Annotated in this window: 45 protein-coding genes and 1 pseudogene (1 of these 46 cut by a window edge); 30 read left to right on the top strand and 16 right to left on the bottom strand. The window is 70.5% G+C overall.

From position 1 onward, the window contains the following. The 6 genes from glgA to AB0D27_RS05365 all read left to right on the top strand — a co-directional run. Positions 1–899: the 3' portion of a glycogen synthase gene (glgA, locus tag AB0D27_RS05390; protein WP_362502380.1), read on the top strand. 253 nt of this gene lie to the left of the window's left edge; only the last 899 of its 1152 coding nucleotides appear in the window; the start codon falls outside the window, past its left edge; the stop codon is at positions 897–899. Positions 900–978: 79 nt separating this feature from the next. Beyond that, complete coding sequence (glgC, locus tag AB0D27_RS05385) at positions 979–2199, top strand: glucose-1-phosphate adenylyltransferase (RefSeq protein ID WP_362502257.1); 1221 nt, start codon at positions 979–981, stop codon at positions 2197–2199. Positions 2200–2369: 170 nt separating this feature from the next. Further along, complete coding sequence (locus AB0D27_RS05380) at positions 2370–4970, top strand: PA14 domain-containing protein (RefSeq protein ID WP_362502254.1); 2601 nt, start codon at positions 2370–2372, stop codon at positions 4968–4970. 56 nt (positions 4971–5026) lie between these two features. Further along, positions 5027–7366, top strand: coding sequence for a GH92 family glycosyl hydrolase (locus AB0D27_RS05375; RefSeq protein ID WP_362502251.1), 2340 nt, complete (start codon positions 5027–5029; stop codon positions 7364–7366). Between the two features lie 155 nt (positions 7367–7521). Continuing rightward, positions 7522–8850, top strand: coding sequence for a wax ester/triacylglycerol synthase family O-acyltransferase (locus AB0D27_RS05370; RefSeq protein WP_362502248.1), 1329 nt, complete (start codon positions 7522–7524; stop codon positions 8848–8850). A 102-nt stretch (positions 8851–8952) separates the two neighbouring features. Beyond that, positions 8953–10449, top strand: a complete 1497-nt coding sequence (locus AB0D27_RS05365; protein WP_362502245.1) for an SDR family NAD(P)-dependent oxidoreductase — start codon at positions 8953–8955, stop codon at positions 10447–10449. A 13-nt stretch (positions 10450–10462) separates the two neighbouring features. Here AB0D27_RS05365 and AB0D27_RS05360 read toward each other — a convergent pair whose 3' ends face one another. From AB0D27_RS05360 to AB0D27_RS05345, 4 genes are all read right to left on the bottom strand, one after another. Beyond that, complete coding sequence (locus AB0D27_RS05360) at positions 10463–12076, bottom strand: serine hydrolase (RefSeq protein ID WP_362502242.1); 1614 nt, start codon at positions 12074–12076, stop codon at positions 10463–10465. A gap of 78 nt (positions 12077–12154) precedes the next feature. Next, positions 12155–12961 carry an SDR family oxidoreductase gene (locus tag AB0D27_RS05355; protein WP_362502239.1) on the bottom strand — a complete coding sequence of 269 codons (807 nt, stop codon included), beginning with the start codon at positions 12959–12961 and terminating at the stop codon, positions 12155–12157. Between the two features lie 25 nt (positions 12962–12986). After that, the gene (locus tag AB0D27_RS05350) at positions 12987–13547 is read right to left on the bottom strand and encodes an HD domain-containing protein (RefSeq protein WP_362502236.1); all 561 of its coding nucleotides are present in this window, start codon (positions 13545–13547) and stop codon (positions 12987–12989) included. 105 nt (positions 13548–13652) lie between these two features. Next, the gene (locus AB0D27_RS05345) at positions 13653–14810 is read right to left on the bottom strand and encodes a permease (protein WP_362502233.1); all 1158 of its coding nucleotides are present in this window, start codon (positions 14808–14810) and stop codon (positions 13653–13655) included. 422 nt (positions 14811–15232) lie between these two features. Here AB0D27_RS05345 and AB0D27_RS05340 point away from each other — a divergent pair, with 422 nt between their 5' ends. Together AB0D27_RS05340 and AB0D27_RS05335 are read left to right on the top strand one after the other, a co-directional pair. Next, positions 15233–15409: a hypothetical protein gene (locus AB0D27_RS05340; RefSeq protein ID WP_362502230.1), complete on the top strand. Its 177-nt coding sequence runs from the start codon at positions 15233–15235 to the stop codon at positions 15407–15409. Positions 15410–15491: 82 nt separating this feature from the next. Further along, positions 15492–15633, top strand: a pseudogene (locus AB0D27_RS05335) (GNAT family N-acetyltransferase); the annotation flags it as partial. 29 nt (positions 15634–15662) lie between these two features. Here AB0D27_RS05335 and AB0D27_RS05330 read toward each other — a convergent pair. Further along, positions 15663–17003 carry an amidase gene (locus AB0D27_RS05330; RefSeq protein ID WP_362502228.1) on the bottom strand — a complete coding sequence of 447 codons (1341 nt, stop codon included), beginning with the start codon at positions 17001–17003 and terminating at the stop codon, positions 15663–15665. 258 nt (positions 17004–17261) lie between these two features. On the opposite strand from AB0D27_RS05330, the gene AB0D27_RS05325 reads away from it, so the two are divergent. After that, on the top strand, positions 17262–19625 hold the full coding sequence (locus AB0D27_RS05325) for an alpha-L-fucosidase (protein WP_362502226.1): 2364 nt from the start codon (positions 17262–17264) through the stop codon (positions 19623–19625). A 31-nt stretch (positions 19626–19656) separates the two neighbouring features. Here AB0D27_RS05325 and AB0D27_RS05320 read toward each other — a convergent pair whose 3' ends face one another. Continuing rightward, positions 19657–20700 (bottom strand): LacI family DNA-binding transcriptional regulator, encoded by a 1044-nt coding sequence (locus tag AB0D27_RS05320; protein ID WP_362502224.1) that lies wholly within the window; start codon positions 20698–20700, stop codon positions 19657–19659. 222 nt (positions 20701–20922) lie between these two features. On the opposite strand from AB0D27_RS05320, the gene AB0D27_RS05315 reads away from it, so the two are divergent. From AB0D27_RS05315 to AB0D27_RS05290, 6 genes are read left to right on the top strand one after another with little or no spacing between them, the layout of a single operon-like run. Further along, positions 20923–22212 carry a sugar ABC transporter substrate-binding protein gene (locus AB0D27_RS05315; protein WP_362502222.1) on the top strand — a complete coding sequence of 430 codons (1290 nt, stop codon included), beginning with the start codon at positions 20923–20925 and terminating at the stop codon, positions 22210–22212. A 6-nt stretch (positions 22213–22218) separates the two neighbouring features. Further along, on the top strand, positions 22219–23136 hold the full coding sequence (locus tag AB0D27_RS05310; protein ID WP_362502220.1) for a sugar ABC transporter permease: 918 nt from the start codon (positions 22219–22221) through the stop codon (positions 23134–23136). Between the two features lie 5 nt (positions 23137–23141). Further along, positions 23142–24038, top strand: coding sequence for a carbohydrate ABC transporter permease (locus tag AB0D27_RS05305; protein ID WP_362502377.1), 897 nt, complete (start codon positions 23142–23144; stop codon positions 24036–24038). 30 nt (positions 24039–24068) lie between these two features. Next, positions 24069–25325 carry a glycosyl hydrolase gene (locus AB0D27_RS05300; RefSeq protein WP_362502218.1) on the top strand — a complete coding sequence of 419 codons (1257 nt, stop codon included), beginning with the start codon at positions 24069–24071 and terminating at the stop codon, positions 25323–25325. Continuing rightward, entirely contained in the window at positions 25322–27316 is a 1995-nt protein-coding gene (locus AB0D27_RS05295; protein WP_362502216.1) for an endo-beta-N-acetylglucosaminidase, read from the top strand. Before AB0D27_RS05300 ends, AB0D27_RS05295 begins: the two co-directional genes overlap by 4 nt. Positions 27317–27345: 29 nt before the next feature. After that, on the top strand, positions 27346–30363 hold the full coding sequence (locus AB0D27_RS05290) for a glycoside hydrolase family 38 C-terminal domain-containing protein (RefSeq protein WP_362502215.1): 3018 nt from the start codon (positions 27346–27348) through the stop codon (positions 30361–30363). Between the two features lie 230 nt (positions 30364–30593). Here AB0D27_RS05290 and AB0D27_RS05285 read toward each other — a convergent pair whose 3' ends face one another. Next, positions 30594–31331, bottom strand: coding sequence for a FadR/GntR family transcriptional regulator (locus AB0D27_RS05285; protein WP_362502213.1), 738 nt, complete (start codon positions 31329–31331; stop codon positions 30594–30596). Between the two features lie 194 nt (positions 31332–31525). Here AB0D27_RS05285 and AB0D27_RS05280 point away from each other — a divergent pair, with 194 nt between their 5' ends. Genes AB0D27_RS05280 through AB0D27_RS05245 form a run of 8 tightly spaced genes read left to right on the top strand, consistent with a single transcriptional unit; the run spans position 31526 to position 39402 of the window. Then, positions 31526–32596 carry a sugar ABC transporter substrate-binding protein gene (locus AB0D27_RS05280; protein WP_362502211.1) on the top strand — a complete coding sequence of 357 codons (1071 nt, stop codon included), beginning with the start codon at positions 31526–31528 and terminating at the stop codon, positions 32594–32596. After that, entirely contained in the window at positions 32593–34086 is a 1494-nt protein-coding gene (locus AB0D27_RS05275) for a sugar ABC transporter ATP-binding protein (RefSeq protein WP_362502209.1), read from the top strand. Before AB0D27_RS05280 ends, AB0D27_RS05275 begins: the two co-directional genes overlap by 4 nt. After that, complete coding sequence (locus tag AB0D27_RS05270) at positions 34079–35104, top strand: ABC transporter permease (protein ID WP_362502207.1); 1026 nt, start codon at positions 34079–34081, stop codon at positions 35102–35104. The genes AB0D27_RS05275 and AB0D27_RS05270 overlap by 8 nt, the downstream gene beginning before the upstream one ends. Before the next feature lie 48 nt (positions 35105–35152). Continuing rightward, entirely contained in the window at positions 35153–36508 is a 1356-nt protein-coding gene (locus AB0D27_RS05265) for an L-fuconate dehydratase (protein ID WP_362502205.1), read from the top strand. Further along, the gene (locus tag AB0D27_RS05260) at positions 36505–37269 is read left to right on the top strand and encodes an SDR family oxidoreductase (RefSeq protein WP_362502203.1); all 765 of its coding nucleotides are present in this window, start codon (positions 36505–36507) and stop codon (positions 37267–37269) included. Before AB0D27_RS05265 ends, AB0D27_RS05260 begins: the two co-directional genes overlap by 4 nt. Further along, entirely contained in the window at positions 37266–38255 is a 990-nt protein-coding gene (locus AB0D27_RS05255; protein WP_362502201.1) for an aldo/keto reductase, read from the top strand. The genes AB0D27_RS05260 and AB0D27_RS05255 overlap by 4 nt, the downstream gene beginning before the upstream one ends. After that, positions 38252–38566 carry an L-rhamnose mutarotase gene (locus AB0D27_RS05250; protein WP_362502199.1) on the top strand — a complete coding sequence of 105 codons (315 nt, stop codon included), beginning with the start codon at positions 38252–38254 and terminating at the stop codon, positions 38564–38566. The genes AB0D27_RS05255 and AB0D27_RS05250 overlap by 4 nt, the downstream gene beginning before the upstream one ends. Further along, positions 38563–39402: an amidohydrolase family protein gene (locus AB0D27_RS05245; RefSeq protein WP_362502197.1), complete on the top strand. Its 840-nt coding sequence runs from the start codon at positions 38563–38565 to the stop codon at positions 39400–39402. Before AB0D27_RS05250 ends, AB0D27_RS05245 begins: the two co-directional genes overlap by 4 nt. Here the strand turns inward: AB0D27_RS05245 and AB0D27_RS05240 are convergent. After that, a complete protein-coding gene (locus tag AB0D27_RS05240; protein WP_362502195.1) occupies positions 39390–40811 on the bottom strand; it encodes a lipase maturation factor family protein in 1422 nt (473 codons plus the stop codon). The genes AB0D27_RS05245 and AB0D27_RS05240 overlap by 13 nt on opposite strands. Positions 40812–40928: 117 nt before the next feature. Here AB0D27_RS05240 and AB0D27_RS05235 point away from each other — a divergent pair, with 117 nt between their 5' ends. Genes AB0D27_RS05235 through AB0D27_RS05225 form a run of 3 tightly spaced genes read left to right on the top strand, consistent with a single transcriptional unit; the run spans position 40929 to position 45273 of the window. Further along, the gene (locus tag AB0D27_RS05235) at positions 40929–42257 is read left to right on the top strand and encodes a DUF6777 domain-containing protein (RefSeq protein WP_362502193.1); all 1329 of its coding nucleotides are present in this window, start codon (positions 40929–40931) and stop codon (positions 42255–42257) included. 44 nt (positions 42258–42301) lie between these two features. Next, positions 42302–44377 (top strand): SpoIIE family protein phosphatase, encoded by a 2076-nt coding sequence (locus AB0D27_RS05230; protein ID WP_362502191.1) that lies wholly within the window; start codon positions 42302–42304, stop codon positions 44375–44377. A gap of 35 nt (positions 44378–44412) precedes the next feature. Beyond that, positions 44413–45273: a DNA-formamidopyrimidine glycosylase family protein gene (locus tag AB0D27_RS05225; protein WP_362502189.1), complete on the top strand. Its 861-nt coding sequence runs from the start codon at positions 44413–44415 to the stop codon at positions 45271–45273. 243 nt (positions 45274–45516) lie between these two features. Here AB0D27_RS05225 and AB0D27_RS05220 read toward each other — a convergent pair whose 3' ends face one another. From AB0D27_RS05220 to AB0D27_RS05210, 3 genes are all read right to left on the bottom strand, one after another. Further along, positions 45517–46167, bottom strand: coding sequence for a zf-HC2 domain-containing protein (locus AB0D27_RS05220; RefSeq protein WP_362502187.1), 651 nt, complete (start codon positions 46165–46167; stop codon positions 45517–45519). Between the two features lie 164 nt (positions 46168–46331). Next, positions 46332–46847 carry a hypothetical protein gene (locus AB0D27_RS05215; RefSeq protein WP_362502185.1) on the bottom strand — a complete coding sequence of 172 codons (516 nt, stop codon included), beginning with the start codon at positions 46845–46847 and terminating at the stop codon, positions 46332–46334. Positions 46848–46983: 136 nt separating this feature from the next. Then, a complete protein-coding gene (locus tag AB0D27_RS05210; protein WP_362502183.1) occupies positions 46984–47529 on the bottom strand; it encodes a sigma-70 family RNA polymerase sigma factor in 546 nt (181 codons plus the stop codon). A gap of 265 nt (positions 47530–47794) precedes the next feature. Between AB0D27_RS05210 and AB0D27_RS05205 the strand changes: the two genes are divergently transcribed. Further along, positions 47795–48949 carry a CapA family protein gene (locus tag AB0D27_RS05205; protein ID WP_362502181.1) on the top strand — a complete coding sequence of 385 codons (1155 nt, stop codon included), beginning with the start codon at positions 47795–47797 and terminating at the stop codon, positions 48947–48949. Between the two features lie 28 nt (positions 48950–48977). On the opposite strand, the gene AB0D27_RS05200 is transcribed toward AB0D27_RS05205, so the two are convergent. Further along, positions 48978–49442, bottom strand: coding sequence for a universal stress protein (locus AB0D27_RS05200; protein WP_362502179.1), 465 nt, complete (start codon positions 49440–49442; stop codon positions 48978–48980). 99 nt (positions 49443–49541) lie between these two features. Here AB0D27_RS05200 and lysX point away from each other — a divergent pair, with 99 nt between their 5' ends. Both lysX and AB0D27_RS05190 read left to right on the top strand, forming a co-directional pair. Further along, a complete protein-coding gene (gene lysX / locus AB0D27_RS05195) occupies positions 49542–52826 on the top strand; it encodes a bifunctional lysylphosphatidylglycerol synthetase/lysine--tRNA ligase LysX (protein ID WP_362502177.1) in 3285 nt (1094 codons plus the stop codon). 81 nt (positions 52827–52907) lie between these two features. Next, positions 52908–53744, top strand: a complete 837-nt coding sequence (locus tag AB0D27_RS05190) for a polysaccharide deacetylase family protein (RefSeq protein WP_362502175.1) — start codon at positions 52908–52910, stop codon at positions 53742–53744. 39 nt (positions 53745–53783) lie between these two features. Here the strand turns inward: AB0D27_RS05190 and AB0D27_RS05185 are convergent, their stop codons facing one another. Next, positions 53784–54458 carry a class F sortase gene (locus AB0D27_RS05185; RefSeq protein ID WP_362502173.1) on the bottom strand — a complete coding sequence of 225 codons (675 nt, stop codon included), beginning with the start codon at positions 54456–54458 and terminating at the stop codon, positions 53784–53786. Between the two features lie 330 nt (positions 54459–54788). Between AB0D27_RS05185 and AB0D27_RS05180 the strand changes: the two genes are divergently transcribed. Further along, on the top strand, positions 54789–55676 hold the full coding sequence (locus tag AB0D27_RS05180; RefSeq protein WP_362502171.1) for a hypothetical protein: 888 nt from the start codon (positions 54789–54791) through the stop codon (positions 55674–55676). Between the two features lie 145 nt (positions 55677–55821). Here AB0D27_RS05180 and AB0D27_RS05175 read toward each other — a convergent pair whose 3' ends face one another. From AB0D27_RS05175 to AB0D27_RS05165, 3 genes are all read right to left on the bottom strand, one after another. Then, positions 55822–56229, bottom strand: a complete 408-nt coding sequence (locus AB0D27_RS05175; protein ID WP_362502169.1) for a hypothetical protein — start codon at positions 56227–56229, stop codon at positions 55822–55824. A 222-nt stretch (positions 56230–56451) separates the two neighbouring features. Beyond that, on the bottom strand, positions 56452–57216 hold the full coding sequence (locus tag AB0D27_RS05170) for a hypothetical protein (protein WP_362502167.1): 765 nt from the start codon (positions 57214–57216) through the stop codon (positions 56452–56454). A gap of 16 nt (positions 57217–57232) precedes the next feature. Next, entirely contained in the window at positions 57233–57391 is a 159-nt protein-coding gene (locus AB0D27_RS05165) for a hypothetical protein (RefSeq protein ID WP_362502165.1), read from the bottom strand. Between the last annotated feature and the right edge of the window lie 280 nt (positions 57392–57671).

Genomic DNA, 57671 nt, shown 5'->3' with positions numbered 1-57671 from the left:
CGCACACCTGGTACGCCAACCTCGCCGGCCACTTCGCCAAGCTGCTGTACGGAATCCCGCACATCATGACCGCCCACTCGCTGGAGCCGCTGCGCCCCTGGAAGGCCGAGCAGCTCGGCGGCGGCTACGCCCTCTCCAGCTGGGCCGAGCGCACCGCCATCGAGGCCGCGGATGCCGTGATCGCCGTCTCCGGCGCCATGCGCGAGGACATCCTGACCTGCTATCCGGCCCTGGACCCGGCCAGGGTGCGCGTCGTGCACAACGGCATCGACACCTCCCTCTACCAGCCGGACCACCGCACGGACGTCCTCGACCGCATCGGCCTCGACACCACTCGCCCGTACATCCTGTTCGTCGGCCGCATCACCCGCCAGAAGGGCGTGCCCCACCTCCTGCGCGCCGTACGGGACATCGACCCGGCAACCCAGGTGGTGCTGTGCGCGGGTGCCCCCGACACCCCGGAGATCGACCGGGAGTTCCGCGATCTCTTCCAGGAGCTGAGCGGCGTACGCGAAGGTGTGCACTGGATCCCGCAGATGCTGCCGCGCCCGGACGTCATCCAACTGCTCACGCACGCCGCGGTGTTCGTCTGCCCCTCGGTGTACGAGCCGCTCGGCATCGTCAACCTGGAGGCGATGGCCTGCGGCACGGCAGTGGTCGCCTCGCGGGTCGGCGGTATCCCCGAGGTCGTCGACGACGGGCGTACGGGCCTGCTGGTCGATGTCGGGGACGACTTCGAGGCGCGGCTCGCGCGGGCACTCGACTCGCTGCTCGCCGACCCGGAAGGCGCCCGGCGCATGGGCGAGGCCGGGCGGCAGCGCGCGGTGGGGGAGTTCGGCTGGGACACGGTGGCCCGACGGACCGTCCAGCTGTACGAGGAAGTCCGCAAACCGGGGTAACCATCGGACAGGCGTAGTTCAGCAACCGGGCCGGTCCGACGACCGGGCGCGGCCCGACCGGGCGTAGAGGGGCGGCGGCATGCGGCGCGGTGGACCTTCGGTGCTGGGAATCGTACTCGCGGGCGGTGAGGGCAAGCGGCTGATGCCGCTCACGGCGGACCGCGCGAAACCAGCCGTGACCTTCGGCGGAACGTACCGCCTCGTGGACTTCGTACTCTCCAATCTCGTCAACGCCGACATCCTGCGCATCTGCGTCCTGACGCAGTACAAGTCGCACTCGCTGGACCGGCACGTCACCACGACCTGGCGGATGTCGAGCCTGCTCGGCAACTATGTGACGCCGGTTCCGGCCCAGCAGCGGCTCGGCCCCCGCTGGTATCTGGGCAGCGCGGACGCGATCTTGCAGTCGCTCAACCTGATCCACGACGAACAGCCCGAATACGTGGCGGTGTTCGGCGCCGACCACGTCTACCGCATGGACCCCCGGCAGATGCTCGCCCAGCACATCGAGGGCGGCGCGGGTGTGACGGTGGCCGGGATACGGGTGCCGCGCGCCGATTCCTCGTCCTTCGGGATCATCAGCCCGGGCTCCGACGGGCAGACCGTGCAGGGCTTCCTGGAGAAGCCGGCCGATCCGCCCGGCCTCGCGGACGACCCGGAGTGCGTCTTCGCCTCGATGGGCAACTACCTCTTCACCACCAAGGCCCTGATCGAGGCGCTCCAGCGGGACGCCGAGGACGGGCACTCGGTGCACGACATGGGCGGTTCGATCCTGCCCGCGCTCACCGACCGGGGCGAGGCACAGCTGTACGACTTCAGCGACAACCACGTCCCCGGTGAGACCACCCGTGACCAGGGCTACTGGCGCGATGTCGGAACCCTCGACGCGTACTACGACGCACACATGGACCTGATCGCCGAACGCCCCGCCTTCAATCTCTACAACCGCAGCTGGCCCGTCTACACCCATTCCGGGCAGCTTTCGCCCGCGAGATTCAACGCCGGTGGCATCGCGAGCGAGTCCATCATCAGCGCGGGCTGCCTCATTCGCGGGCAGGTCACGCGGTCCGTGCTCTCCCCGGGCGTCGTCGTCGACCCCGGAGCCGTCGTCCAGGGCTCGATCCTGCACGACAACGTTCACATAGGGCGCGGCGCGGTGGTGCGCGGCGCGGTCCTCGACAAGAACGTCGAGGTGCCGCCGGGCGCGACGATCGGCGTCAACCCGGAGCGGGACGCGGACCTTTACACGGTGTCGAAGGGCGGGGTGATCGCGCTGGGGAAGGGGCAGCGCGTCTCGTAGGGCGGTCCGGCGGCCCCGGTGAGCCATGGCCCATCGGGGCCGCCGCCATGTCCCCTTGTCATGTCCCTGGACACGAAGTGGAACCCCGTGTTGTCATGCCAACTGCCGTTGATGACAACGTTGTACAGCTGCGCAAGAGCCGCCACACCCGTCCTCGACCAGGAGGATCCGTGCGCATCCGACGACTCAGAGACCGACTCGCGTTACTGTTCGCCGCCGCCCTCGGCGTCACTGGGCTGAGCGCGCCGGCCGCCGTGGCCGACGACCCCGCGGAAGTCCACGGCCTGAAGGGCGAGTACTACACCCAGTCCGCCCCCGGCGCCTTCGACTTCCACGACCTCAAGGCCACCGGCTTCGACCAGAACATCGACTTCGACGACCTGGAACCCCGACTGCGCTTCACGACCGGTCAGGACAACGATGTCAGCGTCCGCTGGACCGGAAAGATCGTGCCGGAGAAGACCGGACCCACCACCCTCTCGATCACCGGAGACAACGGCTTCCGCCTCTGGATCGACGGCCGGCTCGTGATCGACCACTGGGTGGACGACTGGGACCGGGAACAGACCGCCGAGCCCGTCGATCTGACGGCGGGCCACGCCTACGAGATCAAGCTCGAGTACTTCGAGCACTACGGCGGCTCCCATCTGCATCTGCGCTGGACCGAGCCCGGCGGCGGCAAGGTCGCCGTGCCGCGCTCCGCGTTCCGGCTGCCCGACGGCTACGACTACGACGGCGCCCTGGAGACGACGGTCCGCGCGGACGGCCGTACCCTCCAACTCGACTTCGCCCGGCCGCTGTCCGCACCGCCCGCCGCACTCACCGACCACATTCAGGCCGTCATCGGCGGCGCCACGTGGCCGCTGGGATCCGCCAGGCTGGACCCGGCCGATCCCAGATCCCTGCTCATCGCCCTCAAGGAGCCGGTCGTCGGCAACAAGAGCGGTACGGCCCGGGGCATCGCCGACCTCCGCTACGACGGCGGCGGCGGGCTGAGCGACGGTTCGCACGCGATCGGCGCGTTCTGGAGCAGCGGACCCAACCGGTCGACGTACGCACTGCGCACGAAGTGGGCCGACGAGGTCTCGCCCGGCAACGCCCACCCGGAGTACCCGCGCCCCCAGCTGACCCGTGACGCCTGGCAGAACCTCAACGGGCGCTGGCAGTTCGCGGCGGCCGGCGCGGGGGAGCGGCCCCCGGTCGGCAGGACGCTCGGCGAGCACATCCTCGTCCCGTACCCCGTGGAGTCCCAGCTGTCCGGTGTCGAACGGCACGAGGACCGCATGTGGTACCGCCGTACCTTCACCGTCCCGGCCGACTGGCGGATCGGCTCGGGCAAGCGGTTGCGGCTCAACTTCGGCGCCGTCGACTGGCGGGCCGAGGTGTACGTCAACGGCACCGAGGTCGCCGAACACCAGGGCGGATACGACAAGTTCAGTGCCGACATCACCGACGCGCTGAAGCCCGGCCGCACCCAGGAACTCATCGTCGGCGTGTACGACCCCACCGACGCGGCGAGCGGGGAGAACCCGCCCGTCGGCAAGCAGCGCCTGGACCCGAGCGGCATCTGGTACACCCCGTCCTCCGGCATCTGGCAGACGGTGTGGATGGAGCCGGTCGCGGTGGACCACGTCGACGCGCTCAAGCTCACCCCGGACGTCCCGAACGGCCAACTCACCGTGCAGACCCAGGGCGCCCGGGACGGACTGCCGGTCACGGCGACGGCGTACGAGGGACAGCGGAAGGTCGCGACCGCGACCGGTCGCACCGGCCGGCCACTGACCCTGAAGATCGCCCGTCCCCGTCTGTGGTCCCCGGACGACCCCTTCCTCTACGACCTCCGGGTGACCGTCGGCGCCGACCGCGTCGGCAGCTACTTCGGGATGCGCTCGATCGCCGTGCGGAAGGTCGACGGCACCCCGCGGACCGTTCTCAACGGCAAGCCCGTCTTCATGATGGCCACGCTCGACCAGGGCTTCTGGCCCGACGGTCTGTACACCGCGCCGACGGACGAGGCCCTCGCGTACGACCTTCGGACGCACAAGGAGCTGGGCTTCAACGCGGTACGCAAGCACATCAAGGTGGAGCCCGACCGCTGGTTCTACTGGGCGGACCGGCTTGGCCTGCTGGTCTGGCAGGACATGCCGGCGATGACCGCCGGGGTGAACCCGAGTGCCGCGTCGCGCGCCGAGTACGAGCGCGAGATGAAGCAGGTGATCGACGAGCACATCAGCAGTCCGTCGGTGGTCATGTGGGTGACGTTCAACGAGGGCTGGGGCCAGTACGACCAGGCCCGGATCGCCGACCAGGCCAAGGCCTGGGACCCGACGCGGCTGGTCAACGGCATGTCAGGCCTCAACCTGGGGGCGGACGGCGGCACCGGCGACATCATGGACGAGCACGGCTATCCGAGTCCCGCGCTGCCGCCCGCTCCCGACGGGGAACGAGCACTGGTCAGCGGCGAGTACGGCGGTCTCGGCCTCGCGGTTCCCGGACACGCCTGGCCCGTGCAGCAGTCGTACGTGGACGTGGACCCGTCGGCCTACACCGACGACTATCTGGCCCGTCTCGACGAGGTGCGCGCGCTGGCCTGCCGGGGCGGCAACGGCGCCGTCTACACCCAGATCTCCGACGTCGAGGGCGAACTCAACGGGCTCATGACCTATGACCGCGCAGTCCTGAAGCCGGACGCGCGGCGGCTGAGGGCAGCGCACGAGGCGCTGATCCGCGACGCGTCGCGGGCGACCCCCGAGGGGTGCCCGGGAATCTGACCCCCGGCCCGATCATGCGTAAAGACAATGATGTCGACCCACCGGAGGACTCCCGTATGAGATGGACCCGGCGCCTGCGCCTGTGCACGGCCGGGCTGGTCACAGCGTCCGCGCTGTTCGCCCTGCCCACCGCCCAGGCCGCCGAGCCGAGCGACGGCCAACTCACCGAGCTGGTCAATCCGTTCATCGGAACACAGAACGAGGGCAACACCTATCCCGGCGCCGCCGTGCCGTTCGGCATGGTGCAGTTCTCGCCGGACACCGGACACAACACGGGCTACGACTACGCCCACAACCACATCCGCGGCTTCTCCCTCGTCCATCTCTCGGGCGTCGGCTGCGGACTCGGCGGGGATCTGCCCGTGCTGCCGACCACGGGTGACGTCACCCGGACGGACTACGCCCAGTATCAGGCCGGGTTCAGCCACGACAGCGAGAAGGCGAGCCCGGGCTACTACAAGGTCGGCCTGGACACCGGCATCGACGCCGAGCTCACGGCCACCGCGCGCACCGGTGTACAGCGCTACACCTTCCCGGCCACGGACAAGGCCAACGTCCTGCTCAACACCGGCCAGTCGCTGCACAGGACGGTCTCCAGCACGGTCGAGATCCTCAACGACCGGACCGTGCGTACGGCGATCACGGGCAGCGGCTTCTGCCAGGCCACCAAGCCGTACACCGTGTACACGATCACCCGCTTCGACCGGCCCTTCACGACCTCGGGCACCTGGAACGGCGACACGGTGACCGAGGGCTCCAAGGAGTCCACCGGCACGGGGCGGGCCGGCGCCTTCGTCCGTTTCGACACGACCGAGGACCGTACGGTCGAGGCGACCACGGCCCTGTCGTACGTGGACGCCCAGGGCGCGGCCGTCAACCTTCGCGCCGAGGGTGGCCGCGCGTTCGACACCGTGCGCGGGGCGGCCCACCGCGCATGGGAGGACCGGCTCGACGACGTACGCGCCCAGGGCGGCGGTGACACCCTGCGCCGCACGTTCTACTCCTCGCTCTACCGGTCCTTCCTCGCGCCGAACATCGGCAGCGACGCCGACGGCCGTTACACCGGCTGGGACCAGCGGATCCACCGTGCGCAGGGCTTCACCTACTACCAGAACTGGTCACTGTGGGACACCTACCGCACCCAGTCGCAGCTCCTGGCCCTGCTCGCGCCACGTGAGGCTCGGGACATGGCGATCTCCGTCATCAAGATCGACGAGGAGAGCGGCTGGCTGCCCAAGTGGGGCTACGGCACGGTCGAGACGAACATCATGACCGGCGACCCGGTCACCCCGTTCCTCACCAACGCCTACCAGCAGGGCCTGCTCAAGGGGCCGGAGGGATACGCGGAGCGGGCCTACCGCGCCCTGCGCAAGAACGCCAACGGGGTGCCGCCGGCCGACTCGCCGGCGGTGGGCCGCGAGGCCAACCAGGAGTACATCGCGAACGGATTCGCGCCCTACATCAAGGGCCGCCCGCACACGAAGCTCGGCGACTCCGACTACGACCACGGAGCCTCCGCGACCCTGGAGTACGCCCTGTCGGACGCGATGCTGGGCGCGATGGCCCGGGATCTGGGCCATGAGGCGGATGCCACGCGCTATGCCGCCCGGGCGCAGAACTACCGCAGGATCCACGACAGTTCGACCGGCTTCTTCCGCGCCCGGGACGCCGCCGGCGCCTTCACCGGGCCGGCGGACCCGGCGCAGAGCGAGGGGTTCCACGAGGGCACGTCCTGGCAGTACCAGTGGCTCGTGCCGCAGGACCTGTCCGGCATGGTGGACCTGATCGGAGGCGAGCAGACCGCCAATGCCCGGCTCGACTCGTTCTTCGCGTACGAGCAGCTGCTGAAGGACCCGGCGAAGACCGCCCGCGAGGTGTGGGTCAACGGCCCCTACGACTACTACAACGCGGACAAGTACAACCCGCAGAACGAGCCCGATCTGATCGCCCCGTACACCTATCTGTCGACCGGTCAGCCGTGGAAGACGACCGACGTGGTGCACGCCGCGCTCACCTTGTTCACCGACGCGCCGACCGGCATGACCGGCAACGACGACCTCGGCACGATGTCCGCCTGGAACGTCCTGTCGTCCATCGGGATCTTCCCGGTGCAGCCCGGCTACGACACCTGGGGCCTGTCGACGCCCGTCTTCGAGCGGGTCGATCTGAGGCTCGACCGGCGCTACTACCCACGAGGCGCCCTGACGGTGACAGCGCCGGGCACCTCGGCCGGCGAGCGGTACATCCAGTCGGCCCGCGTGGACGGAGCCTCGTACGACCGTACGTATCTGACGACCGACGCGCTGCGGGGCATGCGCTCGCTCGGTTTCACGGTCGGCTCCGAGCCGTCCGAGTGGGGAACGTCGGCCGAGGCGGCGCCACCCGCCGTGAAGTGACGCAGGGCATCCCCTGAGGTTGTTGAGTTCCGCCCCTCTGACGAGGGGCGGGACTTAATCTGCTGTTAACTGTCCGTAGCATGATCGTACTTGACCGTAATCGCTTGTCCGGGTTTGACTGCTTGCTCACCTGTCGTCGACGCGAGAGCAAGCTTTTGACTTCTGACCTGCTCGCACCACTCGACCTGGCGTTCTGGAACATCGAGTCCGCCCAGCACCCCATGCACCTGGGCGCTCTCGGCGTCTTCACCGCCCACTCGCCCACCGCGGGCGCGCACGCCGCCGACCTCCTCGCGGCCCGCTCGGCGGCGGTCCCCGGGCTGCGCATGCGCATCCGTGACGTGTGGCAGCCGCTCGCCCCCTTCGCCTTCGGGAGCGCGGCCCGCCAACCGGCGCCCGACTTCGAGCCCCTCGACCACGTCCGGCTGCACGCGCCGGCCGCCGACTTCCACGCGGTCGCGGGCCGCCTCATGGAACGCCCGCTGGAGCGCGGCCGGCCGCCCTGGGAGGCGCATGTGCTGCCCGGCGAGGACGGCGTCTCCTTCGCCGTGCTCTTCAAGTTCCACCACGCGCTCGCCGACGGGCTCAGGGCGCTGATGCTCGCCGCCGCCCTCATGGACCCGATGGACATGCCGGAGCCCCGCCCACGCCCCGCGGAGCCGCCCCGAGGGCTCTTCCCGGACCTCCGCAAGCTCCCGGACCTGGTCCGCGGCACTCTCTCCGACGTGGGCCGCGCCCTCGACATCGGCGCCTCCGTGGCCCGCGCCACCCTGGGCGTGCGCTCCTCGCCCGCCCTGACCTCCGAGCCCACCGGCACCCGGCGCACCGCCGGCGTGGTCCTCGACCTCGACGACGTGCACCGCGTCCGCAAGACCGTCGGCGGCACCGTCAACGACGTCCTGATCGCCGTCGTCGCGGGAGCCCTGCGCCGCTGGCTCGACGAACGCGGCGACGGCAGCGACGGGGTCGCCCCGCGCGCCCTGATCCCCGTCTCCAGGCGCCGCCCGCGCACCGCGCACCCACAGGGCAACCGGCTCTCCGGCTACCTGATACACCTCCCGGTCGACGACCCGGACCCGCTCGGCCGGCTGCGGACGGTGCGCACGGCCATGGACCGCAACAAGGACGCGGGCCCCAACCGCGGAGCGGGCGCCGTCGCCCTGCTCGCCGACCATGTGCCCCCGCTCGGGCACCGGCTCGGGGGCCCCGTCGTCGGTCAGGCGGCCCGGCTGCTGTTCGACATCCTCGTCACCAGCGTGCCGCTGCCCAGCCTCGGCCTGAAGCTCGGCGGCTGCCCGCTCGCCGAGATCTATCCGTTCGCCCCGCTGGCCCGCGGCCAGGCGCTGGCGGTGGCCGTCTCGACGTACCGCGGACGCGTCCACTACGGGCTCGTCGCCGACGCGGAGGCCGTGCCGGACCTCGATCTGCTGGCCCGCGCGCTGTCCGAGGAGGTGGAGGCGCTGAACGCCGCCTGCGCGCCGTGATCACCTCGGGTTTGGTGCCGCGCACCATTGGTCCGTAAAATTCCGCCTTCGACAGCGAGCGCGGTTCGAACGCGGCGCACAACCCGAGGAACGGCAACGGCGATGACGGTGACAGCGGACAGCCAGGCGACCCCCGCCGTGGACACGGCAGAGGTCGCGGAGGCCTCATTCGGTCCCGGCATCGACCCGGAACGGCTGGCCGTCTGCCTCGCCGTGCTCGACGAACTCGACAAGATCGACGTCGACCACCCCGACGCCATCGCGGTGCGCCGCGCCACGGCCGGCGTCTACCGCATGGTCAAGCAGCGCCGTCGCCAGGAGCGCCGGGCGGCGAAGACCGCTCACGACAAGGCGGTCACCGAGGCCACCGCGACCGGCTCCGCCCAGCGCATCGACGACGAGACCGAGGGCATCCTGCCCTCGTCCGTGACCGACGCCGGCGAGATCGCGGGGATACTCCGGCGCCCGCGCTCCTGCTACATCTGCAAGTCGCGGTACGTCGAGGTCGACTACTTCTACCACCAGCTCTGCCAGAGCTGCGCCGCCGAGAACCGCGCCCGCCGTGACGCCCGCGTCGACCTCACCGGCAAGCGGGCGCTGCTCACCGGTGGCCGCGCCAAGATCGGCATGTACATCGCGCTGCGGCTGCTGCGCGACGGCGCGCACACCACGATCACCACGCGCTTCCCGAACGACGCGATCCGCCGCTTCAAGGCCATGCCCGACAGTGACGAGTGGATCGGCCGACTGAAGATCGTCGGCATCGACCTGCGTGACCCCGCGCAGGTCGTCGCGCTCGCCGACTCGGTCGCCGCCGAGGGCCCGCTCGACATCCTGATCAACAACGCGGCCCAGACCGTACGCCGCTCCCCGGGGGCCTACAGCGAGCTGCTCGCCGCCGAGTCGGGCCCGCTGCCCGCCGGTGAGCTGCCGCCCGCCGAGGTGATCGGGACCTTTGGCTCCGGCGCCGTCGCCGCGCTCCCGGTCGCCGGGGGCGGCGCACTGACCGCCCAGGACGTCACCGACCTCGCGCTGGTGTCCGGTTCGGCCTCCCTCGAGCGGATCGCGGCCGGTACGGCCATCGACGCGGGCGGCCTCGTGCCCGACCTGCACGACACCAACAGCTGGATCCAGGCCGTCGAGGAGGTCACGCCGGTCGAGCTGCTGGAGGTCCAGCTCTGCAACTCGACCGCGCCGTTCATCCTGATCAGCCGCCTGCGCGCCGCGATGTCCGCCGCCGGGGCCGACCGGACGTACATCGTGAACGTCTCCGCGATGGAGGGCGTCTTCAACCGCGGCTACAAGGGCGCGGGCCACCCGCACACCAACATGGCCAAGGCCGCCCTGAACATGCTCACGCGCACCAGCGCCCAGGAGATGTTCGAGAAGGACCGCATCCTGATGACCGCCGTGGACACCGGCTGGATCACCGACGAGCGCCCGCACCCCGACAAGATGCGCCTGGCCGACGCCGGCTTCCACGCCCCGCTCGACCTCATCGACGGCGCGGCCCGGGTCTACGACCCGATCGTCCGCGGCGAGCAGGGCGAGGACCTGTACGGCGTCTTCCTCAAGGACTACGCGCCCGGCAAGTGGTAGGCGGCTGAGCCGTTCAGCGACGGGTGAAGGTGCCCAGGCCGTCGTGGTCCCAGGCCTCGACGGTCACCTTCGACGCCTTCGTCCCGCCTGAGCCCTCGGTACCCGATCCGACCTTGAACGTCACCCCCGACGGCCCGGTCGCGTTCTCGCCGACCGTCCGGAAGCTGAACGTGTCGCCGTCGTAGTGCGTCAGCCGGAACGCCATGTGCTTCGGCCCCGCGCTCATGGTGAGTGCGCCATGGTCGGCCGTGACGGTCAGCGGACCGTAGAAGTCGCTGTTGTACGTGCCCGTGTACGTGTCGTCGGACCGGGCGGCGGCGGCGTTCGCCGGGGGCTTGGCGTAGTCGGTGGCGGAGCGGCCCGCCCGCTCCTGCTGCTGGTACACCTGGTCGACCAGGCCGAGCCAGTCGGTCGTGGGCTTGCCGTACTGGGCGGTGTCGAAGAAGTCGAGCGCGACCGAGTCGGCGAGCCCCACCGGTGCCCCGTTGGTGAGGACGGCGATGCCGAGTTGTTCGCCGGGAAGCATCGTCACGTTCGTGTTCGCGCCGAGTTCGAAGGCGCCGGAGTGGCTCAGCCGCAGCCGGCCCTGGTCGTCGTAGCCGACGTTCCAGCCGAGGCCGTAGAAGCCGGCGCGGCCCGCCGGGGCGCGTGGGGGCTGGGCAACGATCTCGGGCAGGTGGGTGCGCTCCAGCGGGGCGGCGGGGACGATCTGCTTGCCGTCGAGCTTGCCGTTCGCGAGCTGCAGGCGCAGCCAGGTGCCCATGTCGCGGGCCGTGGAGCTGGCGCCGCCCGCCGGTGACTGGGTGTCGGCGTCACGGACGTACTTCGCCTGCCAGCTGCCGTCCGCGGCCTTCACATGATTGACCGCCTTGTCCGCGGCCTTGTCGTAGTCGGCGAAGCGGGAGCTGGTGGAGTTCATGCCGGCGGGACCGTAGAGCGTGTCCTCGGCCAGCTTCTCCCAGGTGGTGTCCTTGGCGTTCGCGGCGGCCTGGCCCGCGGCGGTGACCCCGTAGTTCGTATACGCGTAGCTCGCGCGGAACGGGGTCAGCGGTTCGTAGCGCAGATGGTCCAGGATGTACGTCCGGTCATAGCCGAGGTCCTCCAGGAGGTCACCGGCGTGGTCGGGCAGACCGCTGCGGTGGGCGAAGAGATCGGCGTACGACGCGTGCTCGGTGACCCAGGGGTCCCGCAGCGCGAAGCCCGGCAGACGCCCCGCCACGGGGTCTTCCCAGGCGATGGTCCTGCTGCCGACGACGCCCGCGACCACGGTCGAGGCCAGCGGCTTGGACAGGGACGCCAGCTCGAAGACCGTGTCCGGGTCGACGGCCCCCGACTGCCCGGTCCGCCGTTCGCCGAAGCCCTTGAGGTAGACGACGCGGTCCTTGTGGACCACGACCACCGCGACGCCCGGCACCCCGGTCTTCCTCATGCCGCTCCGGACGATGCCGTCGAGCTTGCCGACGGCGTCATCCACCTTGGTCTGGGTGAGCTGCGGTGGTGGCTGGGGTGGCGGAGCCGCGGCCCAGGCGGATCCGCAAGCGGCGTAGCCCGCCGAGAGAAGGGAGGCCACCGCTGCTGTCGTCAGCGCTGCCCTGCCGCGGTGTCCCGCCCGTCGCCTGACACCCATGACGACCATTGAACGCGCGGTCGCGGGCTTTGTCCTGCCGAGTCGGAAGGGTCTCTAGACGTCGAGTCGGAAGGGCCTCTAGACGTCGGGCGTGCGTGTCCGCAGGCGCTCGTGGACGGCGTGGCCGGGCGACACGGTGTACGCGGCCCCGACCCGCGTACCGCCGTCTACGAGCAGATCAGCACCGGTGACCCACTCGGCCGCGTCCGAGGCCAGCCACAGCACCGCACGGGCGATGTCCTCGGGCCGCCCGATGCGGCCCAGCGGGAGCCCGGCGCCCAGCTCGTCCTCGGCCCGCTCCCACACGAAGCGGGCCATCTCGGTGCGGACGAGGCCGGGGGAGACCGAGTTGACCCGTACCGTGGGGGCCAGTTCGCCCGCGAGCTGCTGGGTCAGGTGCAGCAGAGCCGCCTTGCTGGTGCCGTACGCGCCCACGCGCGGTCCGACATGCCCGGCACCCTCGGTACAGATGTTCACCACCGCCCCGCCGTGCTCGCGCATCCACGCCCGCCAGGCGTACGGCACCAGCCGCAGCGGCGCCTCGACATTCACCGTGAACGCCTCGCGCCAGCGCTCCGGGTCGGCGTCCATGAGGGGGCCGTACGGCTGGTTGGTCGCCGCGTTGTTCACCACGACGTCGACGCGTCCGAACTCCCGCAGGGTCAGTTCGGTGAGTTCGCCCAGGTGCGCGGGGTCGGCGACCGAACCCGCGAGCCCGATGCCGCCGACCCGCTCGGCGGCCCCGGCCACCCCGTCCGGATCCCGAGCGCTCACGCACACCCGGGCCCCTGCCCCGGCCAGCGCCTCCGCGACGGCGAGGCCGATCCCGCGCGAGGCCCCGGTGACGATGGCGGCCCGTCCCTCGAGCCCGTACGGCGACGTCATCCGCGTACGGTCTCATGACGGACCGTCAGTCAACAGCCCCGAGGCGTGAGTACCGCGCCGCCACCAGCTCCAGCACCGTGCGCCAGTCCTCCATGACCCCGGCGTCCAGCCCCACGACCTTGCCCGCGTCGTCGGCCTGCCGCAGTGTCACCGCGTCGTCCGCCAGGGGATCGCGCTCGAACGCGGCGGCCTCCCACGGTGCCATCGCGCCGCCCTGCACGGTCAGCGTCAGCGCGCTCCGCGAGGACAGCCCGCGGCCCGGCGGCGTGGTGGCCAGATAGCGCTTGGCCGCCACATGGAGCCGTACGAGGCGGGAGACCCGGTCGCCGAGCAGGGGCCGTACCGCGTCGGCGGCGTGGTCGGCGTGGCCGGCGTCGTCACCTGGCCGCAGCAGATGTCCGATGTCATGCACCAGGCCCGCCACCTGGAGCTCCTTGTCGCTGGGATGGCTGCGGCGCAGCAGGGCGGCGGTCTGCAGCGCGTGATCGTGCAGATCGACCGGATCGCCACTGCGATCCGGGGCGTCCCAGGCGCCCCGGCAGGCGTGCAGCACGTCCATCAGCTCCTCGACGCTGCGCAGCTCCATGCGTCAGTCCTCCCGAGTCCTCCCGCGAGACAAAGCCGTTGCCTGCGCCAGCAGATCATGGCCGCCTTGCGAATCGGCCAACGGGACCTGAACTGCGTGCCGTGTTCAGTGAGGGGTGTGCTGCGTGCCCGTCTCGGGCGCCCCGCCCATCATCCGCAGCATGGCCGGTCCGCCCGTCCGCAGGAAACGCCACACCAGGGCCGCCGCGAGCAGCAGGAAGGCGATGTTCAGCCAGGTCGTGTAGTTCCAGGAGACGCCTTCCATGGGGATCGTCGCGTCGGCCTGGTCGGGGACGAGCCCGAGGCCGCCGAAGGAGAACTCCACGGCGTATCCGGCGAGCACCATGGCCGCATAGAAGGTGAGCAGCAGGAAGCCGGCCATCCGCGGGCCGTAGTACTTCCGGTAGATGTTGAGGATCGGCAGGATCAGCAGGTCGGCAAAGAGGAAGGCGACCACGCCGCCGAAGCTGATGCCGCCCTTCCAGAGGACGACCGCGAGCGGCACGTTCCCGATGGAGCAGACGAACGAGGCGATCGCCACCAGCGGTCCGACGAGCGGGCCGATCAGCTTCGCGGCGAGCGGATGGCCGTCCAGGAAGAAGGAGCGCCAGAACGCGTCGGGCACCCACGCCGCGATCGCGCCGGCGATCAGCAGTCCGATCACCAGGTCGCGCAGGATCGCCGCCCACTCCATGACGAAGACGTGCGCGACCGCGGTGAAACCGTCGCGCGACAGCAGCCGCCGTACGAACGAACCCTCGCCCTGGAGCGACGTGTCCATCGCGGCATGTCCCTCCATGGACCCGGCGATCCCGCGCTCCGCCTGCCCGCGTGCCTGCCGCAGCAGCCGCTCGCGCAGGAAGAGCCGGAAGAGCACGGCCAGCAGCACGATCATCACCGGTCCGCCGACGAATTCGGCGAGGGTGAACTGCCAGCCCATCAACAGCGCGAGGATCACTCCGAGTTCGGCCACCAGATTGGTCGAGGCGATCTCGAAGGCCATGGCCGCCGTGAAGTTGGCGCCTTTGCGGAACAGCGAGCGCGCGAGCGCGACGGCCGCGTAGGAGCAGGACGAGGACGCCGCCCCCAGCCCGGTGGCGAGCGCGAGCGTCCGCGGCCGGTCGTCACCGAGCAGCCGGACGATCGTCGCCCGGCGCACCAACGTCTGGACCACGGCGGACAGGGCGAAGCCGAGGATCAGTGCCCAGGTGATCTCCCAGGCCATCGACCCCGTGAGGGACAGCGCGTGCAGGATCGCGTGCATAGCTCCTCGGCTCTCTCGGTCGGTGACATCGGCCATACCCCTGCCCGCCGTCGATGGCCTCACCCATGGTCGGTATTGAGCCGAATGGGTGGCGGCGAAGAGGGCATCGTGTTTCAAATCGCCGCAGATCGGGGCCTGATGGGCGCCGTCCGTCTTGGGACAGTAACCTCATGTTTTCGGCCCCATCGAGCGGGCGGCCGCTCATTTGGTTACCCTGTAGCGGACGGACAGCCTTTCTGGGTTCCACCCACACCCACGGTCCGTCCCGGGACAAGCCGGTCACCACGGCCTGCTCTCTTACGAGTTACCGGCGCCACCGCGTCCCTAACTGCCTCGACTCAGACCCGAGCGGGCGTCAGGCGACCGGAAGCAGACTGGTCCTGCACGTCCCCGCGGGTGACCCGACACATAAGGAGTGCGCGGTGACACCGGAGAAGACGAATCGCGATCAGCGCCCCAAGGAACGCACGGAGCGCGCGGGCTGCCGGCCCGAGAAGAAGCTCGGCAGCCTGGAGGTGTGGGCCAGGTCCGCCCCGATCCGCCTGGCGGGCTACGAGGACGACCTCGCCGAGCCGCACATCCTGCCCAGCGTCGACTGATCCTCGGCAGGACTCATCGCGATCGACCCCCGGCAGGACCCATCGCGATCACTGACGGCATGGGCGTGCCAGACTCACGCCCATGCCGATCAGGGAAGCCGCGGCCGACGACCGGCCGCGGTTCTGGCTTTTCCGGCACCGGATCGTCGCCGCCCGCGAGAACTACGGCTGGGACGGACCCGGGCGCATCTGAGAAGGCCGCCCGCTGTCTGTGGATGGGCCCGCGTCTACGGCCTGATCCGCCGGACAGGCGCTAGTCGAGCGGTGCCGTACGCCGCCACGGGTGCAGCTCCTCCAGCTGTCCCGCCAGGTCGAGGAGAGCCGGCTCGGAGCCGGGACGGCCCACGAGCTGTACGGCACAGGGTGCGCCGCTCGGCAGCGTCCCGAAGGGCACCGACATCGCGGGCCAGCCGGTCAGGTTCCACGGCGGAGTCAGCGGCGAGTAATGAGTGTTGGCCAGCACATTGCGCAGCCAGCCCCGCTTGTGCCAGTCCACGGCGGCGGGACCGCGTCGGGCGAGCGCCGGGGTGAGCAGCACGTCGTGCTCGGCGAAGAAGGGCTCCAGGAGGCCCCGTAGCCGCTCGCGGCGCTCGCCCGTGCGGACACCGGCCACGAAGCGGCGCCCCACGGCGGCGTGGACGCGGGTGCGCGGGGCGAGCCGGCGCGGGTCGAGGTCCGCCGCGTCCACCGCGGTGCCCGCCGTCCAGTGCGCGAGCGAGGTCGTGCTCAGCCAGAGCGGATACGGCGGGTCCGCGGGCCGCACCCGGTGGCCGGCCCCGGCCAGCAGCTCGGCCGCCTCGCGGGCCGCGATCGTATACGGACGGGTGACGCGTATACCGGCCAGCGGGCTTCGCACGGAGACGGCGATCTTTCGAGTGACCGGCTCGGTGGGACGTGGCACCTCGATGCCGGCGAGGACGGAGAACATCAGCCGGGCGTCCTCGACCGTGGTCGCGAGCGGACCGTTCTCCGACATGCCGAACCAGTCGCCGTGACCGATGCCTGCCGGGACCACGCCGTGGCCCGGCTTCAGGGTGACGAGACCGCAGTTGGCGGCCGGTATGCGCAGTGAGCCCATGCCGTCGTTGCCGAGCGCGATCGGCACCATCCCGGCGGCGACCGCGGCCGCGCTGCCGCCCGACGAGCCGCCCGCCGTGCGGGAGGTGTCCCAGGGATTGCGGGCGGTGCCGTGCACACCGTCCGTGGTGCCGAAGACACAGAGCTCGGGCACGTTCGTCAGACCCACGACGACGGCGCCCGCCGCGCGCAGCCGGGCCACCGTGATGTGGTCGTGTTCGGCGGGCGCGTCGGAGGTCGCGGCGGAGCCGTTGCGATGCGACTCGCCGCGCACCGACAGGTTGTCCTTGACCGCCACCGGTACGCCGGCGAGGGGGAGTTCGCCGAGATCCCTGGTGACCAGCTCGTCGGCCTCCGCGAGGGCCGCCTCGGCCCGGAGGACGCGGAAGGCGCCGACGCGGCCGTCGAGCCGCTCGATCCGCGCGAGGTGTTCGGCCACCACCTCGCGGGGGGTGACCCGCTTCTCGCGCACGGCTGCGGCGATCTCGGTGGCGGTCCGGCCGACCCAGGTGGTCACGGGCTCTCCTTCGGCGTACTCGGTGGTACTCGGTCGTGGCTGGGGTGTCGTACTCGGACGTGCTGGCTGGCGTACTCGGTCGTGCTCGCTGTCGTACTCGTGAGTAGTCCGGGGAGCACTCTGCACGGGGGCGGGGTGCCGCGTCGAGAGGGAGTGGGAGATCATCCGACCACTTTCTCAATTACCGTCACTGCACGCCCCATTGACAGCCCTTGGGCGCCGCTCAATCATCAGACATCCGATGAATGGGAGCCGCTCATGAGCACGTATCCAAGACGTCAGGTACTGGGAGCCGCGGCCGGAGCCGCCATCGGGGCCACTCTTCCCCTGGCCGCCACGGCCGAAGCCGAGGCCCGGACCGCCGCCACGGACACAGCCGGGGCCGGCGCCGTGAGCCAGTGGGTGCCCGTCCCCGACCCGGTCCCCGTGCCGCTCGACGCGTACACCAACAACGACGGCATCGACACCGCCGCGGCGCGCGGCGGGGACTTCGACGGCTCGGGCTACACGTTCCCGGGCGAAGACCTCCCCGCGGGACGCGTGGAGGTCGACGGAACTTCCTTCCTCTTCCCCTCGTCCGCCGCGGGCGCGAAGAACAACGTGGTCGCCCTCGGCCAGCGCATCGACCTGCCCAAGGGCCGTTATCTGTCCGCCCTGTTCCTCGCGGCGGGCAGTTACGGCAACGCGTCGGGCAAGGCCACGGTGCACTATGCCGACGGTTCGACGACGACGGCCGGGCTCGGCGGCTCCGACTGGTACGCGGCGGGCGGCTCGCTGTCGGCCGGGTACCGCTACCGGCCGGACGGCGGCAAGGACGAGCACCGTGTCGGCATCGGTACGGCGGAGGTCTGGATCGACCCGCAGCGCGAGGCGGTAGCCCTCACCCTGCCGACCACCGACCCCGCCGAGGCGAACAAGACCTCCCTGCACGTCTTCGCCCTGTCCCTCCAACCGGCCGCACGGGGGCGGGCGTTGGCCCTGCGCGACGCGCACTCCACCTTCTCCCTCCTGGAGTCGAGCGGCGCCCAGAGCGTGGAGGCCACCGTCGTCAACGCGGGCACGGTCGCCGTCCTCGCCGGTGACGGCGTGACGGTAGGCGTCGACGTGCCGGGCGCCCGCACCGTCGAGCCCGCGCGCGTGACCCGTCTCGACCCGGGCGAGCAGGCACGCGTCCGCGTCGGCATCCGCAACCGCGCGGGCACAGCCGCCGGAACCGCACGGGACGGCAAGGTGACGGTCAGCGGACGCGGTGAGCAAGCCGCCTCAGCGGAGCGCGCGTTGACGCTCGGCGTGCCCGACTACCGGCCCACCGAGGAATCCCTCTCCGGCCATCAGGCCCCGTACTGGTTCCACCGCGCCAAGTTCGGCATCTTCATCCACTGGGGCGTCTACTCCGTGCCCGCCTGGTCGCCGGTCGGCAAGCAGTACGCGGAGTGGTACTGGAACCACCTGCAGGACCCCCAGAACGCCGTGTACGCCTACCACCGCGAGAAGTACGGCGAGAACTTCGCGTACGACGACTTCATCCCGATGTTCACGGCGGAGAGATTCGACCCCCGGGCGTGGGTGGAGCTGTTCCGCGACGCGGGAGCCCAGTACCACGTCCTGACCTCGAAACACCATGAGGGATTCGCCCTCTGGGACACCAAGGTCGCCGACCGCAACTCCGTCAAGATGGGCCCGAAGCGCGACCTGATCCGCGAACTCTTCGACGCCTCGAAGCGGTTCACGCCGGAACTGCACCGCGGCCTGTACTTCTCCATGCCCGAGTGGTTCAACCCCGACAACCCGTGGATGGGGCACGCGCCGCGCAATCCATACACCCTGGAGCCGCTCCCTTACACCGGATACACCGCGGGCAAGGACTATGTGAAGGACTATCAGGCCGCGCAGATGCTGGAGTTGATCCACGGTTACGACCCGTCCGTCCTGTGGTGCGACATCGGCGGGGCGAACGACAGCGTTCAGGTACTGGCGGAGTACTTCAACCACGGCAAGAACCGCGCGAAGCCGTATGAGGTGGCCGTCAACGACCGCTCGGGCATCGGCTTCCACGACTTCACGACGCCCGAGTACACGACGTACGAGAACACTGTCGTCGCCACCTGGGAGTCCAGCCGGGGGCTCGACCCGTTCAGCTACGGCTACAACCAGGCGACGCCCGACGCCGCGTACATGACCGCCGAAGAGGTCGTGCGCAGTCTGGTCGACATCGTGTCGAAGAACGGCAACTTCCTGCTCGACATCGGCCCGCGCGCCGACGGCACCATCCCGGAGATCATGCAGACCCGGCTGCGCGAGACCGGCCGCTGGCTGAAGACCAATGGCGAGGCGATCTACGACACCACGTACTGGTCGCGCATGGCGCAGCTCGGCGAGGACCTGCGGTTCACGGTCCGGCAGAACACGGCCTTCTACATCCACTCGCTGACCGCGCCCGGCAGCAAGCTGACCGTCGAGGCGCCGGTACCCGTCCGCGCCGGCGACAAGGTCACGATGCTCGGCCACGACCGGCCGCTGACCTGGACGGTGAGCAACGGTTCGCTGGTGATCGACGTACCGGAGGCGGCGCGCAGGGCCGGCCGGTACGTGTGGGTGTTCAAGGTGGAGTGGCACGGCTGACTCCCCACGCGTGCGGGGCAGTTGACACCCCTCACGCCCCTCGGCGCCCCGTGCTGTCCCGCTCGATCAACCGGGGCACCGGAACCCGCACCGTTCGCGCCGGACCGCCGTCCAGGAGGGCGGTCAGCTCCTGCGCGGCGGTGCGCCCGAACTCCACGGTGTCGCGGGAGAGCGCGGACAGCCACGGCTTGACCATGCGGCACAGCGCGGAGTCCTCCCAGGCCACGACCGAGACGTCACCGGGGACGGAGAAGCCGAGCTCAGTGGCCGCGGCGACGCCGGCGACGGCCATCACGTCGTTGTCGTAGACCAGCGCGGTCGGCGGGGTGCCGCTCTCCAGGACGCGGCGGGTGACGGCGGCCCCCTCGGCGTCCGAGTAGTCCGTGGTCACCGAGCGGACCTCGGTCAGGCCCCGCCGCCCGGCCTCGGCCCGCAGCGTCCGGATCCGGCGTTCGGTGTGGGCGAGCCCCGGCAGGCCCGCGATGTGCGCGATCCGACGGTGGCCGAGCGCGTACAGCTCGTCCACCAGCGCGGCCATCGCGCCCGCGTCGTCCGCCCAGACGGTGGACAGCCCCGGGTGCCGGGCGTCCGGCGCGCCGCCGATGACCACGGCGGGCAGCCCCAGCTCGTCGAGCAGGTCCGGACGCGGATCGTCGACGCGCGGGTCGACCACCAGCACGCCGTCCACGCGGTGCTCGGCCCACCAGCGCCGGTAGACCGCGCACTCGGCGTCCACGTCCTCGACCACCTGGAAGAGCAGGCCGAGATGACGCTCCGCCAGGACCTCCTGGATGCCGGAGATCAGCTGGAGGAAGAACGAGTCCACGCCCAGCGTGTCGGCGGGGCGCGCCACCACCAGGCCCACCGTGGCCGCGCCCTCGCCGGACAGCTGGCGCGCCGCCGTACTGGGCCGCCAGCCCAGCTGCTCGGCGACCCTGCGCACCCGGTCACGGGTCACCTCGGAGACCCCGGGCCGGTCGTTGAGCGCGAAGGAGACGGCGCTCTCGGAGACCCCGGCGCGCCGCGCGATGTCCTTCATCGTCGGCCGGCGCGCCGGAGACCGCTTGGCTGGCACGTGGGCCTCCTCATTTCTCCGAGCTGCGCACTAATGCGCTTGAGGCGTAGAAGGCTAAAGCGCATTAGCGATGACGTGCAAGTAGCCGTGTGCGCGCCTCTGAGCTGCACTAATGTTACGCAATTTCCTTTAGTCGGTGCGAATCCATTGACTTCTTGTGAGCTTGCCGGGCATGGTCGCTGGCGCCACCTCTCGCCGACGCCGTAAGGGAGCCGTGTCACCGTGCCCATACCCCGCAGAGCGCTTGTCGCCGCCGCCGTCGCCCTCGTCCTGCCGCTGAGTGCCTGCGGCTCGGGTGACGACGGCGGCGGTTCCACGGACGCCTCCGGCAAGGTCGAGGGCGACATCACCTTCCAGACCTGGAATCTGAGGGCCAACTTCAAGTCCTACTTCGAGGGTGTGATCGCCGACTTCGAGAAGAAGTACCCCGGCACGCATGTGAAGTGGATCGACCAGCCCGCCGAGGGCTACGCCGACAAGATCAGTGCCGACGCGGCGGGCGGCACCCTGCCCGACGTCGTCAACGTCTCACCCGACCTGGTCGCACCGCTCGCCAAGGCGGGCCTCGCGCTCGATCTCGACAAGTCCGCCGCGAAGTACAAGAAGGAGTACCTGGACGGCGCCTGGGCCGGCCACCGGATCCCGGGCATGACCGGGACGTACGCCTTCCCCTGGTACCTCAACACCGGTCCGCTCTTCTACAACAAGTCGCTCTTCAAGCAGGCCGGGCTCGACGCCTCCAAGCCGCCGACGACGTACGACGAACTCTTCGCCGACGCCCTGCAGTTGGCGAAGAAGAGTGACGGCAAGGTGGCCACGCTCGCCAACGTGCCCACCGTCGAGGACTTCGGCCGCTACGGCGTCGAGCTGATGAACAAGGAGGGCACCGCGTTCTCCTTCAATGACGCCAAGGGGATCGAACTCCTCACGAAGTACAAGGAGTTGTACGACGCCAAGGCGCTCGACCCGCAGGCGCTGACCGCCACCCCCGAGTCGTCCGGCAAGAAGTTCCTGACCGGTGCCGTCGCCATGAACCCGGGAAGCGCCCTGGACCTCGACAACTTCAAGAAGCAGGCGCCGAACCTGTACAAGAACATCGGCATCACGGACCAGATCACCAGCACCGGCAAGGTGAACATGTACGTGATGGGCGTGATGGTCAACTCGCGCACCAAGCACACCCCGGCCGCGGTCGCCTTCGCGCACCACGTGACCGATGCCCACAACCAGATGTCGTTCGCCAAGAAGGTCGCGATCTTTCCGAGCACCGCCGGATCACTGGACGACCCGTACTTCACCAAGGAGGACGGGACGGACGAGACGCGGGTACGGATCGCCGCCGCCAAGTCGCTGAAGAACGCGGTCAATTACACGCCCGTCCTCTTCAGCGATCAGATGAAGACCGCGCTGCGCAACGAGGTCGCCAAGGCACTTCAGGGCAAGGAGAGCCCCAAGACGGCTCTTGACAACGCTGTCAAGGCCTGTAATCGGCTGCTCCAGCAGCAGGGCTGAACCGGCATGGCGAGTTCTTCCCGGGTCGCCCGGACCGGGCGCCCCGTGACCCGGGTGCGGCGCCATCTCCCCACCAGTCCCTGGCTGTTCGCCGCACCCGGTCTGCTGATCACCGGCGTCTTCGTCCTCCATCCCTTCGTCTCCACGCTCATCAACGCCTTCACCGATCGCCGCACCCTGATCCCGGGCAGGTTCGTCGGTCTCGCCAACTTCCGCGAGCTGCTGCACGACGACATGTTCTGGACCGGACTGCGCAACAGCACGCTGTACGTCGTCGGAGTCGTCCCCGCGCTCGTGCTGCTGCCGCTGCTGCTCGCCCTGCTGGTCCAGAAGAACATCCCCGGCATCACCTTCTTCCGGTCGGCCTTCTACACCCCGGTGGTCGCCTCCATCGTCGTGGTCGGCCTGATCTGGGTGTGGCTCCTGGACGAACGCGGCCTGGTGAACGCGTTGTTGGAGGCGATCGGCGTCGGCAGGGTCGGCTTCCTCAGCGACCAGTGGCTGCTCCTGCTGAGCGCCATGGCCGTCACGGTGTGGAGAGGGCTCGGCTACTACATGATCATTTATCTGGCGGCGCTCGCGAACGTGCCGCGCGAGCTGCACGAGGCCGCGCAGGTGGACGGCGCGGGCGCGGTGCGCCGCTTCTTCACGGTGACCGTGCCCGCCGTCCGCTCCACGATGGTGCTGGTCGCCGCGCTCTCCTCGGTCTCCGCCTTCAAGGTGTTCTCCGAGGTCTACCTGATGGCGGGCCCGGACGGCGGTCCGGCGGGCGAGGACACCACCCTCGTGATGCTCGTGCAGCGCACCGGCACCGGGCTGACCGGCCGCGTCGGCTACGCCTCAGCCATCTCCGTCGTCGTCTTCGTCGTCACCGTCGTACTGATGCTGCTGGTGCTGCGCGCCGACCGGAAGGAGGAGGCGTGAGCGTCATGGAGAAGGCGCGGCCGACAGAGACCGCGGTGGCGCGCCAGGAGCCACGCGTCACCGATGAGCACGGCCGCCGCATCCGTGTCTGGGAACTCGCCCTGCGCTATCTGCTGTTGCTGGCCGTCCTCGCCCTCACCGTCGGCCCGTTCCTGTGGCAGCTGTCCACCTCGCTCAAGGGCCCGCACGAGGACATCTTCAGCTCGCCGCCCACGTTCCTGCCGAGCGACCCGACTCTGCACAACTACCAGCGGGTCGCCGACACCATCCCCGTCTGGGACTACGCCCTCAACTCGCTCAAGGTCGCCGGCGCCAACGTCGTGACCAACTGCGTGGGCTCGGCGCTCGCGGGCTACGCCCTGGCCCGGCTGCGCTACCGGGGCCGGGGAGTCGCCACCCTCGTCTTCATCCTGGCGATGCTCGTGCCGGCGGAGAGCATCATCATCGCCCAGTTCACGACCATGCGGGAACTCGGTCTGAACAACACGCTGATCGGTGTGGTGCTGCCCGCCTGCGTCAGCGCGATGAACGTGCTGCTGATGCGCAACGCCTTCCTCAACCTCCCGTACGAGATCGAGGAGGCGGCCTTCGTGGACGGGGCGAACGCCTGGCAGCGTTTTCTGCGGATCGCGCTGCCGTCGGTGCGGGGCACGCTCGCCGTGGTCGCGATCTTCGCCTTCATGGGCGCCTGGGACGACTTCCTGTGGCCGCTGATCGTGCTCAGCGATCCGTCGAAGTTCACCCTGACCATCGGGCTCAACTATCTGCACGGCACCTTCGCCAATGACGAACGGCTCGTCGCCGCGGGAACGATCATCGCCGTGGCGCCCCTGATCGCCCTCTTCGCCTGCCTTCAGCGCTACTTCTTCCGCGGCGTCGGCGAGGGCGCCGTCAAGGGCTGAACCTCCGTACCCCCGTTCCAAGGAATCCGCATGCCTCCTGCTGTGCGCTTCGGCGTCAACTACACGCCCAGCGAAGGGTGGTTCCACCACTGGCTCGACTTCGACCTGGACTCCGTACGCGCCGATCTCGACTCGATCGCCGCACTCGGCCTGGACCACATCCGGGTCTTCCCGCTGTGGCCCTACTTCCAGCCCAACCGCACGCTGATCCGCCCGCGCGCCGTAGAGCAGCTCGTCGCGCTCGCCGATGCCGCCGCGGAACGCGGGCTCGACGTCAACGTGGACGGCCTGCAAGGGCACTTGTCGAGCTTCGACTTCCTGCCCGCGTGGACGCGGACCTGGCACCGGCGGAACATCTTCACCGACCCGGACGTCGTCGACGGCCAAGCGGCCTATCTGCGCACGCTCGCAGCGGCTCTCGCGGACCGGCCCACCTTCATCGGCATGACCGTCGGCAACGAGGTCAACCAGTTCTCGGCGGGACCGCATCCGGACCCCGACCGGGCGGGCAGCGCCGAGATCGACGCGTGGCTGGAGCGGATGCTCGCGGCCTGCGAGGAAGGCGCGCCCGGCAAGCTGCACCTGCACGCCGAGTACGACGCGACCTGGTACCAGGCCGACATGCCGTTCACCCCGGCCCAGGCCGCCCGGCACGGTGCCGTCACGGCCGTCCACTCCTGGGTCTTCAACGGCACCGCCCAACGGCACGGTCGTCTCTCCGTCCCGGCCGAACACCACGCCGCGTACCTCATCGAGCTGAGCAAGGCCTGGGCCGACGGGCCCCACCGGCCCGTCTGGCTCCAAGAGGTCGGCGCTCCCCAGCCCCTCGTCCCGGCCGAGTACGCGGCCGCCTTCGCGGAGGCGACCGTCGCGAACGCCCTCGACTGCCCGGATCTGTGGGGCATCACCTGGTGGTGCTCGCACGACGTGTCCCGCGACCTCGCCGACTTCCCGGAACTCGAATACGGGCTCGGGCTGTTGACCAACGACCGCAAGCCCAAGGACATCGCGCACGTGCTGGCACGCGCGGCCCGCGAGCACACCTACGCGCCCGCCGTCCGTACCACGGCCCTCGTCGTTCCCGCCGACCCGTCGGCCCGCTCGCTCTGCGGCCCGGGCGGACCGGTCTTCGACGCCTTCTTCCGGCTGGTCGCCGACGGCGCCCGCCCGACCACCGTCCTCGACGTGCGCGCGGACGACACGGACCACCTCACCGCGCGCGGCATCACCGAAGTCGTCTCTCCCGGCCAGGTTCTCCCCACCCCACAAGGAGGCACCCGCTCGTGAACCCCACCAGACGCACCGTGCTGCTCGCCGGCGCCGCGACCGCCCTGCTGCCCGCGCTGCCCGCGACAGCCGCCCCGAAGACGACGGCACTCCAGCCGTACGCCTCCTACTGGTACCCGGACTCCCTGCCCGCGGGCACCCCGGGCGCCGGCATCAGCTGGCGCAGCCTGAAGTCCTGGCGGGCCGAGAGCGACACGGATCTCGCCTTCAACGCGGCCTCCGTGCCGCTCGCCGCGCGCTTCACGCCGACCCCCGCGAACTCGACGGCCCGCTCCGGTCAGGCCCGCATCCAGTCCCTTGTCTCCTTCGGACCCACCTCGAGCAATCCCTCGCAGGGCGCCGCCACCGCCGACTACTACGCCCTCACCCACTGGGCGTACGTCGACGAACTCGTCTTCTGGGGCGGCTCGTCGGGCGAGGGGCTGATCCTCGCGCCCAACGCGCCGATCGTGGACGCCGCCCACCGCCACGGCGTCCCCGTACTCGGCAATGTGTTCCTGCCGCCCGTCGCCTACGGCGGCCGGCTCCAGTGGACCCGCGACCTGGTGCAGAAGGACACCGCCGGGCACTACCCACTCGCCGCCCAACTTGTCGCCGTGGCCGCCGCGTACGGCTTCGACGGCTGGTTCATCAACGCCGAGACCGACGGCGGGAACACCGCGCTCGCCACCGACATGCTCGGTTTCGTCCGGGAACTGAAGGCGCTCGGGGCGGCGAAGGGGCAGCGCGTCACCTGGTACGACGCGATGACCGTGAACGGCTCGGTGAGCTGGCAGGGGGCGCTGAACAACCAGAACAAGGCGTTCTTCCAGGCCGCCGACTGCCTGTTCATCGACTTCCGCTGGTCGCAGGGCTCTCTGACCTCCTCCGGGACGACCGCCCAGCAACTGGGGCGCAGTCGCTACGAGTTGTGGGCGGGCGTCGACGTCGAGTCCAACGGCACGAACACGTCCGTGAACTGGGACGCGATCGTGCCGACCAACAAGGCGCATGTCACCTCCATCGGCTTCTACCGGCCCGAGTGGACCCGCAACCACCTCCCCGCGAGCCACACGCCCGGCGACTTCCACGCGGCCGACGACACCTTCTGGACCGGCGCCTCCCTCGATCCCTCCAAGCCGGACACGACGGCCGGCTGGCGGGCCCCCGCCGTCTCCGTCGCCGACCGCTCCACCGTCACCTCCGTCCCCTTCGCTACCGTCTTCAACACGGGGCACGGCCTGAAGTGGTACGAGAACGGCAAGGCCACCTCGGACACCCCCTGGAACCACCTCGGTCTCCAGGACCGGCTGCCGTCCCGCCGCTGGGTCGTGCGGACCACCGGCCAACGTCCCGCCGTCACCTTCGACTTCGCGGACGCCTGGCGCGGCGGCAGCAGCCTGCTGGTCGACGGTGCCCTCGGCGCGCCGGCCACGCTGGACCTGTACGCGACCCGGCTTCCCCTCGGCTCCGACACGGTCGTCGAGCTGACCCACCGCGCCGACTCCGGCAGTGTGCGCGTCGAGCTCGCCGTCGCCACCGCCGAACCGGGCGCGGCGGGGGCGGCACCCCCGTACACGTACTTCCCGGTGAGCGCGGGCGACAGCTGGGGGACCTCGACGGTGCGGCTGACCGGGCTGACGGGGACCATGCACGCGCTGGGCGTCCGGCTGACCGGCCGCAGCGGTCCCGTGCGCTGGCGCCTCGGCTCTCTCGCCGTCCGGGACGCGGTGGTGACCCCGGCGGCGCCCACCGGCCTGCGCGTCACCGACGCCGCCGGAGGCAGCCTGCGCTTCGCCTGGCAGGCCGCCCCCGGCCCCGTACGCCACTACGAGCTGTACCGGACCCTTCCCGACGGCACACGCCGCTTCCTCGGCGGTACCTGCCAGCGCGCCTTCTACGTCGGCTCACTCGTCCCCGAGCAGGGCGAGCCGGCCGCGCGGTTCGAACTGCGCGCGGTGGGGGAGCTCTTCACCGTCTCGACCCCCGCCACGACCACCCACACCTGGTAGTCCGCACCCTCACCCCACGGAGCTCTCTCATGCATGACGACCGCACGCTGGTCGAAGCCCGCCTGAGGCGCGTCCTCGACGAGCGCATCCGCCCCGCCGTGTACCCCGAGTCCGTCCCGCTGGACGTGGCGGTGTGGAACGCACCCGGCGAGCCGGTACCGGTCGCCGAAGGGCTCGCGGCGGCACCGGAGCCGATCGAGGTGGGCGCCCGCTGGGGTGCTCCGTGGGGCACCAGCTGGTTCCGGGTCACCGGAACCGTTCCGCGGGCGTGGGCCGGCAAGACCGTCGAGGCCCTGCTGGATCTCGGCTTCGACGAGAACATGCCGGGCTTCCAGTGCGAGGGACTGGTGTACCAGCCCGACGGCACTCCGGTGAAGGGCCTCAACCCGCGCAACCAGTGGGTGCGCATCGGCGCCCCGGTGGAGGGCGGCGAGGAGGTCCGGCTGCACATTGAGGCCGCGTCCAACCCGGTCATCCTCGACTATCACCCCTTCCTGCCCACGCAGTTGGGTGACAGGGAGACGGCGGGCAGCGAGCCGCAGTACACCCTCACGCGGATGGACCTCGCGGTCTTCGACGAGACCGTGTGGCAGCTCGTCATCGACCTGGAAGTCCTCGGCGAGCTGATGGCCGAGCTGCCGGTGGAGTCCGCGCGGCGCTGGGACATCCTGCGAGCCGTGGAGCGGGCGCTGGACGCGGTGGACCTCCAGGACGTGGGCGGCACGGCGGCCGAGGCACGCGCGCGGTTGTCGGAGGTCCTGTCCGTGCCCGCCGCGCCCTCCGCCCACCGCATCAGCGCCGTCGGGCACGCGCACATCGACTCGGCGTGGCTGTGGCCGCTGCGCGAGACCGTCCGCAAGGTGGCCCGGACCACCTCCAACATGACCGCGCTGCTCGAGGACGAGCCCGACTTCGTCTTCGCCATGTCCCAGGCGCAGCAGTGGGCCTGGGTGAAGGAGCACCGGCCCGAGGTGTGGGCTCGGGTCAAGAGGGCGGTGGCCGACGGGCGGTTCGTCCCCGCCGGTGGCATGTGGGTCGAGTCGGATACGAACATGCCGGGCTCGGAGGCGATGGCCCGTCAGTTCGTGCACGGCAAAAGGTTCTTCCTCGACGAGTTCGGCATCGAGAACGACGAGGCCTGGCTGCCCGACACCTTCGGCTTCGCCGCCGGACTGCCGCAGATCATCAAGGCGGCGGGCTCCAAGTGGCTGCTGACGCAGAAGATCTCCTGGTCCCAGACGAACAAGTTCCCGCACCACACCTTCCAGTGGGAGGGCATCGACGGCACCAGGATCTTCACGCACTTCCCGCCCGTCGACACCTACAACTGCTCCATGAAGGGCAGCGAAATCGCCCACGCGGCGAGCAACTTCAAGGACAAGGGCGTCGCCCGGCACTCACTCGCCCCCACCGGCTGGGGCGACGGGGGCGGCGGCACCACGCGCGAGATGGTCGCCAAGGCGTCCCGGCTCCGCGACCTCGAAGGCTCCGCGACCGTGACGTGGGAGACCCCGGCGGAGTTCTTCCGAAAGGCCGAGGCCGAATACCCCAACGCTCCGGTGTGGGTCGGCGAGTTGTACCTGGAGCTGCACCGCGCCACGCTTACCAGCCAGGCGAAGACCAAACAGGGCAACCGCCGCAGCGAACACCTGCTGCGCGAGGCCGAACTGTGGGCGGCGACCGCGGCCGTACGAACCGGATTCCCTTATCCGTACGAGGAGTTGGACCACCTCTGGAAGACGGTGCTGCTCCACCAGTTCCACGACATCCTGCCCGGATCGTCCATCGCCTGGGTGCACCGGGAGGCCCGCAGGACATACGAGCGGGTCGCCGCGGAACTGGGCGGCATCATCGACGCCGCCCAGCGCGCGCTGGCGGGCGAGGGATCGACGGATCTGGTGTTCAACTCCGCGCCGCACAGCAGGAACGGGGTTCCCGCCGGGGCGGCCCGGGTTCCTTCCGGAGAGGGCCGGACCGCTCTCGCACCGCGTGCCATGGGTGGCTACGTCCTCGACAACGGCGTATTGCGCGTCGAGATCGACCGGTGCGGGCTTGTCGTCTCCGCGTACGACCTCGGCGCGGACCGCGAGACGATCGCGCCGGGTAAGGCCGCCAACCTGCTCCAGATCCACTCCGACTTCCCGAACATGTGGGACGCCTGGGACGTCGACGAGTTCTACCGCAACACCGTCACCGACCTGGTCGACGTCGAGGAGATCGTGCCTGGTGAGGACGGCGTGTCGGTCCGGGTCGTACGGTCCTTCGGCGCGTCGCGGGTCACCCAGGTGCTCTCGCTCGCGCCGGCCGAGCGGCGGCTCGCGATCGACACCGAGGTCGACTGGCACGAGACCGAGAAGTTCCTGAAGCTCGCCTTCCCCCTCGATGTGCATGCCGAGCGGTACGCGTCCGAGACCCAGTTCGGGCACTTCTACCGGCCGACCCACACCAACACCTCCTGGGAGGCGGCCAAGTTCGAGGCGTGCAACCACCGGTTCGTGCACATCGAGGAGCCCGGCTGGGGCGTCGCCCTGGTGAACGACTCGACGTACGGCCATGACGTGACCCGGACCGTGCGCGACACCGACTCCGGTACGACCACCACCGTGCGCGTCTCGCTGCTGCGCGCGCCGCGCTTCCCCGATCCCGAGACCGACCAGGGCGTACACCGCTTCCGGCACGCGCTGGTGCCGGGCGCGGGAATCGGCGACGCGGTGCGCGAGGGATGGCGGATCAACCTGCCGGAGCGGCGCATGACGGGTGCCGGGGAGGTCGCACCACTGGTGAGCGTCGAGCAGGACGCCGTCGTGGTGACGGCGGTCAAACTGGCCGACGACGGCAGCGGTGACGTGATCGTCCGCTTCCACGAGTCGCGCGGCGGTCGCAGGCGGGCCACGCTCACGGTGGGCTTCGAGGTCGCGGCCGTCACGGTCACCGACCTGCTGGAGCGACCGCTCGCGAAGGCGACGGCACCTGACCGGGACGGCGACCGGATCACGCTGCCGCTGCGCCCCTTCGAGCTGGTGACGCTGAGGCTGCGGCGCGCCTGAGACGCGGCGGGGGCTGCGGGCCGAGTGCGGCGTGAGCTGAGCGGCTACGGCGTGAGCTGGGTCGGCGGCGGCGTGAGCTGGTCCGGCTACGACGAGAGCTGGGTCGGCTACGGCGTGAACTGAGCGGCTACGACGAGAGTTGAGTCGGCTACGGCGTGAACTGAGCGGCTACGGCGTGAGCTGGGTCGGCGGCGGCGTGAGCTGAGCGGCTACGACGAGAGTTGAGTCGGCTACGACGTGAGCTGGGTCCGCAGCCACTCCTCCACCTCGCCCACGTGCGCGGCCGCCGCCGCGCGCGCCGCCTCCGGGTCGTGCGCCACCAGTGCCCGGTGGATCGCCGCGTGCTCCCGCCGGGTGCGGGCGAAGGCGCCCTCCTCCTGGTAGCCGCGCCAGACCCGGGCGCGGAAGGTCCGCGAGGAGAGGCCCTCCAGGATGGCGGCCATGGTCTCGTTGCCCGCGGCCGCCGCGATGGCGCGGTGGAAGGCGAGGTCGTGGGCGAGGATCTCCTCCGGATCGTCCGTCGCGTTCATCGCCGTCAGGTGCTGCTCCACCTCGGCGAGCTGCCCGGGCGTGATGCGGGCCGCGGCGAGCGCGGTCGCCGTCGACTCCAGGATCCGGCGTACTTCGAGCAGCTCCACCACGCGTGGGCCCCGGGACAGATCGGCCACCACGCCGAACGTCTCCAGCAGGTCCCCGGCCTCCAGCTGAGTGACGTAGATGCCCGAGCCGTGCCGCGCCTCCAGGACGCCGAGGACCGTGAGCGCGCGGATCGCCTCCCGCATGGAACTGCGGGACATGCCCAGCTGGGCCGCGAGATCGCGTTCGGTCGGCAGCCGCTGGCCCGGTTCGAGGCGCCCCTCGCCGATCATCGCCTTGATCCGCTCGATGGCGCGCTGCGTCACGGTGCCCTTGTGCGGGGCCGTCTCCGTCCCGCCGGGCTCCGTCCCCTTGGGCAGGGTCTCGTCCACGCCACATCCTCCTGTTGCCGGGTGCGCCGCAGTCTAACCAGCCATGTGGTCGGACCACTACGGCTAGAAACCAGGAAAACTTGGCGTCGAAGGGTGTTGTGACCCCGAAGTGGTCTGATAAATATTCGTCCCGGTCGGTAGCGGGACCTCCGGCCACGCATCCTGCTCGATCACGCTCGATGAGGAGCCGTCAGATGGCCGGCAGAACAGTGCGCAACAGGCGAATCTCGTCGCGGGCGGTGCGTGCGGCGGCTGCGGCCGCCTGCGCGACTCTCGCCCTCGCGGCATGCGGCAGCACCAAGGACACCGGCGCCTCGGGCGGCGGCGGAGGCACCGGCAAGGTCGGGGTGATCCTGCCCCTGCTGACCTCGCCGTTCTGGCAGTCGTACAACGACTACGTCCCGAAGATGGCCACGTCCGAGGGCGTGGACGCCCTCAAGACCGTCAACTCCAACAGCGACCCCTCCCAGCAGATCACCGACATCAACAACCAGCTCAACCAGGGGGTGAAGGGCCTCGTCGTGGCCCCCCTGGACAGCGCGGCGATCGCCGCGGGCCTCGACCAGGCCGAGCGCAAGGGCGTGCCGGTGGTCGCCGTCGACGTGGCGCCCGAGAAGGGCAAGGTCGCCATGGTCGTACGCGCCAACAACGTCGCGTACGGCGAGAAGGCCTGCCAGTACCTCGGCAAGCAGATCAGCTCCGGCAAGGTCGTCCAGATCATGGGCGATCTGGCGTCCGTCAACGGCCGCGAGCGTTCCGAGGCGTTCCGTACCTGCGTGAAGAAGAACTACCCGAAGCTGAAGGTCCTGGAGATTCCCGCCAAGTGGGAGTCCGACACCGCGGCATCCAAGCTGGACACCCTGCTCAACGCCAACCCCGACATCAAGGGCATCTACATGCAGGCGGGCGGCGTCTATCTCGCGCCCACGCTGCAGACCCTCAAGTCCAAGGGCATGCTCAAGAAGACCGGCCAGGCGGGCCACATCACGATCGTCTCGAACGACGGCATCCCGCAGGAGTTCGACGCCATCCGCAAGGGCCAGATCGACGCCACCGTCTCGCAGCCCGCCGACGCGTATGCCAAGTACGGCATGTACTACATCAAGGCGGCGATGGAGGGGAAGACGTTCAAGCCGGGCCCCACCGACCACGACTCCGAGATCGTCAAGCTGCCCAGCGGCATCCTGGAGGACCAGCTGCCCGCGCCGCTGGTGACCAAGGACAACGTGGACGACTCCAAGCTCTGGGGCAACACGGTCAAATGATCACTCCACTGGTCGAGGCGCGGGGGATCGTCAAACGGTACGGTCCCACCGTCGCCCTCCAAGACGGTCAGCTCACCGTGCTGCCGGGCGAGTCGCACGCCCTCGTCGGCCGCAACGGCGCCGGCAAGTCCACCCTCGTCACCCTCATCACCGGCCTCCAGGCGCCGGACGAGGGCACCGTCCACTTCGACGGTGAGCCCGCTCCTCCGCTCGCCGACCGCGACGCCTGGCGCCGCAAGGTGGCCTGCGTCTACCAAAGGCCCACGGTTGTTCCCGAGTTGACGGTCGCCGAGAACCTCTTCATCAACCGTCAGCCCGTCGGTCGCGGCGGCTTCATCAGCTGGCGCAGGCTGAAGTCCGAGGCGGCCGAGGTTCTTCAGACCTGGGACGTGCGGGTCGACCCGGACGCGCGGACCGCGGACCTCAAGGTCGAGGACCGCCAAATGGTGGAGATCGCGAGGGCGTTGAGCTTCGGCGCCCGCTTCATCGTCCTCGACGAACCGACCGCGCAGCTCGACAACCGGGAGATCGAGCGGCTCTTCACCCGGATGCGCGCGCTCCAGGAGTCCGGCGTCACCTTCCTGTTCATCTCGCACCACCTCCAGGAGGTGTACGAGGTGTGCCAGACGGTCACCGTGCTGCGCGACGCCCGCTGGATCACCACCGCGCCGGTCGCCGAACTCCCGCGCCCGGCGCTGGTGGAGGCCATGGCGGGGGAGTCGATCGGCGAATACGCGGCCACGCACACATCGGCGGCCGCCGGGGCGCCGGTGATGCTCGACGTCAAGGGGCTCACCTCGCAGGTGTACGAGGGCATCGACCTCACGGTCCGCCGCGGCGAGGTCGTCGGACTCGCCGGATCCAGCGGCAGCGGCAAGATCGAGCTGGCCGAGTCGTTCGCGGGACTGCACACCCCGACGGGCGGAACGGCCCGACTGGGCGACGAGCGGCTCCCGTTCGGCGACGTACAGGCGGCCCTGAAGGCCGGTGTCGGCTGTGTCCCGCGCGACCGGCACGACCAGGGGCTGGTCTCCGCGATGAGCATCGGCGACAACGCCACGATGACCGTACTGAACCGGCTCGGCCGCTACGGCTTCATCGGCACCGACCGCAAACGCGGCTTCGCCGCCGAGCTGATCGAACGCCTCGACATCCACACCGAGGGTCCGCAGCAGCCGGTCTCCGACCTCTCCGGAGGCAATGCGCAGAAGGTCGTCATGGCCCGCGCCCTGGCCTCGGACCCGCGCCTGCTCGTCCTCATCAACCCCACCGCGGGCGTCGACGTGAAGTCCAAGGAGTCCCTGCTGTCCCGCATGGACAGCGCCCGCGAGGACGGCACCGCCGTCCTCGTCGTCTCCGACGAACTCGACGACCTGCGCCGCTGCGACCGCGTCCTCGTCCTCTTCCACGGCCGCGTCGTCGCCGAGCACCCGGCGGGCTGGCACGACCACGAGCTGATCGCCTCCATCGAAGGAGTGGACCATGGCTGACACCAAGGCCCCGCCGCTCACCCCCCTGCGGGCCGCCGACCCGCGGGCGGCCAAGGCGGTGCTGCTCCGCCGAGCACGTGAACTCGCCCTCGTACCAGCCTTGTTGCTGCTCATGGTGCTCGGCGCGTTCGTCAACGACTCGTTCCTCACGGAGCGCAACCTGATCTCGATCCTCGGCGCCTCGGCGGCCCTCGCCATGGTCGTGCTCGCCGAGTCGCTCGTGCTCATCACCGGCAAGTTCGACCTGTCGCTGGAGTCGGTCGTCGGCATCGCGCCCGCCGTCGGCGCCCTGCTGGTACTGCCCGCGGCCCAGTCCGGGTGGGGGACGGAGTTCCCGGCCGCGCTCGCCCTTCTCGCGATCCTCGTCCTGGGCGCGGTCATCGGCGCCTTCAACGGCATCCTCGTCGTGAAGTTCAAACTCAACGCCTTCATCGTCACCCTCGCGATGCTGATCATCCTGCGCGGACTGCTGGTCGGCGCGACCAAGGGCAAGACGCTCTTCGGGATGCCCGACGCGTTCTTCTCGCTGGCCACCACCACCTTTCTGCGCGTCCCGATGTCGGTGTGGCTGGCCGCCGTCGCCTTCGGCGTCGCGGGTCTGATCCTCAAGTACCACCGCGTCGGCCGCGCCCTGTACGCGATCGGCGGCAACGCGGACGCGGCCCGCGCGGCCGGCATCCGCGTCGAGCGCGTGATGCTCGGCGTGTTCGTCGTGGCGGGCGTGCTCGCCTCGGTCGGCGGGATCATGCAGACCGGCTATGTCGGGGCGATCAGCGCCAACCAGGGCAACAACATGATCTTCACCGTGTTCGCGGCGGCGGTCATCGGCGGCATCAGCCTCGACGGCGGCAAGGGCACCATGTTCGGCGCCCTGACCGGCGTACTCCTGCTGGGAGTGGTGCAGAACCTGCTCACCCTCGCCCAGGTGCCTTCCTTCTGGATCCAGGCCATCTACGGCGGAATCATCCTGGTCGCGCTGATGATCGCCCGGGTGACGACGGGCCGCGCCCAGGACTGACCCCGCTCGACCTCGTACGCCTCTGTGTCCCGGACCGAAAGGCCTCCCGTGTCCCCAACTGCCGCTCGTATCACCGCGGTCGACACCTACGACATCCGTTTCCCCACCTCGCGCGAGCTCGACGGCTCCGACGCGATGAACCCGGACCCCGACTACTCGGCCGCGTACGTCGTGCTGCGCGGCGACGCGGCGGACGGAGCCGAGGGGCACGGCTTCACCTTCACCATCGGGCGGGGCAATGATGTCCAGGTCGCCGCGATCGACGCGCTGCGGGGGCATGTGATCGGACGGTCCGTGGACGAACTGTGCGCCGACCCGGGCTCGCTGAGCCGGGACCTGATCGGCGACAGTCAGCTGCGCTGGCTCGGACCCGAGAAGGGCGTGATGCACATGGCGATCGGCGCCGTCGTCAACGCCGTATGGGATCTGGCCGCCAAGCGCGCCCGCAAGCCGTTGTGGCGGCTGCTCGCGGACGCCGAGCCGCAGTGGCTGGTCAGTCAGGTCGACTTCCGCTACATCACGGACGCGCTCACGCCCGAGGAGGCGCTGGGGCTGCTGCGCCGCGGAAGGGCGGGGGCCGAGGACCGTGCCGCACGGCTCGCCTCGCGCGGCTTCCCCGCCTACACCACCTCGCCCGGCTGGCTCGGCTACGACGACGAGAAGCTCACCCGCCTCGCCGCCGAGGCCGTCGCCGACGGATTCCGGCAGATCAAGCTGAAGGTCGGCGCGGATCTCGCGGACGACGTACGACGCTGCCGGGTGGCCCGCTCCGTCGTCGGCCCGGACATCCGCATCGCGATCGACGCCAACCAGCGCTGGAACGTCGACGAGGCGATCACCTGGACCAAGGCGCTCGCCGAGTTCCAGCCCTACTGGATCGAGGAGCCGACCAGCCCCGACGACGTCCTCGGCCACGCCGCCGTCCGCCGGGCCGTCGCCCCCGTCAAGGTCGCTACCGGCGAGCACGTGCAAAACCGCATCGTCTTCAAGCAGCTGCTCCAGGCCGGCGCCCTCGACGTCCTGCAGATCGACGCGGCCCGCGTCGGCGGCGTCAACGAGAACCTCGCCATCCTGCTGCTGGCCGCGAAGTTCGGCGTGCCCGTCTGCCCGCACGCGGGCGGCGTCGGCCTGTGCGAACTCGTCCAGCACCTGTCGATGTTCGACTTCGTGGCGCTCGCCGGCACCACCGACGACCGGGTCATCGAGTATGTCGACCATCTGCACGGCCACTTCCTCGACCCGGTGGTGATCCGCGAGGGCCACTACTCGGCACCCACCGCGCCGGGTTTCTCGGCCACCATGCGGCCGGAGTCCATCGCGGAGTTCACCTACCCCGGCGGCACCTTCTGGGCCGCCGACCTCGCCCGGCAGTCAGTCAACGACCGCAAGGGAGCAGCCGCATGACGGTCTCTCACGACTTCGACGGGCTGAAGGCCCTGGTGACCGGCGGCGCCTCCGGAATCGGCCGGGCCACCGCCGAACTCCTCGCCGCCCGCGGCGCCCAGGTCGCCGTCCTCGACCTGGACCCGTCGTCGGTCGAGAAGCCGCTGCTCGGCTACCGCGCCGACGTCACCGACGACGCCTCCGTGCGCGAGGCCGTGGCCGCCGCGGTCGCCGACCTCGGCGGCCTCGACGTACTCGTCAACAACGCGGGCATCGGAGCCCAGGGCACCGTCGAGACCAACGACGACGAGCAGTGGCACCGGGTCCTGGACGTCAACGTCGTCGGCATGGTCCGCACCACCCGCGCCGCCCTGCCGCATCTGCGGGCATCCGGGCACGCGGCGATCGTCAACACCTGCTCCATCGCGGCCACCGCGGGCCTGCCCCAGCGTGCCCTGTACTCCGCCTCCAAGGGCGCCGTCCAGTCCCTCACCCTCGCCATGGCCGCCGACCACCTCCGCGAGGGCATCCGCGTCAACTGCGTCAATCCCGGCACGGCCGACACCCCGTGGATCGCCCGCCTCCTCGACTCCGCCGCCGATCCGACCGCCGAGCGCGCCGCGCTGGAAGCCCGCCAGCCCTCCGGCCGTCTCGTCTCGGCGTCCGAAGTGGCGGGCGCGATCGCCTACTTGGCGAGCCCGCTGTCCGGCGCCACCACCGGCACCGCGCTCGCCGTCGACGGCGGCATGCAAGGCCTGCGACTGCGCCCGGAGGGCCAGTGAGCACGCTCGGCACAAGTGACGTCGAGGTCAGCGAGCTGTCCTTCGGCGCCGCGGGCATCGGCAACCTGTTCACCGCGGTCGACGACGAGCAGGCGTACGAGGCGGTCGACGCCGCCTGGGCGAGCGGCATCCGCTACTTCGACACCGCCCCGCACTACGGCATCGGCCTCTCGGAGCGCCGCCTCGGCGCGGCCCTGCGCGACCGGCCGCGCGCCGAGTACACCCTCTCCACCAAGGTGGGCCGCCTCCTGGAGCCCACCGACGCGGGAGGCGACGACCTGGCGGAAGGCGGCTTCGCCGTGCCCGCCACGCACCGGCGGGTCTGGGACTTCAGCGCCGACGGTGTACGCCGCGGCCTCGACGCCAGCCTCGAACGGCTCGGCGTCGACCACGTGGACGTCGTCTACCTGCACGACCCCGACGACCACGCCGAGCAGGCCTTCCATGAGGGTTACCCGGCCCTGGAGAAGCTGCGCTCGCAGGGCGTGGTCGGCGCGATCGGCGCGGGCATGAACCAGGCCGAGATGCTCACCCGTTTCGTGCGCGACACGGACGTCGACGTGGTGCTGTGCGCGGGCCGCTACACGCTGCTCGACCATCGGGCGCTCACCGACCTGCTGCCCGCCGCCGAGGGGCGCGGCACCTCCGTCGTCGTCGGCGGCGCCTTCAACTCCGGTCTGCTGGCGGACCCGAGGCCCGGAGCGACGTACAACTACACCGCCGCGCCACCGGAGTTGCTGGACCGCGCCCTGCGCCTGAAGGCGCTCGCCGAGCGGCACGGCACCACACTGCGCGCCGCCGCCCTGGCCTTCCCGGCCGCCCATCCGGCCGTCGCGAGCGTCCTGGTCGGCGCGCGCTCGGCGCTCGAAGTCCGCGACTGTGCCGAGCAGTTCGCGACACCGGTGCCCTGGGCCTTCTGGCAGGAACTGCGGACGGAAGGCCTGCTGGCCGCCGCCGCCCCCGTACCCGCACCGGAGCCGTCATGAGAGTCGCCCTGCACACCAAGGTCCGCACGGACCGCGTCGCTCAGTACGAGGCCGCCCACCGCGAGGTCCCCGCCGAGCTGACCGCCGCGATCCGCGCCGCCGGAGCCACCTCGTGGACGATCTGGCGCAGCGGCACCGACCTGTTCCACGTCCTGGAGTGCGCGGACTACGGGCGCATGCTCGCGGAGCTGGAGAAGCTGCCGGTCAACATCGCCTGGCAGGCCCGCATGGCCGAACTCCTCGACGTGGTCCACGACTACTCCGACGAGGGCGCGGGCGCGGGACTGCCCGTGGTGTGGGAGTTGCCGTGACCCTCGACGCGCACCACCATGTGTGGGACCTCTCCGTGCGGGACCAGGACTGGATCACGGGCCCTGAACTCCTGCCGCTGCGGCACGACTTCGCGATGACCGACCTGGAACCGGAGGCTCGGACCGCTGGAGTCGACCGTACGGTCCTCGTCCAGACGGTCACCGTGGCCGAGGAGACCCCGGAGTTCCTCGCCCTCGCGGAAGAGAGCGAGCTGATCGCGGGAGTGGTCGGGTGGACCGACCTGACCCGGCCGGACGTGGCCGACGAGCTGGCGCGGCTGCGGGAGCTGCCCGGCGGCCGGTATCTCAAGGGGATCCGGCATCAGGTGCAGGGCGAGTCCGACCCGGAGTGGCTGCTGCGTCCGGACGTACGGCGCGGCCTCGCCGCCGTCGCCGCGGCGGGACTGGTCTACGACCTGATCGTGCTGCCTCACCAGCTGCCCGCGTGCCTGATGGCGGCGGTGGACCACCCCGAACTGACCTTCGTGCTGGACCATTTGGGCAAGCCGCCGATCGCCACCGGTGCAATGGAGCCCTGGGCGACCGCTGTCCGCGCTCTGGCCGCGCTTACCAACACGGTCTGCAAGCTCTCCGGGATGGTCACGGAGGCGGACCCCGCGACATGGACGGTCGACGACCTGCGCCCGTACGCGGACACCGTCCTGGAGGCCTTCGGCCCGAGCCGCCTGATGTTCGGCTCGGACTGGCCCGTGTGCACGTTGGCCGCCTCGTATGCCCAAGTGTGCGGTGTGGCAGAGAAGTTGACGAGCGGTCTCGGCGCGGAGGATCGCGCGTCGGTTTTCGAGGGCACCGGCGCCCGCGTCTACCGCCTCTGAGCCGCCCAGTCCAACCGGGTCGGCGGCAGGAAGTCGCGCACGTACGTCCGGTGCCAGCACGCGCGCGTCTCGCGCAGCTCGCGCCAGGTCGTGAAACGGTAGCGGTAGAGGCGGGCGCGGATGTAGCGGGGCGGGGCGTCGGCGGGGAACGGCGAGTGGCGCAGCAGCCGCAGAGTGTCACGGTCGTTCTCCAGGAGCCGCTCCACGAACCCCGAGAACCACGCACCGGCGTACGCGGGGGAGAGGGCCGCGAACCACATCAGCCAGTCGAGCCGCAGATGATACGGCGCGAACTGACGCGGCCAGCGGCATGGGTCGCCCGGCTTGCCCTTGAACACGTACTCCCGCCACTCCGAGTCCTCGCGCGGCATGTCGTCCGCTGTGCCCTCGACGACCACCTCGTGGCGCACCCGGCTGACGCTGCCGAACGCGCCGTAGGTGTTGACCAGATGGAGCGGGTCGAAGGAGCGGTTCATGATCTGGCGCCGGGAGATCAGATTACGAGCCGGCCGGTAGCTGAGAGCCACCAGACCGGTGGCCACCGCGAGGACCAGCACCTCGTACCACAGCGGTGCCGGGGCCACGTGCGGGGCCGTCGTGGGGATCTCCAGGGCCGACAGGGCCAGCACGATCGTGATCCAGTTCAGCCAGGCGAAGTTGCCGGACAGGACCAGCCACAGCTGGGTGAGGATCATCAGCGAGGCTGCGGCCGTCGCGATCGGCTGGGGGGCGAAGAGCAGGATCGGGACGACGAGTTGGGTCACATGGTTGGCGGCCACCTCGACCCGGTGGAACGGCTTCGGGAGATGGTGGAAGAACCAGCTCAGCGGGCCCGGCATCGGCTGTGTCTCGTGGTGATAGTCGAGGCAGGTCAGCTTTCGCCAGCACGCGTCGCCCCGCATCTTGATCAGCCCGGCACCGAACTCGACGCGGAACAGCACCCAGCGCAGCAGGAACAGGACGACGACCGGCGGGGCCACCTCGTCGTTGCCGAGGAAGACCGCGAGGAAACCCACCTCCAGGAGCAGGGACTCCCAGCCGAACGAGTACCACGTCTGCCCGACGTTGACGATCGACAGATAGAGCGCCCAGGGGACGAGCCACAGCACCATCCCCCCCCACAGCGGCAGTTGCGAGTCCAGACCGGCGATGAGCGCCACCGACACCGCGCAGCCCGTCCAGGACCAGAGTGCGAAGAACCGGTCCGAGTAGCGCAGATGGAACACGCTCGGCGCCTGACGGAACGGCACCCGCTCCACGAAGCGGGGAACGGGCAGCATCCCACGCTCCCCGATCAGCGCTCGAAACTGCAGCGCCGCGCCCAGGAACGCGACGAGGTACAGCACGGCCAGCGCCCGCTGGAAGACCAGCCGGCTCAGCCAGTACTCGGGTACGACGAACCACTCCACCGTGAGTGCTCCTCTCCTCTCCCATTGTGACGCTGGGTGACCGCCTCCGCTTGCGTGCCTTGAGCGGGTGACGCAGACAATGGGGGACGAATTGCCCGGGATGAACGGGAGAACGTGGTGCATATACCCACCAGAGCCCTCGTCACGGCCTGCGCGCTCTCGGCGGCGCTCCTCGTCGCCGGCTGCGGCGGCGACAGCGACAAGGACAAGGCGGCCGGGGGTTCGACCGGCGATGAGGTCTTCCTCGAGCCGGTCGCGGCCCAGGGTCCCGACCCCTTCACCGACTCCACCGTCACCTCCACCCCGGCCCCGCCGCCCGTCACCCGAACGCCGCAATCGACCTCCGCCGGCGGCGCCCCCGACACGCGGAGCGTGCGCTCCTTCTCGGGTGCGACGCCCGGCCTCTACGGCGGTACCCAGAACGTCGGCAGCTGCGACGTCGAGAAGCAGATCCGCTTCCTCGCCGCGGACCGCAGCAAGGCGCGCGCCTTCGCCCAGGCCTCGGGAATCCCGCAGGCGTCCATCCCGGCCTATCTGCGGGCTCTGACCTCGGTCGTGCTGCGCGCCGACACGCGCGTGACGAACCACGGGTTCAGCGACGGGCGGGCGACCGGCTTCCAGTCGGTGCTCCAGGCGGGCACCGCCGTCCTCATCGACACTCGGGGCGTGCCTCGCGTCCGCTGTGCCTGCGGCAACCCCGTCGACGCGCCCGCCGCATCCCAGGGGAGCCCGCGCAGCCAGGGCCGGTCCTGGTCCGGGTACCGGCCCACGGAGGTCATCGTGGTGACCCCGGCGCCCACCGCGATCACCAACATCACGATCATCAACATCGTCGACAACACATGGATCGAGCGGCCGGTCGGGCACGACGGCCATCACCATGACCACGCCGTACCGCCGCCCGACGACTGGACGCAGATGCCGCGCCCGCACGAGGACGAATCCTCCCCGCACCCGCACGAATCCTCCCCGCACCCGCACGACTCGTCCCCGCGTCCGCACGACTCCTCCTCCAGCGCCTCGCCGAGCAAGGAGAGCCCGCGTCCGGACGGATCGGCGTCGGACTGCGCCACACCGCACTCGACCGTGACCGTGACGCCGGGGGCGACGCAGAGCGCCCCGGACCAGAGCCCCACCCAGAGGTTGGCGGATGCGTCCTCGCGGTGCCCGACGGCCACCGTCCCGGCCCCGCCGGAGGGCTCACTGACCCCTTCGGGCCGGAGCACTCCTCCCGGCACGGACACCACCACCCCCGGCCGGTCCCCGTCCGAGGAGCCCTCCTTGCCACCGGACTCCTCGAGCGGGTCGAGCCCGTCGAGCGAGGACATCGGTCCCGACACCGTCCCGGACAGCCCCGACCTACCCGACGGCGGCGGTCTGATCCCCGACGAGCCGACCGTCCCGGACAGCATCTTCGACTCCCCGACCGACGTCTTCGACAGCTGACTGCCCGAGTCGAATAATCGGGCAAATCCTGGCATGGTGGCCCCATGGTTGATCGGGGAGCGAGTGCCCTGTCACTCCCGGACGACTGGCCCGCCCACCCGGATCCGATCCTGGCGCTCAACCGCATGGGCAGCTTCGACTGGGACCTGGGCACCGGTCTGATGCACATGGACGCCCAGGCCCACGAGGTCTTTGACGTGCGCCCCGACGAGTACGACAACCACCCGGCGACCCTGGCCGTGCGGGTGCCCCCGGCCGAGGCGATACGCCTCGACACCCTGGTCTCCCAGGCCCTCAAGGACGGCAGCGAGAACTACGGGGCGTACTTCCGCATACGGTGCCGCAACGGCTCCCTGCGCTGGACCCACAGCCAGGGATACATCCGCCGCGACGAGAACGGACGCCCGCGCCGGATCATCGGCATCGTCCGGGACGCCACTCAGGAACTCGGCGAGAGCGAGGCGCGTCGCGAGCAGGCCGCCCAGGACGAGGTGCGACGCCAGCAGACGAGCGTCGTCCAGCTCACCACCGCCGCCCTCGCACACGCCCGCACCGTCCAGGACGTCATCGACGTCCTCGAGGACACCCATGGCCTCACCCACCTCGGCGCGACGAGCCTGGTGATGGGCCTGGTGGAGGCCAACCGCATCCGCTTGGTCGCCGCGGGCCCCGAGTACAGCTACGTACCCGGCACCCGGGTCACACGCCTCGACGCGCGGTATCCGATGAACGAGGTCGTACGCAATCTCGCGCCGCACTTCATAGAGTCACCCGAGGAGTTCGCCGAGTCGTACCCCGACCTGTGGCCGCACATCACCGACCTGAACATCACCTCGGCCGCGTATCTGCCGCTCATCGTGCAGGCCCGGCCCATCGGCGCGATAGGCCTGCTCTACAACGACCGGCGCGGGTTCTCGCCGGAGGAGCGCAACATCCTCGTCGCCCTCGGCAGCAGCATCGCGCAGAGCCTGCAGCGTGCCATGTTCTACGAGCAGGAGAAGGACCTCGCCCAGGGGCTCCAGCAGGCCATGCTGCCGCGCTCCATCCCCAGCGTTCCCGGCGCCGACATCGCCGTCCGCTACCGCTCCGCCTCCCTCGGCCGGGACATCGGCGGCGACTGGTACGACGTGATCCCGCTGCCCGGCGGTCGCGTCGGCGCCGTCATCGGCGATGTCCAGGGCCACGACACGCACGCCGCCGCCGTCATGGGCCAGCTGCGCATCGTGCTGCGCGCCTACGCGGCCGAAGGCCACACCCCCGCCACGGTGATGGCCCGTGCCTCGGTCTTCCTGGACGAGCTCGACACCGACCGCTTCGCGACCTGCCTGTACGCGGAGGCCGACCTGTCCACCGGCGTGGTCCAGCTGGTCCGGGCCGGCCATATCGACCCGATGGTGCGGCACAACGACGGCACCTGCCGCAGGCTGCCCCTCGACGGCGGTCTTCCGCTCGGCCTGTCCGCCGAGTTCGGGCGCCTCGAATACCCGGTCACGAGCATCGAACTCGACCCCGGGCACGCTCTCCTGCTGTACACCGACGGCCTCGTCGAACAGCCCGGCATCGACCTCGACGACGGCATGCAGACCCTGCGGGAACTGATCTGCTCCGGTCCGGACGACGTCATCGATCTCGCCGACCGGCTCATCGACGTGGCCGAGGAGCGCGGCGGGGACGACGATGTCGCGCTGCTGTTGCTGCGCCGCCGCGGTCTCACCGACCAGCGCTGGGGCGGACGGCTCCAGCAGCATGTCGCGCCTGGCGATCCCGAGGCGCTCACCGAGGCCCGCCACATGATCCGCGCCGCGGTCCGGGCCTGGGGCGCCGTCGAGCGCGCCGACGAGATCGAGCTGGTGGCCGACGAACTGATCACCAACGCCCTGATGCACACCGAGGGCTCCGCGATCGTCACCCTGCGCGTCCTCGCCGGCCCCGACCGCAGGCTCCGCGCCGAGGTCGAGGACGCCTCCAGTGCCCTGCCGCGTCGCCGCGAGGCCGGTGAGTCCGGTGTCTCGGGCCGCGGCCTCCTCCTCGTCGACCTCCTCACCGACGTGTGGGGCGTGGAGGCCCGTGGCGGCGGCAAGTGCGTGTGGTGCGAGTTCATCGTCCCGGAACGGGACTGAGAGCCGTTGTCGGTGCCGGATGGCACTCTGGACGTATGCCGGAACTGCCCGAGGTCGAAGCGCTCAAGGACTTCCTGGCCGACCATCTCGTCGGCCGTGAGGTCGTGCGCGTACTGCCCGTCGCCATCAGCGTCCTGAAGACGTACGACCCGCCCGTCACCGCCTTCGAGGGGCGCGAGGTCACGGCCGTGCGCCGGCGCGGCAAGTTCCTCGACATCGAGGCGGACGGCCTGCACTTCGTGACCCACCTGGCCCGCGCGGGCTGGCTGCACTGGAAGGACACGCTGCCCGACGCCCCGCCCCGCCCCGGCAAGGGCCCGCTGGCACTGCGCGTCGCGCTGGACACCGGCGAGGGCTTCGACCTCACCGAGGCCGGCACCCAGAAGCGGCTTGCCGTGTACGTCGTCCGGGACCCGGCGGAGATCCCCGGGGTGGCCCGTCTCGGCCCCGATCCGCTCGCCGCCGACTTCGACGAGGCACGTCTGGCCGGACTGCTGGCGGACGAGCGGCGACAGCTGAAGGGCGCGCTGCGCGACCAGAGCCTGATCGCCGGTGTGGGGAACGCGTACAGCGACGAGATCCTGCACGCCGCCAAGATGTCGCCCTTCAAGCTCGCCTCCTCGCTGACCCCCGAGGAGACCCGGCGGCTGTACGAGGCGCTGCGCTCCACGCTCACCGAGGCCGTCGAGCGCTCCCACGGGCTGGCCGCGGGCCGTCTCAAGGCGGAGAAGAAGAGCGGGCTGCGGGTGCACGGGAGAGCGGGCGAGGCGTGCCCGGTCTGCGGCGACACCATCCGCGAGGTCTCCTTCAGCGACTCCTCGCTGCAGTACTGCCCGACCTGCCAGACCGGCGGCAAGCCGCTGGCGGACCGCAGGATGTCCCGGCTGCTCAAATGACCACGCCGAGGATGTCTCGGCTGCTCGAATGACCATGCGCCGGCGAGGTTCCGGCGGCTCGAATGATCACGCGCCGAGGAGGTCCCGGCTGCTCGAATGACCGCGCGCCGAGGAGGTCCCGGCGGCTCGAATGACCACACGTCGGCGATGTCTCGGCCGCTCGGACGGCCCGCACCTGCGATGTCCCGGCTGCTCACATGACCGGACACCGCCCGGGCCCGCGTCGGCCGGACGCGACGGAGGTCAGTGGGACTTGAGGGTCACCAGGCGTTTGCCGTCCATCGTGCGCACCTGGAACCCGCTGATCTCCTTGGACCGCAGAGCGGCACCGCCCTGCACGCTGGTGGCCTTGGGGTTGTGCGAGGGCACCATCCAGCTCGCCACTGTCTGCTCCGAGCCGTCCTTGCCGACGACGACGAGCTGACAGGGGCGAGGGCCCCCGGCGTCCTTGACCTCGACGTTCACCTCGCTGCCCCAGTCCCGGTCCTGGGTCGTGACCTGAGCCCACACACCGGTCCGCGCGTCCGTCGCGGCGATCTGCGTCGACTGGGAATCCCGCGCGGTCACGATCGCGATCGCGGGACCGCCCGCCGCGAACACCACCGAGGCCGCCACCGCGTACAGAAAGCGCCTGCGCCCGGCCCGGTTTCGCGAAGCCACCTCGCCGAGCAGCCGGTCGAGCAGCCGGGGCCCGGCGGAGGCGAAGGGATGCACGAAGCGCGGTGTGGCCCGTCGGTACAGCATCAACTGCCGTGTGGCGGGCCGGAACTCACTCACGTGCGCCGTACAGCTGGGGCACTCCATGAGGTGGTCCTCGAAGCGGAAGGCCTCCGCCTCGTCCAGCACGCCGAGCGCGTAGGCGCCGACGTCACGATGCCCTTCCAGGGACCTCATACCGAATACCGAATCCTCGTGGCGATGGTGCGGGGTGGGGGTGGTGTTGCTGTTGCACACCGGTACGCACCAGACCGTCGAATCACTCAAGGCCCATCCGGAATAGCGGCCAGGACATTCGGAGCAAGAGGGCCCGCGGATTGGTGCGAGCCGAAAAAAGTCGCTCAGAAGAGGTGGATCGCCAGATGCCCCAGAGGCAGCCCCAGCCGCCACGCCGGCGTCCACACCTTGGGGCCGTCGTCCTCGCCCGGTACCGGGCCGCCGCCTGGCACCGCGTCCAGGTCGGGGGCGAGCAGCTCGGTCTCCTCCAGCCATCGCCAGGCCGCCGACGCCAGCTCCAAGTCGGGGTCGTCGGCGCCTGATTCGGCCGCCTCGGACAAGCGCCGTGCCATGTGCTCACGTACCCAGTCCTGCCACGGCTGGTCGTACGCCGTCAGCGAAAGCCAGGTCTCCAGCTGGGTGACGACCCTGATCCCGGACAGCTCACCGCCGCTGTCCGCGAGGAAGATGGTCAGCGCCAGGGCGTCGCGCCCGGCGCGGAACTCGAAGGACGTGGGCGGCATCAGGTCGCCGGTCCGCAGCAGTTCGTCGGCGATGTACTCGGCGTACAACCAGGCCATGGGTACGGTGAGTTCGCCCCCGCCGGTGCCGTCCGTGCTCTCTTGACCTCTGTGCAGCATCCCTTCCCGCCTTCCTCCGGTACGTGCGCGTCGCCCGAACCCGGCCCCCAGTCCGGAACACGGATGAAAGCAAGCTGAGTGCTCAACCATGGTCCTCAGCAAGGCGCTTTACGGAGGTTTGACTCGGCCTTCGGTTTCACCGCAGGTCGGCCGCGTATCCCGGAAGGACCCGGCGCAGGGCGCGCAGCGCGTAGTACGCGCGCGACTTCACGGTACCGGGCGGAATTCCGAGCGCCGCGGCGGCCTCCGCCACACTCGCCCCCTGGAAATACACCTGCACCAGGACTTCACGGTGCTCCGGAGTGAGTGTCTTCACAGCCTCCCGCACATCGAGCGTCGCCGCCGACCGTTCGGCGTGATCGGCACACACACGCGCACTCTCGAGGACCGCGTCCCCGACCTCCGGGGGCCGCGCCTGGCGGGCCCGCCGCGCGTCGATGGCGAGCCGCCGGCCGACGGTGAGCAGCCAGGGGCGTACCGAGTCGAAGTCGTCGGCCCGCAGCGCCTCGGGGTGCTGCCAGGCGCGGACGAACGTCTCCTGCACCAGGTCCTCGGCGCGCTGCCGGTCGCCGTCGGACAGGCGCAGCAGCAGCGCGAAGAGGGGCCGCCCGTGTTCGCGCTGCAGCGCGGCCAGCTCGTGCTCGGCGGTCGTCCCGTGCGTGATGGTGGTTCCGGCCGTCATGGCCTGTATGCCAGCGGGTGCCGCTGCGCGGGGACAGGGGCCGGACACGGTTGTGCGGTGGGCGGTCGATGCCGTCGGTGAACGGCTCGGCGAACGGTTCAGTGGGCCTCGCGGGGACGCTGCCCCCGGACCCCCCTTGTCGCCCTAACGGGCTCGTCCTCAGGCGCCGGACGGGCTAGGAGCGTGCGTTGCGCCTTGACTCCTGGCTGCCCTCGCATGTGGATTCATGTCACTTCTTCTTCATATGACCGCATTGGGGCTGGGCATGATCACACGCAGGCGACAGACCACACTGGTCCTCGCGGCCGTACTCGTCGCGGCCGCCGCGAGCTGTCAGGCCCAGGATCGGCCGACCCGGCCGGCAGGCCACCCCGCGGCCCCGGCCGCGCCACCCGGGTTCACCCTCGTCGCCACCGGTGACGTGCTGCCGCACAGCTCGATCATCGAGCGGGCCCACTCCGACGCGGGAGGCAACGGATACGACTTCCGGCCCATGCTCGCGGCGGTCCAACCCGTCGTGACGGCTGCCGACCTGGCGATCTGTCACGTGGGTACGGTGTACGGCCCGGACGGCGACTACACCGGATACCCGATCGTCGAGTACCCGCCGCAGGTGGCCGGGGGCCTCGCCGCGACCGGCTACGACGCCTGCGCCACCGCCTCGAACCACACCCTGGACGACGGCGCCGCCGGCATCCATCGCACCCTGGACGCACTGGACCGGGCGGGCGTGCGGCATGCGGGATCGGCCCGCACGGCAGAGGAGGCGAGCAGCGTCACGCTGATGCGGGCGGGCACCGCCAAGGTCGCCCAACTCGCCTACACCAATGACGCGAACGGATTTCCGCTTCCGCAAGGTGAGCCCTGGGCCGTCAATCTGATCGACCCCGCCCGGATCGTCGCGGACGCCCGCGCGGCCCGGAAGGCGGGCGCCGACGTGGTCGTCGTATCCCTGCACTGGGGCACCGAATGGCAGGACGCGCCGGACGAGCGGCAACTGAGCCTGAGCAAGCAGCTGACCGCCTCCCGCACGAACGGGCGGCCGGACATCGACCTGATCCTCGGCACGCACACGCACGTCCCGCAGGCGTACGAGAAGGTCAACGGCACCTGGGTCGTCTACGGCATGGGCGACCAGATCGCCGGCGGGACGTTCAACCACCAGGGCGTCCTGGATCCGCGCGGCAACGAGAGCACCATCGGACGGTTCACCTTCACCCCGCCGGCGCACCCGGGCGGGCGCTGGGAGGTGACGAAGGCCGAGTTCATCCCGCAGGCCTTCGACCTCGACGCCGGTCGTGTCGTCAACCTCAACGCCGCTCTGGGCCAAGGGGCCCAGGTGGGCGGTGTACGCGACTGGATCCGGGACGTCGTCCTGAGCCGGGGCGCGGCCAAGGACGGGCTCGTCATGGCGCAGTAGGAGGCCGCCTCCACCAGGTGCGGGCGGGCTACGGAACGACCGTGACCGGCCAGCGGCCAGCCTTCACCAGCCGGATCGCCACCGACCCGACGATCCGGTGCCCCGCCTGCTCGGACGCGCCGACCACCACCGCGTCCGCCTTGAGCTCGTCCGCGGCCGTGACCAGGCCGTTGTAGGGGTCGCCACGGAAGGTGTGGAACTCCCAGCGCACATCGAATATGTCCTTGACCCGCTCGGCCGCGTCCCGGATCTGCGCGACGAGGTCCTCGGCGATCTCGTCGGTCGTCTCAGCGACGGGGACTCCGAGCGCCGCCCCGGCGGCCATCACCGGCTGGACGTACACGACGGCGAGCAGCGCGCGCTGCCGTCGGGCCAGGCCACTGGCGTATGCCGCGGCGCGCAGTGAGGAGTCGGAGCCGTCCACCCCGACGACGATGACCTTGGGACCGTCCGTGCCCCGCTCGAACCCCTGCGAGTGCTGCTGTTCCGTCACAGCTGTGAGGCTATCGGAAACCGCAGGTCCCGCCTCCGTGGGGGCGCAGGCAATGTGCTCGACGGGCGGGCGGGCGCCGTGCTTCCTACAGTCGAAACCATGAGTGCCACCGTGGAGGCCCGCGCACCGAAGGACGCCAGGGGCCCGACACGGCCGTCCCGGAGCGGCTTCCTCAGCAAGGTGCCCGAGGGCTTCGCGACCTTCTTCGGCGCCCTCGGCCTGCTCTGCGCCCTGCTCTCGTTCATCGAGCCGCTGCGGGACCTGCTGCGCCCCGTCGTGCACTTCCTGGACCTGCTGACCGTCCCGGTCAGCGCCAACCTCGCGTACGCCGTCTTCCTGTTCCTGCTGGCCGGCGCGACCGCCGCCCGCAAGAAGGTCGCCTGGTGGCTGGTCGTCGTCTACCTCGCGATCCTCGTCCTCGACGACATCCCCGACATCGCACAGGGCGCATACGCCCAGGCGCTCCCGTCGCTCGTCGTCTGCGGGCTGGCGCTGGTGCTGCTGATCGTGGCTCAGGCTCACAAGGAGTTCTACGCGGCCCACCGGCGCGGCGCCGTGTGGCGGGCCCTCGCCGTGCTCCTCGCCGGGCTCGGCGTGGCCATTTTGATCGGCTGGGGCCTGGTCGCGCTGTTCCCCGGCACCCTGCCGGAGGGCCAGCAGCTGCTGTGGGCGGCCAACAGGGTCTGCGGCGGCCTGGTCTCCGGGCGCTCCTTCGACGGGAGTCCGCCGCGAGCCCTTTCTTTCCTCCTCGGCCTGTTCGGCGCCCTCGCCCTGCTGAACGCCGCCGCCACCCTCTTCCGCTCCCAGCGCCTGGAGGCGGCCCTGCACGGCGACGAGGAGGCCCGCATCCGCGCCCTGCTCCACGCGTATGGCGCCGACGACTCCCTGGGCTACTTCGCCACCCGCCGCGACAAGGCCGTCGTCTTCTCGCCCAGCGGCAAGGCCGCCGTCACCTACCGCGTCGAGGCCGGCGTCTGCCTGGCCAGCGGCGACCCCGTCGGCGACCGCGAGGCCTGGCCGCACGCCATCGGAGCCTGGCTCGACGTGGCCCGCCGCTACGCCTGGGCGCCCGCCGTGATGGGCGCCTCGGAGGACGGCGCGAAGGCGTTCGCGCGCTCCGGGCTCGGCGCGCTCGAACTCGGCGACGAGGCCATCCTCTACGTGGCCGACTTCGACCTGGACGGCCGCGACATGCGCGTGACCCGCCAGGCCGTCAACCGCGTCAGGCGCACCGGTGCCACCTGCCGGGTGCGCCGTCACGCCACCCTCACCGACGAGGAGATGGAGGAGATCGTCGACAAGGCCGACGCCTGGCGCGACACCGAGACCGAGCGCGGCTTCTCGATGGCCCTCGACCGCCTCGGCGACCCTGGCGACGGCGACTGCCTCCTCGTCGAGGCCATCGGAAGCGACGGCAAGCTCCTCGCGCTGCTGTCCTTCGTGCCCTGGGGTCGCGACGGCGTCTCGCTGGATCTCATGCGCCGTGACCGCCGCGCCCCCAACGGGGTCATGGAGTTCATGGTCGCTGAGCTGTGCGCGGTCGCGGGAAGGTTCGGCGTACGGCGCATCTCGCTCAACTTCGCGGTGTTCCGCTCGGTCTTCGAAGAGGGCGCCCGCATCGGTGCGGGACCGGTGCTCAGAATCTGGCGCCGACTGCTTCTGTTCTTCTCCCGGTGGTGGCAGCTGGAGGCGCTGTACCGCTCCAACGCCAAGTACCACCCCCAGTGGTACCCCCGCTTCATCTGTTACGGCGAGACCGGATCCCTCGCCCGCATCGGCCTCGCGTCCGGCATCGCCGAGGGCTTCGTCTCCGTACCCTCGCTGCGCAAGCTCTGGGGCAAGGGGCGGGCCAAGAGCGGACCCGAACCCGCTACCACGGCCGGCCTGCCGTCGCTGTCGGCCCTCGGCCTCGAAGGAGCGGACGGCGCCGTTGCCGACGATCCCACCGCGGGCCTGCCCGAACAGGTCCGTATCCGGCACCGCACCCTCGACCGGCTCCGCGCGGACGGCACCGACCCCTACCCGGTGGGCGTCCCGCCCCGCACCCACACCCTCGCCGAGGTCCGCGAGGGCGGCCACGTGAGGGTCGCGGGGCGCGTCATCCTGGTACGCGACTTCGGCGGCATCGTCTTCGCCGTACTGCGCGACTGGTCCGGCGACCTCCAGCTGGCCCTCACCCGCGAGGACGCCGGGCCCGCCCTCGAACGGTTCCACAGGGACATCGACATCGGGGACCACATCACCGCGAGCGGTCTCGCGGGCGTCAGCGACAAGGGCGAACGCACCGTCTTCGTCACCTCCTGGCAGCTCACCGGCAAGTGCCTGCGCCCACTGCCCGACAAACGCCGGGGCCTCGCCGACCCCGAGGCGAAGGTGCGCCGCCGCTATCTCGACCTGGTGTCCAGCCCCGACGCCCGCGACGTCGTACGGGCCCGCTCCACCGCCGTACAGGCGCTGCGCCAGGGCCTGCTCGACCGCGGCTACCTGGAGGTCGAGACCCCGATGCTCCAGCAGATCCACGGCGGCGCCAACGCCCGGCCCTTCACCACCCACATCAACGCCTACGACCTGAACCTCTATCTGCGCATCGCGCCCGAGCTGTATCTCAAGCGGCTGTGCGTCGGCGGCCTGGAGAAGGTCTTCGAGATGGGCCGCACCTTCCGCAACGAGGGCGTCTCCTACAAGCACAACCCCGAGTTCACCATGCTGGAGGCCTACCAGGCGTTCGCCGACTACGACGTGATGCTCGACCTCACCCGGGAACTGATCCAGGGCGCGGCGACCGCCGCCTTCGGCGCGCCCGTCGCCCGCAAGGACGGCACCGAGTACGACATCTCCGGGCACTGGCCCGTCAAGACGGTGTACGGCGCGGTCTCGGAGGCCCTGGGGGTGGAGGTCGACGCCGATACGCCCCTGGAGACGCTGCTCCGGCTGTGCGACCGTGCGGGCGTGCCGTACACGGCGGACGACGGACGCGGCGATGTCGTCCTGGAGATGTACGAACGGCTGGTCGAGGAGAAGACCCAGCTGCCCACTTTCTACAAGGACTTCCCGACCGACGTCTCCCCGCTCACCCGGCAGCACCGCACCGACCCGCGGCTCGCCGAGCGCTGGGACCTCGTCGCCTTCGGCATCGAACTGGGCACCGCCTACTCCGAGTTGACCGACCCCGTGGAGCAGCGCCGACGGCTGACCGCGCAGTCGCTGCTGGCCGCCGGGGGAGACCCCGAGGCGATGGAGCTCGACGAGGACTTCCTCGACGCCCTGGAGTACGCGATGCCGCCCACCGGGGGCCTCGGCATCGGTGTCGACAGGCTGGTCATGTTCCTCACCGGGCGGACGATCCGTGAGACATTGCCGTTCCCGCTGGTGCGCCACCGCTGAAATGGTCCAGGCGGGTGCTTTCGTGGGTCCGCACCGGTGTTGCTCAGCCGCGCCATCCCTCCCCGGAGTGACTGATTAGTCATGAAAAAGGATCAGCTGCTCACCCGGCGCCGAGCGTTGATCGCCGGCGCCGCCATCCTGGGGGCGGCGGGCACGGCCCGTGTCCTGACCGCCGAACCGGCCGCAGCACCGGTGCGGAGTGTCCCTCCCGTCTCGGGCGCGCAGGCCCGCCGCGCTCTCAAGCCCTCCGCCTACCGCCTCCAGCCGATGGCCGGATACGGCCCGCCGCGCAGCAGGCCCCCGCGGACCCGCGTCCGGCACGAGCCGTTCCTGCGCATGTCCGGTCGCGGCCGGAGCATGGTGCTCACCTTCGACGACGGGCCCGACCCGCGCTACACCCCGGACATCCTGCGCACCCTGCGCGAGTACGACGTGCGCGCGATCTTCTTCGTGTGCGGGGAGATGGCCGTCGACAACAAGGACCTGCTGAGCGAGATGGCCGACGACGGACACATCGTCGGCAACCACACCTGGACCCACCCGCTGCTGACCCAGCTCTCGCGCTCCGCGATCCACTCCGAGATCGAGCGCACCTGCGAGGTCATCGACGACGCCTACGGTGAGCCGCCCGTGTGGTTCCGCGCGCCGTACGGAGCCTGGAACCGGGCGGTCTTCCAGATCGGCGCCGAACTGGGGATGGAGCCACTGGCCTGGACGGTCGACAGCCTCGACTGGACGACGCCGGGCACCCGCACCATCGTCGACCGGGTCGAGAGCGGCGCCGCCCCGGGTGTCGTGGTCCTCTCGCACGACGCGGGCGGCGACCGCTCGCAGAGCGTACGGGCCCTGCGCAAGTATCTGCCGCAACTGCTGGATGCCGACTATCACATCACGGTGCCGCGACGGCGATTCACATAGCGCCCTCGACGGGCTTTCGCCCGTCCGGCCGGAGAACGCTCAGCGAACCTCGGCCAGGCGGGCGAACACGACGACGTTCCCGTCGTAGCCGTGCAGCTTGGAAAATCCACCTCCGCAGGTGATGATCCGCAATTCCGCGGTGCCCTTGCTGCTGTACACGCGATCGCCGGGGAAATTGCTCTTGGCGAAGACCTCGACGCCGTAGATCTCGAATACGGCGGTCCTTCCGTCCTTGCGCTGGACCTCGACCCGGTTCCCCTTCTTGAGGCCTCCGAGCCCGTAGAAGACGGCCGGGCCCCGCATGTTGTCCACATGGCCCACGATCACGGCCGTGCCCTTTTCGCCGGGCGAGACCGCGCCGGTGAACCAGCCCGCGAGATTCGAGTCGTCCGGCGGCGGCGCGCCGACCCAGCCGTCCGAGTCCAGGCCCACCGGCATGACCGGCGCGTCGACCTGGATGGCCGGGATCCGCACCCGGTCGACCATGGAGTACGGCAGTGAGGCCGGGGCGTTCGAAAAGATGCCACTGGGAATGCGGCTGTCCGTTGCCGCTGCCGCTGCCGAAGCGGGCTGCGGAGGGCCCACGTCGAACTCACCGGAACCGTTCCGGATGAGTGCGAGGCCGGTCAGCAGAACAAGCGCTATCACGCCCCACGGGGCGCGCTTCCTCTGCTGTTGCTGCTCCTCCTCTTCGGCCAGCTCGGACGCAAACATTCGAATCCCCTCTCGACGCGGCCGTCGCCGCGTCACTCGCGCATATGAGAACGCTAAGCGCAGCACGTCCGGCGAGCGACGGGACGCGGGCGAACGGGTGGCGGAGTTCATCCGCCGTGAGCCATCCGAGTCGCCGGCGGCAGGAATTTTCTGACGGTCCGTGACCTGCGGCAATATCCCATTGGTGGAATTCTCTCGGCGTGTCCTCTCACCAGGACGGACCATTCTCGAAATGCGGCCCTGTGCAGGGCATCTGAGGGTCTGTTTGGGAGGCGTTTTCTCGCCGATCTACCGGGGACGGTTCCCGGGGCGTCTTCCGCGGAGGATCACATGCGAAACTCACGTGCCCTGGCGGCCGCGGCCACTGTGGTCGCCGTCCTCGGGCTCGCCGCCCCCGCGGCCGTCGCGGACGGTATGGGCAACGGGGGCGGCGGTCAGAGCGGGAACGTTGTTGTTGTACCGGGCAACAACAACGGTGGCTTCGGCAACAACAACGGTGGCTTCGGCAACAACAATGGTGGCTTCGGCAACAACAATGGTGGCTTTGGCAACAACAACCGGGGTGGGCCGGGCAACAACAACGGTGGCTTTGGCAACAACAACGGCGGCTTTGGCAACAACAACGGCGGTGGACCGGGCAACAACAACGGTGGCTTCGGCAACAACAACGGCGGTGGACCGGGCAACAACAACGGCGGCTTCGGCAACAACAACGGCGGTGGCCCAGGCAACAACAACGAGGGTGGCTTCGGCAACAACGGGGACGGGCCGGGCAACGACAACGGTGGCGGGCGGCCGGGCAACAACGGGAGCAGCGCGAGGAACATCGTCGCCATGCCCACCGTCATCGCCGCCGGCGGCCAGTTGACAGTGACGGTCGACAGATGCCGGAACGGCGGCACCATGACCTCGCCCGCGTTCCGGCGGTCCACCCTCTCGCGGGTTCCGGGCAACAACGACACGGCGAGCGGAACGGTGACCGTCGACCGCAACGCCCGCCCCGGCTCGTACGAGGTCAGAGCCAACTGCGTCGGGACGGGCCCGATGAACCGTACGAGGGCCTTCACGGTCATCGGCGGTGTCCGCGGTGGTCTCGGCGGCAGCAGCTCCACGGGGGCCACGCCCACCGACATGGTGATCGGCGGCGCTCTGGTGGCCGCGGCCGTCATCGGCGGCGGCGTGTTCTGGTTGCGCCGCAGGTCCGAGAAGAGGATCTGACCGGCGCGCCCCGGCCAGGCCGGTCCTGCCCCCGTCGGAGACCGGCCGTCCGTCAAGAGACAGGCCGTGTTCCGGAGACCGCACGTGACGGCTGTTCACCCCGGGCCCTCCCGAAGGATCCGGGGCGAACAGCCGTCACGTGCGTTCAGGAGTCGTCGGACGCGATGCGGCGGCGCGAGAGGTACCACGCGGTGCCGACGCAACCCGCGATGAGCACGGCTCCCCTGCCGATCTCCTTCAGGTCGAAGCCGCCGACGCTGCCGCCGACACCGGCCCTGACACCGGCCCTGACACCCCGCTGTGCGGGGACCGGGACAGGGGCGCGGTTGTTCGGTCGGCCGGTGGCGACGGTGAGAGCCGTGTGACCGCTCAAGCCGTCGCACGACAGCAGCAGTGAGACCTGACCACCCGCGGTGATGGTCGAAGGCCCGACGCTGAAGCCGAACGGGGTGATGTTGTGGCTGTCCCCGTCACCGGCGAAGGCGGCGGGTGCGGTGATGGTCACGGCGGTTATGCCCAGCAGTGCGGCCGAAGCGACGCGTATCGCGTGCATGGTGAGCCTCCGGGTCCCCGAGGAGCCATGCTGCGGACGTCTTCCGCGTGTGCCAGACGCACCTCGGTGATCGGAACGCTAGAAAAGGTTGCGCCCGGGCGCGATCGCAGTCGCGCGAATGGGGCAACCGTGTGGGCCGCACAGGGGACGGCGTACCCGCGTCCGGGGGACCGACGCGGCGTGGCGCCCGTCCCCCGCCGTCCGGTCCCCGCTGAGGATCCGTCAGCCGTGAAGGTGCGGGAACAGTGCCGTGAACGGTTCCGCCGATGCGGTGATCCCCCGGCTGTAGGGCGCGTCGAAGTCCCAGATCAGGAAGAGCAGGAAGGCGATCAGGGCGGAGAACAGTCCGGCGAGGATCAGCTCGCGGGGGGTGCGCCGGATCTGCAGCGCGAAGACCATCCCGACGGTGACCACGGCGCCGGTGATCAGCCCGAACCACACCACGCCCGGCATGGTCGCCCCGGTCGAGTCGGCGCGGGCGTTGCGCGCGGCGTCCGCCGTTGTCACCTGGTCGACGAGCGGCTGGTATGCCTGGGCCTCGAAGTCCGTCTTCGGCTGATAGTCGGTGACGTCCTGGCGGATGCGGTCGAAGAGCCGGCCGCCCTGGGCAGTCACATGACCCTGGTCGGCCATGGACTTCCACTCGGTGTGGACGACGTGGCTGACATACGCGTTGACGTCGTCGCGGATGCGCTCGCGGACGTCGGGAGGGTAGACGCGGACCCGCTCCGAAATCTCGTGCAATGCCTGGGCCTCCGTCTGCACGCGGTCCTGGGCGCCGCCGCGGGCCTCCCAGACACCAGCGATGGCCAGGCCAAGCACGATGGCGTACACCACTCCGATCATCATCGTCATGTACTCGATGACGTCCGGGGTCTCGGACGGATCCTCGTCTTCGGGGGCCCTGCGGTGGCGTACGAGCGCCACGATGAGGACGACGACGCACGCGGCCGCCATCGCCAGGGCGAGAACAAGCCAATCCGACAAGGTGTGCCTCCAGGGGTCAGCGCGGGCGCAGCGCCGCGACGGCGAACACCGCGGGCGCGGTGATGAGCAGGGTGAGCGAGACCAGCGACGGGCCGCTGCGGGGCGGGTGCCGCCGCGCGGGGGTGTGGTACGCCGGATAGCTCACCGGGGCCGGCGACGGCTTGGGGCGCGCCATCGGGGTGGGCCTGGGTGTGGGTTTCGGCGTCGGGGCGGGCGTCGGCCGCGGTGGCACGAGCCTCGGTGCCGGCGCGGGGGGAGGCGGCGGTGGCGGTGGAGGCGGCGGTTCGGGTTTCGGTGCGTGAGTGGGAGTGGGAGTGGACGTAGGCGTGGGAGGCGGAGTGGGCGTCGGGGTGGGTGACGGCGTCGGGGTGGGTGTCGGCGTCGGGGTCGGGCACCAGGTGGTGTGACCGGCGACCGCCACCGCGCCGCTGCCCGCGACGGCCACCGCTGTGGTC

Source organism: Streptomyces sp. NPDC048415 (assembly GCF_040651675.1).
GTDB lineage: Bacteria > Actinomycetota > Actinomycetes > Streptomycetales > Streptomycetaceae > Streptomyces.
This window is presented reverse-complemented; position numbering and strand designations above follow the sequence as displayed.

What these genes read in the sequence shown, in the direction of transcription:
- glgC (WP_362502257.1), top strand. Translation starts at nt 979, where the DNA reads ATGCGGCGCGGTGGACCTTCGGTGCTGGGAATCGTACTCGCGGGCGGT.
- AB0D27_RS05375 (WP_362502251.1), top strand. Translation starts at nt 5,027, where the DNA reads ATGAGATGGACCCGGCGCCTGCGCCTGTGCACGGCCGGGCTGGTCACA.
- AB0D27_RS05365 (WP_362502245.1), top strand. Translation starts at nt 8,953, where the DNA reads ATGACGGTGACAGCGGACAGCCAGGCGACCCCCGCCGTGGACACGGCA.
- AB0D27_RS05360 (WP_362502242.1), bottom strand. Translation starts at nt 12,076, where the DNA reads ATGGGTGTCAGGCGACGGGCGGGACACCGCGGCAGGGCAGCGCTGACG.
- AB0D27_RS05355 (WP_362502239.1), bottom strand. Translation starts at nt 12,961, where the DNA reads ATGACGTCGCCGTACGGGCTCGAGGGACGGGCCGCCATCGTCACCGGG.
- AB0D27_RS05350 (WP_362502236.1), bottom strand. Translation starts at nt 13,547, where the DNA reads ATGGAGCTGCGCAGCGTCGAGGAGCTGATGGACGTGCTGCACGCCTGC.
- AB0D27_RS05345 (WP_362502233.1), bottom strand. Translation starts at nt 14,810, where the DNA reads ATGCACGCGATCCTGCACGCGCTGTCCCTCACGGGGTCGATGGCCTGG.
- AB0D27_RS05325 (WP_362502226.1), top strand. Translation starts at nt 17,262, where the DNA reads ATGAGCACGTATCCAAGACGTCAGGTACTGGGAGCCGCGGCCGGAGCC.
- AB0D27_RS05310 (WP_362502220.1), top strand. Translation starts at nt 22,219, where the DNA reads ATGGCGAGTTCTTCCCGGGTCGCCCGGACCGGGCGCCCCGTGACCCGG.
- AB0D27_RS05305 (WP_362502377.1), top strand. Translation starts at nt 23,142, where the DNA reads ATGGAGAAGGCGCGGCCGACAGAGACCGCGGTGGCGCGCCAGGAGCCA.
- AB0D27_RS05300 (WP_362502218.1), top strand. Translation starts at nt 24,069, where the DNA reads ATGCCTCCTGCTGTGCGCTTCGGCGTCAACTACACGCCCAGCGAAGGG.
- AB0D27_RS05290 (WP_362502215.1), top strand. Translation starts at nt 27,346, where the DNA reads ATGCATGACGACCGCACGCTGGTCGAAGCCCGCCTGAGGCGCGTCCTC.
- AB0D27_RS05280 (WP_362502211.1), top strand. Translation starts at nt 31,526, where the DNA reads ATGGCCGGCAGAACAGTGCGCAACAGGCGAATCTCGTCGCGGGCGGTG.
- AB0D27_RS05275 (WP_362502209.1), top strand. Translation starts at nt 32,593, where the DNA reads ATGATCACTCCACTGGTCGAGGCGCGGGGGATCGTCAAACGGTACGGT.
- AB0D27_RS05270 (WP_362502207.1), top strand. Translation starts at nt 34,079, where the DNA reads ATGGCTGACACCAAGGCCCCGCCGCTCACCCCCCTGCGGGCCGCCGAC.
- AB0D27_RS05260 (WP_362502203.1), top strand. Translation starts at nt 36,505, where the DNA reads ATGACGGTCTCTCACGACTTCGACGGGCTGAAGGCCCTGGTGACCGGC.
- AB0D27_RS05250 (WP_362502199.1), top strand. Translation starts at nt 38,252, where the DNA reads ATGAGAGTCGCCCTGCACACCAAGGTCCGCACGGACCGCGTCGCTCAG.
- AB0D27_RS05230 (WP_362502191.1), top strand. Translation starts at nt 42,302, where the DNA reads ATGGTTGATCGGGGAGCGAGTGCCCTGTCACTCCCGGACGACTGGCCC.
- AB0D27_RS05225 (WP_362502189.1), top strand. Translation starts at nt 44,413, where the DNA reads ATGCCGGAACTGCCCGAGGTCGAAGCGCTCAAGGACTTCCTGGCCGAC.
- AB0D27_RS05220 (WP_362502187.1), bottom strand. Translation starts at nt 46,167, where the DNA reads ATGAGGTCCCTGGAAGGGCATCGTGACGTCGGCGCCTACGCGCTCGGC.
- AB0D27_RS05215 (WP_362502185.1), bottom strand. Translation starts at nt 46,847, where the DNA reads ATGCTGCACAGAGGTCAAGAGAGCACGGACGGCACCGGCGGGGGCGAA.
- AB0D27_RS05210 (WP_362502183.1), bottom strand. Translation starts at nt 47,529, where the DNA reads ATGACGGCCGGAACCACCATCACGCACGGGACGACCGCCGAGCACGAG.
- AB0D27_RS05205 (WP_362502181.1), top strand. Translation starts at nt 47,795, where the DNA reads ATGATCACACGCAGGCGACAGACCACACTGGTCCTCGCGGCCGTACTC.
- lysX (WP_362502177.1), top strand. Translation starts at nt 49,542, where the DNA reads ATGAGTGCCACCGTGGAGGCCCGCGCACCGAAGGACGCCAGGGGCCCG.
- AB0D27_RS05190 (WP_362502175.1), top strand. Translation starts at nt 52,908, where the DNA reads ATGAAAAAGGATCAGCTGCTCACCCGGCGCCGAGCGTTGATCGCCGGC.
- AB0D27_RS05185 (WP_362502173.1), bottom strand. Translation starts at nt 54,458, where the DNA reads ATGTTTGCGTCCGAGCTGGCCGAAGAGGAGGAGCAGCAACAGCAGAGG.
- AB0D27_RS05180 (WP_362502171.1), top strand. Translation starts at nt 54,789, where the DNA reads ATGCGAAACTCACGTGCCCTGGCGGCCGCGGCCACTGTGGTCGCCGTC.
- AB0D27_RS05175 (WP_362502169.1), bottom strand. Translation starts at nt 56,229, where the DNA reads ATGCACGCGATACGCGTCGCTTCGGCCGCACTGCTGGGCATAACCGCC.
- AB0D27_RS05165 (WP_362502165.1), bottom strand. Translation starts at nt 57,391, where the DNA reads ATGGCGCGCCCCAAGCCGTCGCCGGCCCCGGTGAGCTATCCGGCGTAC.